The following is a 57,264-nucleotide window of genomic DNA, read 5'->3' as shown; positions in this document are numbered from 1 at the left end:
GATGCCAATTGCACCCAGCATGTGAGGAATACCGATCTGCTCGCGCAGTTGCAGCACCCACTCCATGACCCCCGTGAAACCCGGCACAGGCAAACGCAGGTAAACCGCCAGGTCATCCATCTGCGTGGTCAGGGCTGACTCGTTGGCTTGCAGCACATAGGGCAACAAAATGGCATTCAACAAACCATGGTGAAGGTCATACAAGGCACCCAGACTCTGGGCGATGGCATGCACGCCACCCAGCCCGCGCTGAAAGGCGGCGGCGCCCAGGCTTGAAGCCACCAGCATTTGCTGGCGAGCCTCAAGATCGTGACCGTCCTCCACGACTCTGGGCAAGTGGACCTTGATCAGTTGCATACCCTTGACTGCCACCGCCTCGGCCATCGGGTGATAAACCGGCGAACAATAGGCTTCCATGCAGTGAGTCAGGGCATCGGCACCGGTGGCTGCGGTCAGGTGCGTGGGCAAATCCAGCGTCAGGTTGGCATCCAGAATGGCAATGCGCGGCATCATGCGGATATGCAGGATGGTGCGTTTGACCCGCGCTTCTTCATCGGTAATCACCGAGGCTCGCCCGACTTCAGAGCCCGTGCCCGCCGTGGTGGGCAAGGCAATGACAGGGGCAATCCCCAGTGGATCGGCCCGCAAATGGTTCTGGCCGATATCCTCGAAATCCCAGAGCGGGCGGCTCTGGCCCGACATCAGCGCCACGGCCTTGGCCGCATCCAGCGCCGAGCCGCCGCCAAAGGCAATGACACCGTCATGACCACCGGTTTTATAAGCCTCCAGCCCATTGGCGACATTATCGCCAGTGGGATTACCCTTGACCTGATCGAACAGGCCGCAGTGACCCAGCGCTTTGCGGCAATCGGCCAAGGCGCTGTGAATCATGTCGGTACTGCCCAGAAACGTGTCGGTAATCAACAACGGACGTTTGATCCCTGTGACGCGACAAGCCTCGGCCAACTCGCTGACACGCCCTGCCCCCACTCGAATCGAAGTGGGATAGTTCCAGTCGTTAGTGTGCATGTGTCTATTCCTTTATTGAGGCGAACGTTGTTTCAGCCAATAAAACCGGCAGGCAATAAACCCATCAGCAGTCGCAGACCGAAAATGATCATGAACAGCCCGGTAATGATGTCGATGGCCTTCTTCATACGCTGATAACGCGCTTGAACAGCCGGAATGGAAAACAGCGTCGCCAACAGGACAAACCAGGAAATAGCCAGAATCGCGATGATCGAAACTCCGGCGGTACGCACCCACATCGGCATACCTGGCGTGGTGACCGTAGTGAATACACTGGTGTAGAAAGCCAGCGCCTTGGGGTTGGTCATATTGGTCAGCAACCCGAAGCGATAGGCGCGGCCCAGGCTGCCGATCCCCAAGGCCTGGATATCACGCGGCCTGGGCTGGCTGCCCGCGCTGCGCAGGCTTTTGCTGCCCAGCCAGGTCAGGTAAGTGCCGCCGAGCAATTGCAGGGCCGGTTGCAACCAGGGCAATTGTTGAAAGATAAGCCCAAGACTGGTGGCCGCCAGCAATGCCCAGATAATACTTCCCGAAGCCACACCCAACCCGGCGCAAATACCTTGTTGTCGCGACTGACTAAAGGAAAGTTGGGTAATAACCAGAAAGTTGGGGCCAGGGCTGATAATCAAAACAATGAAAGCACCGGCGAGCGCGGTCAACAAAGTGATCTCGTACATGGAGATTTATCCTGTTCAATTCAATAAGTAATGTTGCTGATTACGGATGAGTTACGGTTGAAGCCTTTATGCCCAGGACACCCACACAGGACTCAACGGCCAATCGCGCCTCAATGAGTGCGCGGCAGGTCGGGTCCGGCGTGGGAACGTAATGGTTGTAGAAGGTGCAGCCCTCGACGGCAGGCCCCAAGACCCAGAGCCGTTCCTGTACCGAACCATCGGCGCTCAGCGCACGACCGACACTGTCCGTCTCGATGCCATCGGCGGGATATGCATGGGCGGCGCGGACCAGCCCCTGGCGCTGCAAGTCACCCATAAGCCCCCTATCGTTGCGCGACAGACCGCTATGGGGGACGCGAGCATTGATCACCCTGTCGAACTCGATACCTGCGCAACCCGCATCGTTCATTGGCGGCAATACCGTGACCACACCGGCGTCCATCAAGGCCAGCAGGTCTTCGTAACGCTCTTTTTGCGGCCCGCCGACCAGACGGTTTGAAAGCCCGGCCCAGGTGCCATAGAACTCAAGAGTAGAGCGCTCCGTCAGCCCGTTGCGATCCACCAGCATTCGCAACAGGTCGCGGTAGTCGCGCCAGACCTCCAGCGCCTGCTTCACCGGGCTCTGCGCAGTACCTCGGCGACTGAGCGCAAGATCATGCTCGACCCACTCGCGATACCACTGGTTGTAATCACTGCTCTGCCCCGTCCAGCGGCGGGTTGGCAACCATTGAGCCGGCTCGAACTCACCCCACTCTCCGGCCAGGCGAGCAAACAGCATTTCCCGAACATCGGCTTCCTTCGCGGCCCGCAATCCTTGTTGAACAGACAACAGTTGTTCAGGTGCTTCAAGCCGAACCCTGGCCTGATAGAACACCGCACGCATTTCGTCCTCGATCAGCGGCAGGATGTCCCGCTCGAAATCCAGTTGCCCGGTCATGCTCTGCTGCCGCAAAGCCTCGATGGCAGGGGCAGTGAAAAACAACCTGGGCAATGCCGCCCCGCTGGCCGGGCTCCATTGCGGCCGGGCATGGAACGCCAGTCCCGAACGGGAAAACAGGTAGATCTGCGGCTCGCGCCCGGATGGCAGGTAACGCCATCCTGCAAAACCATCGTCGCGTTCATAGCGCCCGCCTCGCCCCTGAGTCAGCGCGGCAACAGTGTCCATGGCGGTCAGTCCAAGGCCTTCAATGGCGACCCGCTCGCCAATTACCAGTTCTGCCCGTGCTTCAGGCACATGCCCGCTGGTGAGAAACACCGCTTCGGTGGTGAACTGTCGGCCATTGGCGGCTTTCAAGTGAAAGCCAGGCGCATCCGGCAATGGCTGGCAAGCGATCACCTCTTGCGGGTAATGACACACCTGAACATTGGCAGGACATTGCTCCAGCAGAAACCGGTAACAGTCCTGTAGATAGCGGCCCAGCAACTTGCGCGGCACGAAATCGCCAAACCCGACGGGGCGACCCTGCTCGTTATCACAGGTATGACCACGCTCATCCAGACGCACACCGTGGGCTGTACACCATTGCAGGAATGTCATGCCCGCCGGCTCACAAGCGGGAAAGGCACTGGAAAACGCCGAAAGCTGCCCGGCCATGGTGTTGAGCATCAGGTAGTCCGGTTGCTCGGCCAGGTGCAGGCCGCTGCCGGGCGCTTGCGGGTCTGAAACCTCGATCACCCAGCATTGGCTCTGGTCCTGACGCGCCATGCCGATCAACTGCTCCAGAATGCTCAACCCTCTGGAGCCCATACCGATAATGGCGACCTTGCGTGCTTCAGGTTCGGCAACAGGTATGGATTCATCAAGGAAACGCTCGATGGAAAGAGTCTGCATAGCCATCACCACCGATTCGATTCAAAAAAGAACCGGGGCACGGACAGCGCCGTGCAGTCTGTGATTGCCTGCTGATAAACCCGCTGCCCCACGGCCAGATCCAGCACGCCGAGCCCGAAAGGCGAAAAGATCGTCGCCCTGTCCGGCTTCAGTTCGATCTGGCCCAGCATCAGTTGCGCCAGGGTGCCGGTGATGAACGAGCGATCCTGATACTGCTGCACCGCAAGGTCTGGCGAAGTCTGGGCCTTGAGACAATGCTCCACGTCATCGAGGATATTGTTGGAGCGGGCAATGACCTTTGGCCCAAGATCACGCAACGAAATATTGAGGATGACCTGCTCGGGACGGAACGGGTAATCGTCCACGTACGGGCTCGGTGCCGTTGTCGCAAACACCACCACATCGGCCTGCAGACTGCTTTCCAGGTCCGCAGGGTGGCTGGTCAGTTGATGGCGGGTCGAAGCATGCTCGATCAGGGCCAGGGCCGATTCGACGTGCTTGTCGAACACACTGACTTCATCCATCGCCCAGCCATCGCTGACGAACATGTCCAGAATCGTGCGGGCAATGAACCCCGCGCCGATAAAGGCGATTCGACGGACATTGCGTTGCTGGCGGTTCAACCAGCGCGCGCCCAGCACTGCCGAGGCCGCAGTCCGCATGGCGCTGATGCGCGAAGCCTCCAGGCACGCGAAGGCATAGCCGGTCAGCGGGTCGTTGAGGATCAGGACCGCCGAGGCACGCTGCAAACCCGAGTCGATATTGCCGGGAAAGCTGGAAATCCACTTGATGCCACTCACAGGCTGTTCACCTGAAAGGCTGGCCGGCAACGCGATGATGCGATTGGCCGGGGCCTGGGGAAAGCGCAGGAAGTAACTGTCAGGATTGATGGAGCGCCCCGCTTCATGCTCCAGATACGCACGCTGCACATCATCGATGCAGGCTTGCGGGTCGGCAGACAGAATCCGAGCCACTGCTTCGCCATCCACCACATGAAACGGCGTCTGGCGCAGGCGCTCAGCCGCCAGATAAGTGGTCCACTCGGGCACGACCGGCATGTCCGCCAGGGTCATGTTCAGCACTTCGCTGCCAAAACGCTGCTCGACCCATTGATCGTCGTAGATCGTGTCCAGATAGCGCTCGCCCCAGTCCGGCGATAACGCCACCACAACGGAGCCGGGTTCGATGCGCTCGCGCCAGGCATGCACGGCAGCCACCACCGTGGCGGTTGAACCACCAACCAGCAAGCCTTTGCTGCGCGCCAGCACTCGGCACATGGCTACGGTGCGTGATTCCGGCACCATTTCCAGAGCATGGATGCCTTCGGCATTGAAGATCGGCGGGCGCTGGCTGGTACCCAGCCCGGGAATGAAACGCCGACTGGCCGGTGTGTTGAAAGTCACCGAGCCAACGCTGTCTACGGCAATGATCTTTGTCGTCGGGTGATGACGCTGAAAATACTGCACGCAGCCCATCAGGGTGCCCGTGGTGCCAGCGCCCACGAACAGGTAATCCACATGCCCGAAATGTCGGCCGATCGAACGTGCCGTCGTACGCGCATGGGCGCGGGGGTTGGCCGAGTTTTCATACTGGTTGAGCCAGACATAGCGCGAGTCGCAGCTGACCTTGTCGCGGATCAGGGCGATGCGCGTCCCCAGAAAACCGCCATTGGCGTCCGGCGTATCGACCTGGATCACCTCGGCGCCATAAGTACGCATCATGCGGATGTTGTGATTGGAGCTGTTGGGGTCGACCACACAGGTAAACCTGATGGAGCGCTCGGCGCAGATCATCGCCAGGGCAACCCCGAGGTTGCCGGATGAAGACTCGATGAGAATGGTGTCCGGACCAATCAGGCCACGGGCTTGCAGGTCATCCACCAGGCCGACGGCAGTCTTGAGCTTGATGGAGCCGGCCGGGTTGAGCGATTCCATTTTCAGGAAAAATTCATGCCCCAGCCCCGCTACCTTGAGAAAGGTCTGGTCGTGAACGATATCGCAGATATTGTCGTACATGAGGGTCACTTCACTGTGTCAGGAGCGGAGCATCGGCCGGGGTATTGAGGGTTTGCCCAAGGGCATTGGCGATGCGCTCGGCCCGCAATGCCATCAAGGAAAACGACTGGCTGTCGCTGATGCCGTGGGTCCGCTCGGAAAGGCCGTTGACCCAGACGCTCACGTCGCACTCGCCCTGAGTGGCGACGTTGTAATCCCTGTCGATGATCAGGCCGCCATCCAGGTCAGCCTTGAGCCACGGTTGCAGGTTGCTCAACAAGGGTGGAACCAGATACTGCTGGTAGCCCGTGCCAAGCACGACCACATCCACTTCCAGAATTTCGGTGCGATGGCTGAAGGTATCGGTCAACGCCACGCGATAACCCTGGTCGATCTGCTCGATGTGGGAAACGACCCGGTAGCCATAGGTCTTCAGCCGTTTGCGACCTGCGATGGAGTCTTCGTAGATCATCGAGAACAGCTTCTGGCTCTCGTCCGGATCGATGCCGGCGTAGTTGGTCGAACGGCTCCAGTCGAGGAATCGATGGCGCGCGGCATGGTTCAGGCTATGGAAGTAATCGACATGATCCGGCGCGAAAACCCGGTTGGGGAACTGGCCCAGTTGGGTCAGCTTGAAACCTGCGGAGCGATGGACCGAATGCACCTCAATGCCGCTGTCACGCCCGACCAGTTCCAGCACCGACTCACTGGCGCTCTGCCCGGAGCCCAGTACCAGCCAGCGCTTGGGCAGCTTGTCGCCAAAAGCCTTTAGGCGCGTCAGGAATTGCGAGGTGTGGAACAGGGTTGGGCCGAGCAGCGTCTGGAACTCGACCGGAATCCTTGGCTCGCTGCCGCTGGAGAGCACGATATTGCGCGTGTTGAAACTGGCATCCGGGGTCTTGACCTGAACTTCGCACAAGCGACCGTCACGGATCACCGGCAGGATTTCAGTGACTGGCGCATTGAAACGGGTGTGACTGTCGACTTGCCGGGAAACCCAGGCGACATAGTCCGACCACTCATGACGACTGGCAGGACGCCCCAGCAGCCCGAAGTCAAACATGCGCCCCTGGCTTTTCAGGTACATGGCGAACGAAAAGCGGCTGCGGGGATTGCGCGGCGTTACCAGATCACGGAAAACATGGTGATTGATATCGGCCCCGGCCAGCAGAAGTTCGCGATGCCATTGAGTATCCTGCGCGGCCTCAAGATAACGAACTGTCAGGTGAGACAGCGGATCATCAACTTCCCGTGCATCTTCGAACACACAGGAAAGTGCAATACCCGCAGGCCCGAAACCAATACAGACCGCATCGGTATTAAACGTGTGTGGTGCTAAGTTACCCATTAAATAACCATCCTTAGAACTGGAGTAAATGGCAGTAAGCAGATAGACGTGTTGCGTTATTCGGTAACGGGAGCGAGCCCTCTCTCGCCCAGTTTCCAGACACTGTTGAACGCCCCCCTGCACTCGCCCTGATCAAAGCTGACGATGCCCAGCGGGGTGTTGAAAGTTGTGTTGCTCAATGCCGACAGCAGCTCGGCCTTGCGCCAGTTGCTGTTGGCCAATACCGCCAGCACGTAAAACATCAACAGGCTTTCGCGGTAATAGGTTTCAGGCATTGCGCCGTATAACCGTTGATGAAGAGCCGTTGCATGACATGAAGAGGCTCCCGACTCTTCGTCCATGCCGGCTACACCGAAACCGATGACATAGGTGTCACGATCATTGGCAAGGGCATTGCCCAGATAAGGCGATGCGGCATCGTCGGTCAGTACCAGAGGTCGCGTGCTGCCGGACCGACGTCGTGCAAGCCAGTGCTCGCGGCTGGCCTGCAAGCGCCCGGCGAACACTTCCACCTGCGCCTGCCCCGGCTCGCTGACCTGATGCAAGCCCGCCTGTTTCGCCGCCTCGGCGATGGCCCTGGCCAATGCCTGGCCGTGGGCGCTGCCGTCAGCGCCAATATGCAGCACATTCCATTGGCGAGTTTTCAGCCAGGCCAGCAGATCGTTGGCCAACTGTCGATCCGACGGGCAAAAGCGAAAGACGTTGTCGTGCTCAAGCGTCAGGCAGTCAATGGTCGCGGCAGGTGTCAGCAAGGCGATGCCCGCCTGCCGATAGAGTGCCGCAGCGCTCACTGCCGCATCGGAAGAGAAATGCCCGACGACCAGATCGACCTCCCGATCGATCATCTGCCGCGCTACTTCCGCACCACGCGCTGCATTGGCGCCATCATCGAGAAAGCGCCATTCCACCTGGCCCAGCCCGGCAATGAAGTTTCGCGCCACAGCCAGGGCCCGCAGAAAGGTTCGGGCATGAGGCGTGTCACTGGGGTCGAACAAGGCACTGACGCCAACCCGCAGAACGCGGGACTTCTGCAAATGCATCATGGCTGCACACCCGGGTCGCCAGAGCCAGCCTGAATGCGTGCCGGTGACAGAGCCGACCATTCGCCGCTCAGTTCCTGCCCCGCCAGATGGCTGCGCAACTGGTCGAACGCAATCTGTGCAATTCCGGGCGCAAGCTTGAAACCAAGCCCGGACATGCCGGTGGCCATGAAAACGGGGCTGTGCTCATCGCAAAATCCAACCAGCGGCCTGCCATCGGCACTGTAGCTGTCAAAACCCGGCAGCACGTCCAGCACGCTGATCAGGCCGCTGGATGCAGACAGCTGCTGCACACGCTGGCTGGCATCCAGGGCATGCCGCTCGTCAGGGCGGGCCAGAGTCTCCGGCCAGGCACCGCTGTCTCGCAAGCCGCAGCCGGTCTGAACGATATTGCGGGTCAGGGGAATCCCGTAAGTCTGGGTGACGGCATCGATAACCGGCATGAACCAGGTGCTTTCAGTCATCACCCTTGCCAGGGGGATAGAACGGGTTTCAAGCCCGAAATCCGTTCCTGGCAGCAGATGCTGGCTCCAGGCACCGGCGGCAACGACCACTGCCCGGCAACGCAAGGTGGCACTGCCCAGTTCGATGCGAACATCATGACTGGAGCGACAATCGATGGACTTGACCTCGCAGTGCTCCAGCAATAACCCGTACTGGCGGACCACATTGCTCAACAGGGCCACGGCCTGACGCACATTGCCCACGCTGGCCCTAGGCTCGAACAGATTGACCCGCGCGTCCTTGTGGCAGTGCGGATAATGCACGCCATCGAGTTCGTGGGTGCCGACCAGATGCATCGGGTAACGCACTTTGGCGTGTTGCCTGATCGCGCTCCAGATGTCCTCCAGTTGATCCGGTGCGGCACGATAAATCATGCCGGTGCGGCGCAATGCACTGGAGTAAGTGGTGGCGAAAACGCCCTCATCCATCAAGCCAATGGAATACGCTGCCAGTTCCATCAACAGCGGGTCGGTGTCGTATAAACGCACCAGCCCGCCGGAATAACCGCTGGCCCCAAGGGCGCCTGCTGCGCCCTTGTCGATCAGCGCCACGGAAATACCCGTACTGCTCAGTTTCGCGGCAATGCTGGCGCCCACGATGCCAGCGCCAATCACCGCAATTTCATAATCGATGAACATCGAGATGTTCCTGCTCAGATAGAGTATTCAGCGGCCGAACCGGACATGACTGTGGCGTTTACCCGTGTCTCGGGCAGCCCGAATGCCGTGACGATGCGCGCTGACATCTCCGGGATCAGCGATTTGCCGATCACTGCCAGGAACGCCGCCAGGTGAATCACCGTGCGCCCTTCGGCAAGGCGCGTAGCAGTAATGGCGATCACATCCAGCAGTACCTGAGCCATACCCTTCATCGAGAAGTGTTCGGGGTCCGAAGCCTTGATCCATTGCAGACGCAGCGCTTCCAGCAAAGCGGCATCCTGGCCGCAGACTCCACTCCACCAGCAGTCATCGCAGCGTTGCCCGGCCTCCAGCAAGGCCGGGAAAAATTCGTTGAATACCCTCTGCCGCCATTGCAGAAAGTGCTCCAGGCGGAAATCGCCTTCGCTTTCTTCAGGGGCGATGCTGGCCAGATACAGGCGTGCGCTGTCCGCACAGGCCTCACGGGCAAGATCACCGACCCAGATGGCATGGTTGCGGCTGGTGGACAGGTTCAGGCCATCAAGCTTGAGAAACTGGTTAGGCATGAAGCGCTGGTTGACCTTGATGTCATCGAGGGCCGACAACTGCGCCGGGTAAACGATGGCGTGGCTGAATACACAGTCAAACCCCAGGAAATGCACCAGCGTTCCCTGCCCCGACTGCCAGTACTGACGGAACAGTTCGGGACGCCCGGCCTGATCGGCATGCTCGCGAAAAGCCGCCATGTAACCGGCCAGCCCCATGAACCAGGTATGCACCCGACAGGCCCCATCGGCTTCAAGATCCAGCCCGCCATCCTCAGGGCGCGTAACGCCCCAGTCATGCAGGTTTTCAACGGTGTCGCGCAGCCAGTTATCCAGCGGTTTTCGCCATTTGCGGGCAAACAGCCTGTCGCGCAAGACCGGCTTGAACGCCGCCAGCTTCATGAAGGCACGGTGGGTGGATTTCCACTGCGACGGCTGCTTGCACAGCTTGCAGTGCAGATCCGTCATCAGCTCGGCATCAGGCGCCTGTGCGCAGTTCTCGCACTGACTGGCATCGGACTCGGACCCGCAATAGTTGCAATTGCCTCTGGCAAAGGCCTCATAGCCCCATACCCGACAGTCCGGACAATACGGTTCCTCGGCATCGCGAAACTCGATAAAGCCGGACTTGCGGACCTTGCCGAAGACTTCGCAAACCGCCTGCTCGAACCAAGGGTTCTGGTAAGGACGCATCCAGTTGTCAGGCTTGATGTTGATAGCGGCCAGCGACGCTTCAATGCGGTCCGAATTGCGATTGGCCAGTTCGACCGGGTCGACTCCCAGCTCCATGCCCTTGCGCAGCATGTAGGACTGATAATCGTCAGAGTAGGAAACCAGTACGCAGTCATGCCCGCGCTGGCGCTGGACACGGGTGAAAACATCAGCCGCCAGGAACGGTCCGGCGATATGGCCGATGTGCAGATCACCGTTGGGCGTGGGCGGAGTGATGGTCACGATGAACTTAGTCATTGAGACACCCCGTCGTTTCATTGTGCTGTTCGACAAAGGCATTCACGTAGTTCATGTCCCACCAGACCACGTAGAAATGAAAGTCCTCATCGGAATCATTGATGACGTAGTGATTGGTGTGTTTGGGGATCGCCGCAATATCGCCCACGGCAAACTCCATTTCCCGCTCACCCACGACCAGCCTGGAACGCCCCTTGATGGCGATGAAGATTTCCTGATCGATCTGGGTATGAGCCTCACTGCTGGTGCCGGGGCGCACAACGCACCAGCCACCGGCAAACGGCATCGGATAACCATCCCATGGCAGCAGACGGCTGCCATCGAGCCCGTACTCATGAACCAGGGCGTCGAAGTTGGTTTTACGGTGAATATCGAACTTTTCCATGCTCAAACCCGTGCGTTGTAGATGGGTAAAGCATGAATTTGGTGAAAAACGTTGGCTATCGGATTACTGGATAAGTCAGGCGGGTAGAATCGATTTTTTGGATGGGTATATATAAGGCTTCAACCTGCGCTGAAGCACATTTGCCTTAGTAAGATTTCTTACGGCAGTGCAGGCATTTGATTCAAAGTATTTCATTTCAAATGAAAAACACCGTTATGACAGGCGTTACAAGGCATTGGCGCGCAAGGGGCGAACAATGATAATCACTATCATTGTTGCTGATAATTGAATGTATCAAAGCGGTGTTACCGTTGCAGGCGATGAACGAACATGTGGAAAGCCTGCGAAACCGCATCGCAGGCCTGAATACCTGCTCCACTTCATCAGTCCTTTGGTTAGATCTTTTTAAGCCATCCCACGTGAGTGCGATGGCTTTTTTTTTGATTTGAATTATCGCCCGTGCTGATCGGGCAATCGGCAGTAACAACTTTCGACTTGATGAATAACCTGTTTGCGCTAGTTTTTTGAGCGTTTTCTCACGGCCAAAGACAGGCATTCCGATGTCCACCCCCGCAGTATCTCCTCACAACACCGAGTACGGTGCCGAATTCTGGCTCATTGCCAATCAGGTCAGTAAACGTACCGAAAGTGAACGTTTGACCAACATCCAGTCAGGCTTTGCGCCCGGCTGGATACGCTCGGTCCGCGAGGCATTCCGGCTGAGCAATGAACACCTCGAAGCATTGCTCAACGCCTCGATTTCCACTCTGGAACGGCGTCAGCGTCAGCAACAGCCTCTGGACCAGGTCGCATCGGAGCGTCTTGACCGGATCGCAATGATTGCCACGCAAGCCCTGGAGATTTTCGAGACACCCGAACGCGCCAGCCAATGGATGCTGACGACCAATGCGGCATTGGGTGATCAGCGTCCACTGCGCTTGTGTGAAACAGAGATTGGCGCCCAGCAAGTACGCCGGACACTCGCTGCTATCGCCTATGGCGGGGTTGTCTGATGGAGGTCTGGAGAATCACCACGGCACGGTTCGCCACTGACCTGAGCGGCCAGGGCGCAGCGTTATATGGCGGGCGCTGGAATCACACGGAGCACAAGGCCCTGTATTTCGGCATGACGGCGGAAGTCTGTGCTCTGGAAACCGTTATACATTGCACAGAAGTCCCCCGCATCGCGTTGAAACTCGTGCGCGTCAAGCTGCCGGACGATCCGCAGCTTTACTGCGAACCCGACCTGCAACAGCTTGGCGAGGCCTGGGCCAGCAACCCGGCCGATATCCAGAGCATGAATATCGGCACAGCCTGGCTCAAGCGTGGTCAGCATCTGGGCCTGATCGTACCCTCTTCGGCACTGCCACAGGCCCGCAACATCGTGCTCAATCCGCTGCATCCGGCAGCAAGACGGATAGAGATTCTGGACGTCGCTGACTTCTTTCTGGGTCAACGGCCGAGATCGACCACCAACCTGCCCCTCACCTGACCTGCAATCAGTTGTGGCGCAATGTCGATGACCTCGCTCAGACCGATTTCACGGCTGATCAGCGGCAGCAGCGAAACATCCAGGTCACTGGCCAGCCGCTCCCAGGCTTCCAGCCGATCAGCACGAGGACGTGTGACACTGTCGATCCCCGCCAGCGTTACTCCGCGCAGAATGAAGGGTGCGACAGAGCCCGGAAACTCCATACCCTGCGCCAGACCGCAGGCAGCGACTATGCCGCGATAGCGAATCCCGGCGCAGACATTGGCCAGCGTATGGCTGCCGACCGAGTCAATCGCAGCCGCCCATTGCTCTTTCGCCAACGGGCGACCGGGCTCGGACAAGGTAACCCGGTCAATGATCTGCGCCGCCCCCAACTGCTGCAGATACGCACTTTCCGCAGGACGTCCGGTTGAGGCCACCACTCGATAACCGAGCCTTGCCAGAATGGCGACCGCAAAGCTGCCCACGCCACCGTTTGCTCCAGTGACCAGCACGTCGCCGCTGTCGGGAGTCAGGCCGTGTTTCTGCAAGGCAATAACCGCAAGCATCGCGGTATATCCCGCCGTGCCGATGGCCATGGCCTGTGCTGGCGTGAACGCTTGCGGCAAAGGAATCAGCCACTGGCTCTTGAGCCGTGCCTTTTCAGCCAGCCCACCCCAATGTGCCTCACCTACGCCCCAGCCATTGAGCAGGACCTGATCACCCGCCTTGAACTCGGGCGTATCGCTGCTTTCGACCGTCCCCGCCAGATCGATCCCCGGCACCATGGGGAAACTTCGCACCACCGGGCTGGCACCGGTTATTGCCAAGGCGTCCTTGTAGTTCAGAGTGCTGCTGGACACGCGCACCGTGACATCACCCGACGGCAACGAAGCTTCATCGATATCCGTCAGGCTGGCGCGGTATCCCTGCTCGTCCTTGTTGATCAAAATGCCTTTGAACATATGCACCTCCAATTTAGACCGATCGTCTTTAAATAGACCCGAGCAATCACTGCGGCAAGCCACGGAGAAAGCCGGCAATAAAGGTATTCAAGGGTTTTTCGCTTTTAACCAGCCGCGCACGCAGCACCGCGCCTTCCCAGCCGATCCAGAAAAAAGCCGCCAGCTCATTGCAATCGGCATCCCTGGCAAGCTCGCCAGCCTGCTGAGCAGCCTTGAGGCAGTGAGCAAGTTTTGCCTGCCAATCCTGCAAGATATCTTCAAGTTCCACACGAAATACATCAGGTAACACACTGATTTCCTGACCTAAATTCCCCACCATGCATCCACGCCGATAGCCATGGCGCGCCATGCCACTCTTGGCGCTCTGGACGAACCCCACCAGCCGCTCCAATGGCGACAGCGCTTCATCCAGCAGCCAACGATCCAGGCGACGGGCGAAGTAACTGGCGTAGCTATCCAGTACTGCACGGCCAAAGACTTCCTTGCTCGCAAAATAGTGGTAGAAAGACCCTTTGGGTACACCTACTTCCTTGAGGATGTAATCGATGCCCGTGGCCATGTAGCCCTGCTCGGTCAGGACTTCAAGGCCACGGCGGATCAGGGCTTCGCGGGTTTCCAGGTTCTCTCGGTCCACCTTGGGCGGGCGACCGGGGCGTCTGGGTTTCTCGGATAATATAGTCATGGCGGCAATATTAGACCGACCGTCTCTAAAGTCAAATCCACGTCAGGCCACATCTGCCTGAAGGGTTGCCAAAGACGATGGCAGCGCGCTCAATAGCGGCTTTACTGCCTTCGATATGGAGCCCATGGAATGAGCGCATGGCCTGACAAACGTATTCTCGACCTGTTCTCGATCAACCTGCCCATCCTGCAAGCCCCCATGGCCGGGGCCACTGGATCGGCCATGGCGATTGCCGTCGGAAATGCAGGCGGGCTGGCTTCACTCCCCTGCGCCATGCTGAGCCCTGAGCAAATACGCGAAGAAGTCGCGTTGATTCGCCAACACAGCCAGGCACCGCTGAACCTGAACTTCTTCTGCCATACACCACCGGCTCCCGACCCTGAACGGGCCGAACGCTGGAAAGAAGCGCTGCGACCTTACTATCAGGAACTGGGGGCCGACTTCGATGCCCCGACCCCGGTTTCAAACCGGGCCCCCTTCGATGCAGATAGCTGCGCACTGGTCGAAACCCTAAGGCCTGAAGTAGTGAGTTTCCATTTCGGCCTTCCTGAGCAAGCCTTGCTGGAAAGAGTCAGGGCGACCGGCGCCAGAATCATTTCCTCGGCCACCACAGTGGAAGAAGCTGTCTGGCTTGAGCGCAACGGCTGCGACGCAATTATTGCCATGGGTTACGAAGCGGGCGGCCATCGCGGCATGTTCCTGAGCGAACAACTCCATACCCAGGTCGGTACTTTTGCCTTGATCCCGCAAATCGCCAATGCCGTCAGCGTTCCGGTCATTGCGGCGGGAGGTATTGCAGAAGGTCGAAGCGTCGCAGCGGCTTTCATCCTGGGCGCATCGGCGGTGCAAGTGGGAACAGCGTATCTGTTCTGCCCCGAAGCCAAGGTCAGCAAGCCGCATCATCAGGCCTTGCGCAGCGCCACGGACAGCCAGACGGCCTTGACCAATATTTTCACGGGCCGCCCGGCACGGGGCATCGTCAACCGGATCATGAGCGAACTCGGCCCGATGAGCGCTCTTGCACCCGCCTTTCCGTTGGCTGGCGGTGCGTTGATGCCGCTTCGTGCCAAGGCAGAACCACAAGGTAACGGCGGCTTCATGAACCTGTGGGCAGGCCAGGCCGTGGGCATCAAACATGAGCTGTCTGCTGCCGAACTGACCCGGCAACTGGCTGATAATGCGCTGAAAATACTCTCCGGGATTTGAAACAGCGCTTCCCTGCGAGCGCGTCATCGCTATATATTTAAATATATAGCGAATGGCCGCCAATCCTCTACGCGCCCACTCTCCCCCAAAAGCATCCCCGGAGCTGTTTCATGCGAGTGTCCCTGCCAAGCATTACTCTCAAATCACTGGTCGTTGCCATCGCAGCCCTAGGCATGACCGGCGCCTTTGCCGACGAGGTACAGGTCGCCGTCGCAGCCAACTTCACGGCACCGATTCAGGCCATCGCCAAGGATTTCGAGAGAGACACCGGGCACAAGCTGGTCGCAGCCTTTGGTGCAACGGGCCAGTTCTACACCCAGATCAAAAACGGCGCGCCTTTTGAAGTGTTCCTGTCCGCCGACGACACTACCCCGGCCAGGCTTGAGCAGGAAGGCGATACCGTCAAAGGTTCGCGCTTCACCTATGCCATCGGCACGCTGGCGCTGTGGTCGGCCAAAGAGGGTTATGTCGACAGCAAGGGCGACGTGCTCAAGGCCAACCAGTATCAGCACTTGTCCATCGCCAACCCCAAGACCGCACCTTACGGCCTGGCTGCCACTCAAGTGCTGGGCAAACTGGGGCTGATCGATGCAACGAAGGCCAGGATCGTCGAAGGTCAGAGCATCACCCAGGCCTACCAGTTCGTGTCCACCGGCAATGCCGAGCTGGGTTTTGTCGCCCTGTCGCAGATCTACAAGGATGGCAAACTCGCCAGCGGCTCCGCCTGGATCGTTCCGGCCGAGCTGCATGACCCGATCAAACAGGATGCGGTCATCCTCAACAAAGGCAAGGACAACCCGGCCGCCAAGGCACTGGTCGAATACCTCAAAGGCCCGCAAGCGGCCAGCGTCATCAAGTCTTTCGGGTATCAACTGTAAATGCCGCTGGGGAGTGCCGATATCGCGGCGATCTGGCTGACGCTGAAACTGGCGTCGCTGACAACCGCCATCCTGCTGGTGATCGGCACGCCCATTGCCCTGTGGCTGGCCAGGACCAACTCCTGGCTCAAAGGCCCGGTCGGCGCCGTGGTGGCATTGCCGCTGGTGCTGCCACCGACCGTCATCGGCTTTTACCTGCTGCTGTTGCTGGGGCCTAACGGTTTTATCGGCCAGCTTACGCAAAGCCTTGGCCTGGGCACCCTTACATTCAGCTTCACCGGACTGGTGATTGGCTCGGTCCTGTATTCGATGCCCTTTGTCGTGCAGCCTTTGCAAAATGCTTTCGCAGCCATAGGCACGCGCCCGCTGGAGGTGGCTGCCACCTTGAGAGCCGGCCCGTGGGACACCTTTTTCAATGTTGTCCTGCCACTGGCCAGGCCGGGATTCATCACCGGTGCCATTCTGGGCTTTGCCCATACGGTGGGCGAGTTCGGCGTGGTACTGATGATTGGCGGCAATATTCCCGAGAAAACCCGTGTGGTATCGGTGCAGATATTCGATCACGTCGAGTCGATGGAGTACCTGCAAGCTCACTGGCTGGCTGGCGCCATGCTGGTTTTTTCATTTCTGGTTCTTTTGGCGCTCTATTCAAGCGGCAAGTCCAAAACAGGCTGGAGCTGATTCATGGCATCGCCCATCGCCGTTCGCCTGCAGATGGCTTTTCCCACCTTCAAGGTGGATGTGGACCTGAACTTGCCGGGCACCGGCGTGACCGCACTGTTTGGCCCATCCGGCTCAGGCAAGACCACCTGCCTGCGTTGCATTGCCGGCCTGGAGAAAGCGCAACAGGGTTTTATTCAGGTCAATGGCGAAGTCTGGCAAGACTCGGCCAACGGCATATTCCTCGCACCACACAAGCGCTCCATCGGTTATGTCTTTCAGGAAGCCAGCCTGTTTGAGCACCTGTCGGTACGCGGCAATCTGGAATTCGGCCTGAACCGCATCCCCAAAAACCAGCGCAGTATCCAGATGCAGCATGCAACCGTCTTGCTGGGCATCGACCACCTGCTTGACCGGCTGCCGGACAAACTCTCCGGCGGCGAACGTCAGCGAGTCGGCATCGCCCGCGCCTTGCTGACCAGCCCGCGCCTGATGCTGCTCGACGAACCGTTGGCCGCGCTGGATACCCGGCGCAAGAACGAGATCCTGCCGTATCTGGAGCGACTGCATAACGAACTGGAAATCCCCATGCTCTACGTCAGCCACTCGCAGGATGAAGTGGCACGCCTGGCGGATCATCTGGTGCTGCTTGAAGAAGGCAGCGTCCTGGCCTGCGGCCCCATCGAAGAAACCCTGGCCAGACTCGATCTGCCACTGGCCATGGACGACGATGCCGGCGTCGTGATCGAGGGCACGGTGAGCGCTTACGACAGTCATTACCAGCTCCTGACCATCACCCTGCCCAACAGCAGGCTGCCACTGATCGTTGCTCATGCCGAACTGGAAAAGGGCAAGAGCTTGCGCGTCAAGGTGCAGGCACGCGACGTCAGTCTCAACCTGCAAGCGGATGATCAAAGCAGCATCCTAAACCGACTGCCCGTGACCGTAATCAGTGAAGTTGCCGCAGACAATACGGCACACATGCTGGTACGGCTGGATGCAGGCGGCACACCCTTGCTGGCGCGTATCACCCGCTATTCCTACGACAACCTGAGACTGTACCCCGGGCAGCAACTCTGGGCGCAGATCAAGGCCGTTGCGGTACTGGCATGAAATAATTGGCACCCGTTTGAACAGGCGTGGTCAGTGTTGATAACCGATCTGGAAACATGACCATGCCCTCTTCGTCCGCCAGTTCAACAGCAGCACCTGAACTTCATTACGTCGACGACTCCCAGCCAGGCTTCACCCGCAAGGTCCTGCGGGGCAAGTTCGCTTACTTCGATACCGACGGCCAGCGCATCCGCGACGAAGCCGAGATCCAGCGCATCAACGCGCTGGTCATTCCGCCCGCCTATACCGATGTCTGGATCTGCGCCGACCCGGCCGGACACCTGCAAGCCACCGGCCGCGACGCCCGAGGCCGCAAACAATATCGCTACCATCCGCAATGGCGTGAAATCCGCGACCTGAACAAATACTCACGCCTGATCGAATTCGGCCATGCACTGCCCAAAGTCCGCAAACAGATCGAAGCCCAACTGGCACAACCCGGAATTGGTCGAGAGAAAGTCATGGCAACGGTCATTTCCCTGCTCGATGCCACCTTGATCCGCATCGGCAACAGCCGCTACGCCAAGGAAAACCGCTCGTACGGCCTGACCACCTTGCGCAACAAGCATGTGGAAGTACATGGCACACAAATCGTCTTCGAGTTTCGGGGTAAAAGTGGCATAGAACACCGCGTCAGCGTCAAGGACCGCCGCCTGGCCAATGTGATCAAGCGCTGCATGGAATTACCGGGACAAAACCTCTTCCAGTACCTGGACGATAACGGAGAGCGGCATACCGTCAGCTCTTCTGATATCAATGCCTACTTGCAAGACCTCACCGGAGCGGACTTCACCGCCAAGGACTATCGAACCTGGGCCGCCAGCGCGCTGGCACTGGCAACCCTGCGCAAACTGCATTGGGAGCCTGAAGCCGATGCCAAGAAACACATCGTCGAGATGGTCAAGGCCGTCTCACGACAACTGGGCAACACCCCCGCCATCTGCCGAAAATGCTACATCCACCCCGCCGTGCTGGAAGGCTTCCTGCTGGGCGACCTGGCAAAACTCCCACGTAGCAGGCAGCGCAAAGGCCTGCACCTTGAAGAAGTAGCGCTGGCCCACTACCTGCGCAGCCTGGCGCAAAGCATCGAGGACGTCGCGACCATCAGGAAATCATGAGGCCAGCGCCAGACAGCGCCATGGGTCGCAACCTCGACCTTCATCACAAGCAGGTTTCGTAGCCTCATGATTTACAGAGATTTTTTATTTCGCGGAAAAAGTAACATCTTGTGCCATCTAGAGGACTTGCACGCTTGCTTCATGGGGACGGGATGTATATATTCCCTGCCTTGGCGCTACCGCCCCGATGGCGAAATTGGTAGACGCAAGGGACTTAAAATCCCTCGTCCTCTGGACGTGCCGGTTCGACCCCGGCTCGGGGCACCATATATGAATCAAGGGCTTGCACGGGGAGACTCGGCAGGCCTTTGGTGTTTTTGGGGGTTGCGAAAATTGCAGTGGTCCGCAATTGCTGTTTTTACAGCTCCCTTCTCCGGCGTCCTGCCGAGATTCGAATCTCCCTCCTGATATGCCCTTCAGACCGCAATACAAGAAACAGACAGACGCGGCAGCAATACCAATACAAGCCAAGGCTCTCGCTTTCCTCATACAACATTGCTGATAATCGAAGCTGGAATGGAACATCTCGACCAAGGACGCGATATTTATGGGCACTCCCTTCTCTCAAATCAGCGATCGCTTGAACAACCGCCGCTTTACGGTAGCGGATAATGCACAAGGGCTATCAGGTGCAGGCACAGTGTTTCATTATCATGTCGAGGAAGATGCCATTTCAGGCACTTATCGAGGCGGCCGAATACGCATAGGCAATCAAGTCGGGCGCGTAACGGGCCCCGATACCATTGAGCTGCTTTATCAGTGCTTAACTAAAGATGGCCAGATTCTTTCGGGCTGGTCCCGTGGTACGGTAGGCATTGATCAGAAAGGACGCACCACACTGACCTTTGTATGGGGTTGGTTATCAGGCGCGACTGGAGGTGGGGAGTCCAGCTACATCGAGCTTGCTGTATAGCAACCAGGAGTTTCTGATTACTTTCGTAGATAGCCGACCACATGCCACGCACATAGCCCGGCCCCCCCCCCCCCTGCAAGAAGACCATTTGAACCAATGCGCCGGCCTGTGTTTCGCTTCCAGCCTAAGCCAACCGCCTCATCGACAGCTCCATCCTCGCCATCAGGTCTCTCTGCTCTCTCAAAGAGAGCACCAGATGCGCGATGGACCTGCTGGATGCAAGATCGGATAAAGGCATGCCCGTTACGTACAGCTCGATATCGCCAGACTCGGGGTTGAAAAGCTTCACCGAGAAGGTTTCTCCTGCGATGACGCATTCGCATCTGCTAGGCAGAAAGGCCGTTTCAAGGACTCGCTGAAGCTCTGGTTTTGAATACATGGTTTATCCTCTACTGGCCAGATCTTTCCGACAATACTAGACAAGTATTATCTCAATCTGTTGCCGATCGTCGGCATATTCTTTCAGCCCAAATGGCCGCGAGCGTACTCAATCAGCTCATCCACATACATTTCCGCACAAGCGAGCCTAGTGCTGAGTGAAATACTCGAACCGTGAGTCGTTGTTCGTTGATACAGGCAGCTTCCTGTAAAGGGCGGAGGTTTATTGTCCATGACGACACCGGATAATTCAGGGTGTTCTTTTAAAAATGCCAAAAGCCTGTCGACAGCCCTCTGGGCAGCCTCCGCCATGAGACGACTGGATTTGCCTGCATTTCTATTCACATAGTCAACAAAGTACTCGCTCTTGTAGCAGTCCGGCGATGCCAGATGACACTCGGCGCAGAGCAGGAATCGGTTCTCTACCGTGTCAGCTCCACCCAGAGAATGCGGAATGATGTGAGCGACTTCCTGATATCCCTGATCGCCACAGCACCAACAGATACGCAACTCTTCATTGTCATCACACACTGCTTCGAGTGCGTATTCAGAAAAGCCGTACTGTTTGATCCAGTGCGAATTGTCTTGCCAGGCCTTGCGAACAACTTCGCGCCTGATCACTTTTCTCTTTGGTGACAGCCCCATTAGAGACACCTGCTCGATCAACTCCGAATAATGGCTTCATGATCGCAATGAAGCTTCGTCAAAGCCATACTGAGGCTATAGCGGGTGTAGGACCGGATTTATCCGGGAAGACAATATGACTGAGGATATAAATATCGAGGATGTACAAGTTTCCTGGTACACAAATCATGAGCAGGCCCGACATCAGCCGAACCTGCAAGACAACCTATCTTACGGACATACGCAGGTGGTCGGACCAAACACCGGGCCGCTGCATGGGTCTTTGGACGGGCCGAATACCGGGCACGCGGCCTGGGCATTCAGGGAGAAACCACACAGCAGAACTACAGCAAACATCACTTTCTTCATTTGCAACCTCCTGGTCGAAACATCAATAACATTCCGTGCTTCCCCTGCAGCCAGGGCACCCGCCCGCAGAGGTGCCGAATATTCGCCGATCACAGGATGTGCCGCAAGATCTGCCAACAGTAGCCGCCGAGCCCCAGGCAAGAAATCCGGTTGAACCAACCTGTTCGCACGCCCTCAACCTCTTAAGCAAGCCAAATCTTATTCGGATGGACAGCCAAGGCTGGGAGGCAGTTATGAAGAACAGCTCCAGTACAAAGAAAAAAGCGGTGCCGTCACCAGATCAATCAGGCGAAGTCGAGCGCGACAACGATGCGCATCGGCCCGACGGATCTTCCGGAACAGCACATGATTCAACGGCGCAGAAAACTGCCCGTAAGGAAGGTAAACATTCAGGCTGAAGGGATATGGGGTGCGCGTCTACCCCATTACAACGGGCAGACTTTTCATTCAAGTGATTTGCCGTTAACCATGATGCAGAGAGTTTGAGCATTCAAGGCGCAGGCGGATTGAGTCTATAAGCAAGGCCCGTCCGATTATCAGCCTCTTACCGCCTGCCTGCGCTGAATGCGATCAGTGGCCTTGGAAACCACATACGTCCAGCTCAAGAAACCCATCCCCGCAACAATGAACACTGCCGGGCTACGCATCAGGACAATGCCTCCGATCAACATACCCAGGCCCAACGCACCGATGAGCCAGGCAGATAGTGCAATCAGATTCATACAACCCTCCTTTGTCATAAATAAATTGGTCGCACCTTCGGCATTGCCATGCGTATGAGTATTCCAGTTGCGGGGATGCGTGCTGACCGGCTTGAAGGGTGAGTGGGTATTTTGCGAAGGTGGTTCCAAAATCCAGAGGGTCACCTGCCCAAAAAAAGTTAGACAGCTGGAGGGAGTTAAACCATGCCAACCTGACGTTCAAGCACTAACATACTGTGAAATCCGAACCCATCCTGCGAATCGACTATCAGATGGTCAAGACAGCACCTCAACCGGGCTGGCCAAGGTGGTTTGTCGCTCGACATATTGCAAACGCAATGTCGTATATTCCAATGTATTCAACTCAATAAACAGCCCTTGTCATGTTTTTTTGGGGCTCACATTGCTATCAAAGGGGAGAAGTGATTCTTTCCATTTCAAATGGGCGGACGCCCAATATCGATCACGACACGTCATCAAAGGGATCATTCCCCGAAAATACGATTTTGCAATCACACTTAACAGATCAATATCCTTGCGCAGCAGCCTTATAACCTCCTCAACCTCTTCCAAATGTCGTTTTTCATAGTCAATTCTATTGCTCACTAAATCTTTATAGTTACGGTACTGAGCCAAAGTGGCTTTATTTAAATCCAGCCCCAGCCCCTTGAGTGCGTACTCATCACCATAAGGCGCACAGAAGCCAAGAATTCGGCTCCGCGCCTCAGAGCAAGCCACGTAATCAAGCAACGCGACCAAACCATTCTCTTCACACTGCAACCCTTCAAGCTCACGAGTAACAACGTGCCGCTCCGACTCATAAACCTCTAATATTTCTTTTGCCCTATTAAGCTGAAAGTTGATATGAGGAGTGTTTACTCTTGGCGGCAGAGCCAGCAACTCACCATATGCTTCCTGACCTGTAAACTCACTCATCCAGCTCCACCAACCACTTGATTAAAATTTTAGCGATTATGCGCATAACTACACTCGCGCATCGCGCGCCATTGCCAATTGCCCCAAAGTATCAGACTTTCGGAACACCTCGCTTTTTCATGCCCAATAAAAAACCCCGTAGACGTTAATCTACGGGGTTTTCAATAGTGGAGGCCGAGGTCGGAATCGAACCGGCATAGACGGATTTGCAATCCGCAGCATAACCATTTTGCTACTCGGCCTCAGACGCCTGATGCTTCAACAACCACATCAACCGTTTTGAACTCTTTGGGATCAAGCCTTGGCTTTATCCTCAACCCATTGAATCTTAAGGGTTTTTTCTAGTTCCTGAATCAGGAATGGACGCAATTCTGGACTGGTTGGCTGGGCATGTCAAGAACGAGAACGAAATAATTCCATACATGCCCATCCATTGACGGCCCTACTCTTTGCTCAGGTCCACCAGCGGTTCCTTGCGTACTTCGGTTGCACGGCCATTCTGGATGCTCTTGATCTGTTCCAGAGCGGTGCCAACTGCGTTTTTGTCTGCCAGCAGGCTGTAGCTGATCTGGAACTGGCGCTGTTCTTTAGGCGCGATGGTCGGCACGAGTTTCAGAGGACGCTGGTAGCGGCGGTTGTAGGAGAAGCTGGTGCCTGGCTCAAGGCCGGTGACGTAGCCCTGGCCACGGGTGTCGGTGTTTTTCCATAGGGAGAACACTGGCAGTTGGCGGGTGTTGAAGCCCACGGCTACACCGAGGCTACCGGCTTTGTTGTGCAATACCGTGAGGGTGTCGCCCTTGGCGTCGCCATAAGGCACTACGTTATAGACGGTTTCGTCGTAGTCCGGTGTAGGCCCACGGTAGGTTTGCCAGTCAGGCAAGTCGCCCTTGGCTTTTTCGTTGAAGGGCGAGACTTGCTGCACCGGAGCCTCGAAGCGTGCGCCCTCTTCCAGGAACGGCGTGCTGAAGTTGCTGTGGTACAGCGCCTGGTATTCCTTCGGATAGTCGCCGTTGTTGGTCAGGGTGTCGTTAAGCGTAAAGCTTGCGCTGCCCGGGTCGGTGACCAGTTCGGTCTGGACCGAGAAGTCGACTTTCTTGAACCCCTGCTCCTTCAGTTCGCCTTTGAGGCGGATGGCATAAGGCGGCTTTTCGTCGATGTGCAGGGTTACCTTGTTCGCCGGGATATTCGCCGCACGGCCGTGCAGGGTCAGCAGTTCGCCATTGTCGATGCCCGGATGGCCAACCCATTCATAACCACAACGGGTCACCAGTTCGTTGAAGCCTTCCAGCCAGCCCAATCCGCCGCGCCCGTTCAGTTCGATAAAGGCCGGGTTGACCACCTCTTTCACCGGTGAGTCCCAGCCCATGCGCACATCACCGACCGAGGCTTGTAATACGTTCATGCCACGGGTGGGCACGACCGAGAGCTTCATGGTGCCGTTGTCGATCTCGATGATGCTCACGCCTTCCTGGCGACCGCCATGCAAGGTGCGCATCGTCACGGAGAAAGGTTTGTCGGTCTTGATTCCGAGCTGGGCGCTGGTGATCTGCTGGTTCTGGGCGGCCTTGTCGGTGTCAAGCAGCACATAGTCCCAGGCAAAGGCATTGGAGGCAGAGGCGATGGCAGTGGCACCGAGGAGCCAGGCGAGCGATTTCATGGGGTGGTCCTTATTGGAATTATGGGGACAACTGAACATGATTAAACGATTCAGCGACCCAATAAGTCTAGTCAAAATCTCTGAACCCGTGAAAGAGATTTGCACGCCCCAGTAGATTCGACTGGCTGACCACAACCGGCGACCACAATTGAAAATGTTTATCGTTCACGATTAAACTCCGACTTTTTAGCAGGCCCATGCGCCCTGCTCTTCATGTTCGGGATCACTGCAATGACCGATTCATCCGGGCATCTGTACACGTTTCTGGGGATTCGCCAGGAACTCGTCAGCTACGCGGCAAAGATCACCGGTGATCGCATGCAGGCTGAAGACATTGTCCAGGAAGCCTGGATTCGCTTCATTCCACAGCAAGCCAGCGCCAAGACGGCTATCGAGCAACCGGCAGCGTATCTGTATCGGATCGTGCGCAATCTGGCGCTGGACCTCATACGCAGTCGCAGCCGGGAGCAGGCGCATCAAGTCTCCCCTCCCGCCTGGCTGTTACCAGCGCATATCAGTGATCCAGCCGAGTTATGCCAGCACAACATGACGCTGGAACGTCTTTCCCGCGCCCTTGAAGCAATGCCCGAAAACAGCCGTCGTGCGCTTGAAATGCATCGCTTCGGCGGCTGCACCCTGGCAGAAATCGCCGAGCATCTGAACGTTTCTCTGACCACGGCCCATCGCCTGCTGCGCGATGCGCTGGTTCGTCTGGCCCGTGAAGTGGACAACCCGGATGATGGCGAGGGTGCATCCCTGTGAGCCGCAAGGACGATGCACTGGAACAGGCTGGTGACTGGCAGATACGCCTGCAGGAAGAACCGGAGGCGCGTGAAGCGTTCGAGCAGTGGTTGCAGGCCAGCCCTGAACACCGAGCAGCCTGGCTCAAGATGGAAAAACTCTGGGGGGCGCTGGGTGATTTGCCCGTTGTGCCCAATCATCCAGCGCCCCGCTCCAAACCGAAGCCCGGCAGCCATCGCCTCTGGACACGTCTGGCGCTGGCTGCCGGGATCGCGGCAGTCGCGGTGCTGGTTGCACCACAAGCCAACCTCACCTTGCGCGCCGATTACCACACTGGCGTTGGAGAAACCCGTACTGTCCAGTTGGCGGACGGCTCCACTGTCACCCTCAGCCCGCAAAGTGCATTGAGTCTGGTCGGCGGCGATGCCCGGAAGGTGGAGTTGCTGCAAGGCCAGGCCTACTTCCAGGTCGCCCCCGATCCGCAACATCCGTTCATTGCTCAGGCCGGGCAGCTCTCGGTGCGGGTATTGGGCACGGCCTTCGATCTGGACCTTCAGGAGCACCACGCCGAAGTCGCTCTGGAACATGGCCAGGTACAGGCAGAAAACACCCAGCCGCCACTCAGCGAGCGCCTGATGCCAGGCCAGCGCCTGAGATTCAGCTGGCCGTCCGGCAAGGTCGAGCGTTCGCGCTTCAATCCTGCAGAAGTTGCGTCATGGCGCAGTGGTTCGCTCTTCGTCGAAAACCAGACCGTGGCCGAAATCACCGACCGGCTGCAACGCTACACCAGCGGCTGGATAGTGATTGCAGACCCTGCACTGAAACAGCGGCGCATCACTGGCGTATTCGATCTGAACAACCCGGATCGAGCCCTCAAAGCCTTGGCGCAATCACTGGCAGTTGAAACCCGGCAAGTATCGCCGTGGGTGCATGTGATGGGAAATTTCTGATTTTTTATCCGGAAGATGGAAAAAATCCCGGCGTCCTACGTCTTTCATGATCATTTTGAGAATTTATCTCAAATGCAATCAAGACGTATAAAGGATCTTATCGATGCCGCGCTTCCCTGCATTGCCGACTCTGGCTCTGGCCATCATGCTGCCGATGGACAACGTTCTGGCCAACGAAACGTCGCAGAGCCTGCGCACGGCAAGCTACAGCATCGCCGCGCAACCACTGGCTTCGGCACTGGCCCAGTTTGCCCGACAGAACAACCTGCAACTGAGTTTCGATGCTGCCCTGGCCCAAGGCAAGATGGCCCCGGCGATCAGCGGGCAACTCAGTGAGCGCGAAGCCTTGGCCCGGTTGCTCAAGGAATCGGGCTTGAGCTGGTCACTGACCGACGATCGCATACTGTTGCTGTTCCCCCAGCCTGCCAGCGGCTCGCTTGATCTGGCGCCCTCTCTCATTACTTCCAGCACATTCACAGAACAGGCCGACGGCCCGGTGCAGGGCTATCGGGCCACCCGCAGTGCGACCGGCAGCAAGACCGACACCGCCCTGCGCGATATTGCGCAGTCGATCCAGGTCGTGTCGCGCAAGGTGATGGAGGATCAACAAGCCAATAAACTCGCCGATGCCCTGACCAATGTCAGCAGTGTGCAACGCGGCAACTCACATGGCGGCTCGTCCGAAAGCTTTGTGATCCGCGGCTTCAAAGCTACCAGCTATGCGGTGGACGGGATGTTGATCAACCCGCTGGCATCGCGACCCGAAGCCTTGCGGGACCTGGCCAATGTCGAGCGCGCCGAAGTACTCAAGGGACCGGCGTCAGTGCTCTATGGCCGAGGCAATCCCGGTGGCCTGATCAATCTGGTCACCCGCAAGCCTGAGTTCACGCCCGAAGCGCAGGTCAAACTCCAGGCAGGTTCCTACGATTTCTACCGCCTTGAAGCCAATGCCAGTGGCCCGCTGGACGAAGCCAGGACCCTTGCCGGGCGCATGACAGTCGCCACGCAGACCGAGCGAGGCTTTCGTGACACGTTCCGTGACAGCAAACGCACCTACCTTGCTCCGACCCTGCGCTGGGAGCCCACCGAAACCACGCGGGTCGATGGCGGCATGGAATATATCGACCAGACCAGCCCGTTCGACCGCGGCCTGATCCCGGTCAACGGCAAGATCAACATGAGTGCCGACCGCTATCTGGGCGAACCCTGGGCACGTGACAAGGCCAACAAGTTTGCGCTCTGGTATCGCGCCGAGCATGACGTCAATGACTGGCTGACCCTGCGCCAGATGACCCGCTGGGATCAGTCGCACAAGGACCGTTACGTCGTCGACCTGCGAACCCTCGGTTCGGATGGCCGCACCCTTGCCCGTCGCGCCACTGACGGAGAAGAACGCATCAAGACCCTGGACATGCAATTCGAAGCCATTGCCCGGTTCGCCACAGGCGGCCTGAACCATACAGTGCTTGCCGGTTTTGAATACATCGACGGCAAGCGCCGCAGCCGCAGTGATCGCGCCACGCTGACCTCCATCGATATTTTCAATCCGGTCTACGGCGCTACACCCGGTCCTTTTGCATTCAGTGAAAAGGCCAGTTTCGACCTGAGCGCCTACAGCTTTTACCTGCAGGACCAGATCGACCTGAGTGAACAGTGGAAGCTGATCCTCGGCGCCCGCTACGATGAGACGCAGCAGAAGAACAGCACTATCAGTGCCGATAACACTCCTCCTACCGACATTGATCCCAACAAAGTCTCGCCACGTATCGGCCTGGTTTACCAACCAACCAACTGGCTTGCGCTCTACGCCAGCTACAGCACCTCATTCACACCGCAGAGCGACATCCAGCGCAACAGCAAGCCTCTGGACCCGGAGGAAGGCGTTCAGTATGAAGTCGGAGCAAAATTCGATCTGATCCCGGATCGCCTGAGCGCCACCTTGTCCGCCTTCGAGATCACCCGCCAGAACGTTGCCGCGACAGATCCCGAAGACGATAACTATTCGGTACAGACCGGCGAGCAACGTGTGCGCGGTGTCGAACTGGACGTCAGCGGTACACCGCTGGAAGGCTGGGAGATCATCGGCAATATCAGCGCGCTGAACGCTGAAGTGACCAAGGACACCACCATCCAGGTCGGCAACAAGCTTGAAGGCGTGCCGACCCTGAGTGGTTCGCTGTGGTCCAGTTACCAGTTGCAGGAAGGTGCGCTGAGAGGATTGGGCTTCGGTGCCGGAGTGGTTGCCGTCGGCGAGCGCGAGGGCAATATCGACAACACCTATGACGTGGGCGGCTATGCCCGGATCGACGCCAGCCTGTTTTACGACATCGATGAAAACATCCGGGTATCGCTCAATGGCCGCAACCTGACCGACCGCAAGTACATCGAAACCGTTGCCAGTACCGATGGTAACTATGCTGGAGCACCGGCATCGGTGGTCGCGACCTTGAGTGCCAGGTTCTAGGGCGACATATCTCTGCACTTAGTGAATGAGTTCGTTCCTACAGATTAATGCCGATCAGTTAAGGTCAATGAATCACTTTGTGGGAGGCAGCTTGCTGGCGACTTCAGCGTACGACGCAGAATATCTGCCAGTTTCAGGCCTTTTTCGCCAGCAAGCTGCCTCCCACAAGTGTTGTTTGTGCCTTAACTGATCTGCATTACTCCCAGGTACGGATGCATTCGCAAGATTCAGTTCCACCCTCCGCCCATCACCTTATACAAGGTGACTCTGTTGCTTTGCTCGGCCAGTCGCAAACTGATCAAATCCTGTTGGGCGCTATACAGCGACCGCTGTGCGGTCAGTGCTTCGAGGTAGCTTTGCGAGCCGCCGCGATAAAGTGCATCGGCCAGCTCGAAGCTTTTGCGACTGGCATCGGTCAAGGCCTGCTGCGCCGCAAGCCGCTCATCCAGCGTGCTGCGAACCGCCAAAGCATCGGCCACTTCCTTGAAGGCACTCTGAATGGTCTGCTGATAGGTCTGGACCTGAATTTCACGCTCGACCCTGGCGGCATCCAGCGTTGCGCGGTTGGCGCCGGCATCGAAGATCGGCACGCTGATGCTCGGGGCAAAAGTCCAGGCACCGCTACCGGCCTTGAACAGGCTGGAGAGGCTTGAACTGGCAGAACCGGCATTGGCCGTCAGGCTGATTGTCGGGAAGAATGCCGCACGTGCAGCACCGATATCGATACTGGCCGACTTGAGGCTGTGTTCGGCAGCCAGCACATCAGGCCGACGCTGCAACAGACTGGATGGCAACTCATCCGGTACCTGAACCAGTTGCGCAGCCGATTGCAGATCAGTACCCGGCAACATGTCATCAGGAATATCACTCCCCACCAGCAAGCGCAGCGCGTTCTGATCTTGAAGAATCTGGCTGGCATAGACCGCCACATCACCCCGCGCCGACTCCACGGTGGTCTGGGCCTGCGCCAGAGACAGACCGGAAGACCCGCCCAACGCATGACTGCGCTGAGTCAGCTCATAAGTCTGCTGCTGGCTGGCAAGCGTTTCCCGAGCCAGTTGCAAGAGCTGGTTATCCGCCGCCAGAGTCAGCCAGGCTGTCGCCACTTCGGCCACCAGGCTGATCTGGGTACTGCGCCGGGTTTCGGTCAGCGCCAGATAATCCTCCAGCGCTTCGTCCTGAAGATTCTGTATCCGTCCGAAAACATCCAGCTCATAACTGGTCATGCCCACCTGTGCGCTGTATTCATGACTGGTCGTGGCTGTGCCGCTGCTGGACATGGCTCCCGGCGTACGGCTTTGGGTACCGCTGACGCCAGCACTGAGGGTCGGCAGGCTCGCCGCCCGCTGGATACGGTACTGAGCCTGAGCCTTTTCGATGTTCAGGCTGGCCAGACGCAGATCGCGGTTATTGGCCAGGGCCAATGCCTGCAACTTCACCAGACGGCTATCGGTGAAGAATGTCTGCCACTCGACAGAAGCGGCCGTCGTGCCTGAATCGGCAGCTTTCACCGGCAACCATTGCTCGGCGACCGGGGCCTCGGGGCGCTGATACTCGGGTGCCAGATTGATACAACCGCCGAGCAGCGCCAGAGCGGCTGGCAAAAGCCAATGCAACTTGATCATGCGTCACCTGCGGAGACTGTTTGAGTGGAAGTCGAAGCCCAAGAACGGCTGGCAAAACGACGACGAACCAGAACGAAGAACAGCGGCACGAAGAAGATTCCCAATACGGTGGCGCTGAACATGCCGCCCAATACGCCAGTCCCGATGGCCTGACGCCCCGCAGAACCTGCACCGGAACTCAAGGCCAGTGGCAATACGCCAAACATGAACGCCAGGGAAGTCATCAGAATCGGCCTGAGACGTTGACGCGCCGCAATCAGAATCGCGTCCTGCAGGTTCTTGCCATGTTCCTGAAGGTGCTTGGCGAATTCGACGATCAGAATGGCGTTCTTGGCCGCCAGCCCAACCGTCGTCAGCAATCCCACCTGAAAGTACACGTCATTGCTCAAACCACTGAAGCGGGTCGCCAGCACTGCACCGACCACGCCCAGCGGCACGACCAGCATTACCGAGAAAGGTACAGACCAGCTTTCATAAAGCGCCGCCAGACAAAGGAACACGAACAGCACCGAAATCCCGTAGAGCAACGGAGCCTGGGAGCCGGACAGTCGCAACTGATAAGACTGGCCGGTCCACTCATAGCCGATGCCTTCAGGCAATTGCTTGATGATCGCCTCAACAGCCGCCATGGCATCGCCGGAACTCACGCCTGGCGCAGGGTCACCGACCACCTCCAGCGACGAATTGCCGTTGTAGCGTTCCAGCAAGGGCGAACCGTAGCTCCAGGCGCTACTGGCGAAAGAAGAAAACGGCACCATTTCATCGTTGCTGTTGCGCACGTACCAATGATCCAGATCCGCCGCCTGCATACGGGATGAGGCTTCGCCCTGAACGTAGACTTTCTTGACCCGCCCCTGATTGAGGAAGTCATTGACGTAAGTGCCGCCCAGCGCAGTGGACAAGGTGTCGTTGATATCGCTGGTGCTCAGGCCCAAGGCGCCGGCCTTGCGATCATCGATGCTGACTTTCAACTGAGGCGTGTCATCCAGGCCGTTACTGCGTACGCCCAATAACCGAGGATCCTTCCTGGCCAGTTCGATGAACTGCTCACGAGCCGCGACCAGCGCCTCATGCCCCAGCCCGCCAAGGTCCTTGAGTTGTAAATCGAACCCCGAACTTTGCCCCAGACCCTGAACCGCCGGGGGCTGCATGACGAATACAGACCCATCGCCAATGCTCGACAACGCAAGGGTCGCCCGCTGGGCTATGGAGGCCGCATCCTGGCCTTTGTCCAGACGCTGGCTCCAGTCCCTGAGTTTGATAAAGGACCTGCCGGTGTTCTGGCTGTTACCGCCCATGCCCATCCCCGTGATGGTGATCAGGGACTCGACTTCCGGCTGTTCGAGCATGTAACTCTCGTATTGCCTCATCACCGCCTGGGTACGGCTGTCGGTAGCGCCCACCGGCAACTGGACCTGAGCCATGAGCATGCCTTGGTCTTCATCCGGCAGAAACGAGGTCGGCAGGCTGGCATAAGCGGCGGCCATGGCCAGCAATATCAGCGCATACGCCAACAGACTGCGACGCCCACGCTTCAGCATGCCGCCCACAAGATGCTGGTAATCGTCGGCACCGCGCTCGAAGGTCCGGTTGAACCAGCCGAAGAAACCGCCACGCGGGGTATGCCCCTGGGCATCGGACGGCTTGAGCATAGTGGCGCACAAGGCTGGCGTCAGGGTCATGGCCACCAGCACGGAGAGCAACATGGCAGAAACGATGGTCACCGAAAACTGCCGGTAGATGATCCCCGTGGAGCCGCCAAAAAACGCCATGGGTATGAAAACAGCGCTCAACACCAGAGCGATGCCGATCAAAGCACTGGTGATTTCATTCATGGACTGCCGGGTAGCATCAAGGGCAGACAGCTTCTGCTCGCCCATGACCCGCTCGACGTTCTCCACCACCACAATGGCGTCGTCCACCAGCAAACCGATGGCCAGCACCATGGCAAACATGGTCAGGGTGTTGATCGAGTAACCGAACAACGCCAGTACGCCAAAAGTCCCCAGCAGTACCACCGGCACCGTGATCGCCGGAATCAGCGTGGCTCGCAGGTTCTGCAGAAACAGGAACATGATGAGCACCACCAGAACGATGGCCTCGCCCAGGGATTTGACGACCTCCTCGATGGACAGACTCACGAAAGGCGTGGTGTCGTAGACAATCACGTTTTTCAACTGCATTTGCGTGGGGTAGAACGGCTCCAGCTCCTTGAGCTTGGCCTTCACGGCTTCCCCGACGCTCAAGGCATTGGCACCGGCCGCCAGTTGCACGCCCATGGCCGCAGCCGGCTTGCCGTTGAGCGCTGAGGTCACGTCATAACTTTCGCTGCCCAGCTCGACCCGCGCCACATCGCCCAGCAACACCACAGCCCCGTCGCTGGCAGACTTGACCACCACATTGCGAAACTCTTCAGCCGTCTGCAACTTGCTGCGGGCGCTGATGGTGGCGTTCAGTTGCTGACCAGCAACGGCGGGCAAGGCACCCAACTGCCCGGCGGAAACCTCAGTATTCTGTGCCTCCAGAGCGCTGCTGATATCGGAGGGCATCAAGGCATATTTTTCCAGCTTGCCCGGATCCAGCCAGATCCGCATGGCATAACCCGACCCCATGGTCTGAACATCGCCCACACCATCGACACGGCTGATCTGGTCGAGCAAGGTGCTGGAGATGTAATCGCCGATCTGGGTGCCGGTAACGCTTTCGTTATCGGAGGCCAGGGCTGCAATCATCAGAAAGTCCGAGCCGCCCTTGGTCACCGTCAGGCCTTCGCTCTGCACCGACTGAGGCAATCGCGATTCGGCCTGTTGCAGTTTGTTCTGCACTTGCATCTGCGCCACATCCGGGTCAGTACCAGCGGCGAAAGTCAGGTTGATACTGGCGCTGCCCGCTGAGCTGCTGGAGGCCGACATGTAGGTCAGGTTATCCAGCCCTTTCATCTGCTGCTCGATGACCTGGGTCACCGAGTCTTCAACCGTCTTGGCCGATGCGCCGGTGTAAGTGGCCGAGATTCGCACGGTCGGCGGGGCGATGTCCGGGTATTGCTCCAGCGGCAACTGGCTGATGGATAAAGCGCCGCCGAGCATGATGCAGATGGCGATGACCCAGGCAAAGATCGGCCTGTCGATAAAGAAGCGCGCCATGTTCAGCCCTCCTTCGCAACAGTGGCGGGCGACACTTGCTTGCTGGTAGCCACCACTTCGGCACCAACTCGCACCTTCTGCCCGCCTTCGACAATCACCTGATCGCCCGCCGTCAGGCCGGAGGTCACCCACCATTGATTGCCCACCGCCCGGTCAATCGTCAGCACTCGCTGCTCGACCTTGCCATTGACCACTACCAGCACGGTAGTCACGCCACTGGCGCTACGACTCACGGCCTGCTGCGGAACCAGAATCGCCTTGTTGTCCCGAGCCTGTTCAAGCACGGCCCGCACATACATGCCAGGCAACAACAGTCGATCTGGATTGGCGAACCGGGCACGCAGGGTCACAGTGCCGGTTCCTTCATTGACGCTGACGCCACTGAACTGCAAACGACCTTCCCCGGGATAAATGCTGCCATCTTCAAGCTTGAGGCTGATGTTCACTGCGCCATCGCTGTTGGCTTGCAGCACGCCGCTGGCCAGATCGCGCTTGAGACGCAGCAACTCCGTAGTGGATTGCGTGACATCGACATAGATCGGGTCCAGTTGCTGCACAGTCGTCAACGCCGCGTCCTGATTGGCCACGACCAAAGCGCCGGGTGTCACGGTGGATGTTTCGATGCGCCCGCTGATCGGCGAAGTGATACGGGTGTAGGCAAGATTGATACGCGCGGTTTCTACACCGGCCTGCGCAACCTGCAACTCGGCCTCAGCGCTGAGCAGGCTGGCCTGAGCATCTTCGTTATCCTGCTGGCTGATGGCATCGATCCTTGCCAACTGGACATTACGCTTGGCCGTGGCCTGCGCCGACTTAAGGGTCGCACGGGCTTTGGCCAATGTTGCCTGGGCTTCAGCCAGCGCCGCTCTGTAGGTAGCGCCATCAAGCTGGTACAGAGCCTCCCCGGCCTTGACTTCAGCGCCTTCGGTAAACAGTCGTTGCTGCACGATACCGCCAACCTGCGGCCTGATCTCTGCCACCATGAAGGCCTGCGTACGCCCGGCCAGTTCGCTGGTCAGCACCTGACTCTGTGGTTGAACGCTGATCACTGAAACCTTGGGCAATACCGCGACAGGCGCAGGCGCCTGCGGCGAACAACCGCTCAACAGGCTTAAAAGAGCGACATAAAGAACGAATGTGGCAGTCACCAGATATTTGGCGAAGATTTTGATCGACATAAATGCCTCTACAAGACGTTGTGGCTTGGGCCTGTCGCCATGTTGTGAGGCAAATGTGCAGGAAAATTGAAGATTGCCCTCGCCGCTTGAATCTTCGCCGCCAGCGGGCCTAAATGAGCGGCCTCTTCATCGACATAAATGTGCAAACCCCATGAAATTGAGTATCTCCACCAAACTCTTCATTGCGGTCCTGACCGGCGTGCTGTTTGTCATCCTGAGCATGGGTCTGACTGCGAACTGGAGCTTTGGTCGTGGCTTTCTGGGCTATCTCAATGAACAGGGCATGCAGCGGATGACGCCGATCCTGCCAAAGCTTGCTGCCGCTTATGCCCACGAAGGTAACTGGGAGTTTCTGCGCCACAACAGGGATCGCTGGTTTGAAATCATGCGTCCCGACCATGATGAAGAAGAACGCATGACCACCGCCCCCAGGACCATGCAGACTTCAGACCTGACAGGCGCAGTGCTTCGTCTGGCGTTGCTGGATGAGCACAAGCGCCAGGTGATGGGATATTCGGGCTTGAATGACGATGACTATATGCGCCCCATCGAAGTGGATGGCAAAACCGTCGGCTGGCTGGCCATCACACCTTTCCAGAGCGTCAGTGAAGCCGGTGGCGAACGCTTTCAGCAATACCAGCTGCGCGCCAGCCTGGGCATGGGCGTGCTGTCACTGGTGCTAGCCATGCTGATTGCCTGGTGGATCGCCCGAACCCTGCTTGACCCGGTCAAGCGCGTGGCGGCGGCTACGCATCGACTGGCCGCTGGCGAGTACAGCAGCCGGGTGGTTGTGTCCTCCAACGACGAAGTCGGGCAACTGGCCCGCGACTTCAACCAGTTGGCCTACACCCTGGAGCGCAACGAACGCATGCGCCGGGATTTCATGGCCGACGTTTCCCACGAGCTGCGCACGCCGCTGTCGGTACTGCGCGGAGAGCTGGAAGCTATCGAAGACGGTGTACGCACCCTCGATCAGGCATCCATGAAGTCATTGCAGGGCGAGGTCGGCATGCTCAGCAAACTGGTGGATGATCTTTACGAACTGTCACTGGCCGATGTAGGTGCCCTGACCTATCGCAAGACCGATTGCGAACTCAATGAACTGCTGGAAAGCAGCGCCGCCATGTTCCATGAGCGTTGCGCAGCCCGGAAGCTGAGCCTGGAACTGGAGCTTCCCGCACAGCCACTACCCTTGCAGGCCGACGCCAAACGCTTGCAACAACTGTTCAACAACCTGCTGGAAAACGCTGTGCGCTATACCGACGAAGGCGGCGTCCTGCGAATTCAGGCGGCCATTGAGGGAGATGAACTGCGGATCGACTTTCTCGACTCAGGCCCCGGTATCGAGGCCGAACAACTGCCGCGTCTGTTCGAGCGCTTCTACCGTGGCGAGGCTTCACGCAACCGGGCCAGTGGCGGCGCAGGTCTCGGGCTGGCCATCTGTCACAGTATCGCGCTGGCACACGGCGGCAGCCTGACGGCAGATCACTCACCCCTGGGCGGTCTCTGGCTGACCCTTCGCCTGCCACGGAGTATCTGACCCATGGCCAATGACGCGCCAATCCTCATCGTCGAAGATGAACCCAAACTGTCTGCACTGATGCGCGATTACCTGAACGCAGCAGGTTATCCGACCCAATGCCTGGCCAATGGTCTTGAAGTGGTGCCAGCGGTACGCACCTGTGAACCGAGGCTGATTCTGCTGGACCTGATGCTACCGGGTCGCGATGGCTTGCAAGTGTGCCAGGAACTGCGCAGCTTCAGCACAGTGCCGATTGTCATGATCACGGCCAGGGTCGAGGAAGTGGATCGCCTGCTCGGTCTGGACCTGGGGGCCGACGATTACATCTGCAAACCGTTCAGCCCGCGTGAAATGGTGGCCAGGGTCAAGGCCATCCTGCGCCGTAGCCCACAGCTTGCGTTGCTGGAGGCTCAGCCAAGGTTGCTGATCGATGAGGAACTGTATCGCGCCTCGTTCGATGGCGTGGCGCTGGACCTGACTCCGGTTGAGCTGCGCCTGCTCAATACCCTCGCCCGCTCGCCAGGCCGCGTGTTCTCCCGTGACCAACTCCTGGACAAGCTTTATTCGGATCATCGCGTGGTCACCGACCGCACCGTAGACAGCCATATCCGCAACCTGCGGCGCAAACTTGCGCAGGCCTGCCCGCAGGAAGATCCCATCCAGTCGCTCTATGGCGTGGGCTACAAGCTGGAACTTTGACTCGCGCAGGGTCTGTCGCTGGTATGATCCGCTTTTCGCTCTGCACCGCTGAAATCGTTTAAGGACCCTTCATGGCCAGCCATCCGCAACGTGTCGCCATTGTCATCCCGGCAAGATACGCCTCCACCCGCCTTCCCGGTAAACCGCTTGCCGACATCGCAGGCAAACCCATGGTGCAGCATGTGTATGAGCGCGCTCTGGAAGCCGCCATTGCCGATACGGTAGTGATTGCCACCGACGATCAGCGTGTGGCCGATGCGGCGCGCAGCTTTGGCGCGGCGTGTGTGATGACATCCCCCGACCATCCTTCGGGCACTGATCGCCTGGCCGAAGTCATGAGTCAGGTCGAAGCCGATATCTATGTCAACCTGCAAGGCGATGAGCCACTTGTCAGGCCTGCGGATATCGCCACGCTGGTGACCGGCATGCTCGCTGATCAGTCCGTGCAGGTCGGTACGCTCTGCCATCCGATAGACTCGGCCGAAGCAGGCAACCCCAATACCGTCAAAGTGGTCCTGGCCGCCAACGGCAATGCGCTGTATTTCAGCCGCTCGCCGATTCCCTACCCCCGCGAGGCTGAAACGGCCACTTACCTCAAGCATGTCGGGGTCTACGCCTATCGCCGCGAGGTGCTGGCCAGCTACTCCGGCTTGTCTCAGCCAATGATCGAGCATGCCGAAAAACTGGAGCAACTGCGCCTGCTGACTGCCGGTTACTGCATTCGTGCATGGGTGGTCGAGCCCACCGGGCCTGGCGTCGATACCCCAGAATGCCTGGAAAAAGTCCGCGCCCTGATCGAGGGCCGCTCACTGCCAAGCCTGCCCGCACTGGCCGATATTCGACTGGTGATCACCGATGTCGACGGCGTGCTGACCGATGGCGGCATTTTCTATGACGCAACCGGCGAATGCCTGAAACGCTTCCACGTTCGCGATGGCATGGGCATGCGCATGCTGGAAGAAAACGGCGTGCGAGTGGCGGTCTTGTCAGGACGTGACTCGGCGACATTGCGCAAGCGCGTGGTGGACCTGGGCGTAGAGCTGTGCCAGTTCGGCATCAAGGATAAAAAGGCCGCTTGTGAGCAGTTGATGGCCGCCGCCGGAGTGACCGCCCGTCAAACAGCCTGTATCGGTGATGATTCCATCGACCTCCCGGCCTTTGCCGCTTGCGGTCTGTCGTTCGCCGTCGCCGATGCGCCGGTCTATGTGCAGCAGCAAGCCACGCATGTGCTGCAACGCGCGGGTGGCACCGGGGCATTCCGGGAGGTTTCCGATTCTATTCTGATCGCCCAGGGCAAGGCTGACGTCTTGGGTTCAGCAACCGGTTATGCATCGGTAATGGCCAGGATGGCCCAGTAAAACCGGAGGCTCCCGACGCCAAAAGGCTCGGGAGCCTTTACCCCCGCATCACCATTTCCCCTTCTGCATGGAACAACTCCCGCACATCGACCACTCAGGTTCAAACGAACCTTAGACTGCGGGAGAGAATTCATGGGCATTCAGTCCGCCAGGGCTTTCAAATACGTACAAGAGTTTTCATGCATTGCCGAGCGCTGCGAAGACAACTGCTGTAAGGGTAACTGGCGCATTGCAGTCAGCAATCGCAGCCACGAGCTGTACAGCCGGGAGTTTCCCGAGCTCTTGAATCTGATCGTCAAGGACGATTCGGGCTACCAGATGGACAAGGCCGGTGGCCAGTGCGGCGCGCTGCAAGGCGGACGTTGCCAGATCCATGCCCAGCAGGGTGAAGAAGTTCTCACCGATACCTGTGCCAACTACCCTCGCATGTATCGCCGCATCAATAACTCGTTGGTGAAGTCCGCAACCATGAGCTGCCCCGAAGTTGCCCGTATCGGGCTGTTTGGCGAATCGCCGTTCAAGATCGAAGAAGGTCCCCAGGACGACCATCATCTCTACGCCGCCGCCAATCAGGAATTCCCGGGTATCGATCAGGCCCAGTGGCGTTCGGTGGTGGAGTCTCTGCTGCAAATCACCCTGTCGAAGAAACTGCCGGTTGGTCAGGTATTGCTGCGTCTGTACGACATTTCTGCGCAACTGTCGGAACTGCCTCACGCCCGCTGGATCGAGGAAATCCCTCTGCTGGCCGACAACACCAGCAAGCTTGCGGAGGATGGCAGCGAGCCGATCCTTGCCGATCCATTGCTGATCGTGCTGATCAACGTCCTGAATGCACCGGGTGCGCCCTCCTCCTTGCGCCAACAGCTACTCACCTCTTCGCTCATCGTACCCGGCGAAACGCCTGCACAGGCGCAGTGGACGCTACGGGCCGAGTATCGGAACCTGTACACCGAAAAGCTGCAGCACAGCCTTGATCTGATCCTGAAGCGTTTCATTGCTGCCGAGATGACCCGCACCGGCTTCCCGTTCATCTCCAACACCAGCGCCGGACAGGATTACGGCTTGAACCTGACCGAGTGGGCAACCACCCTGGCCATCCGCACCCTGACCCTGCGTAATCTGCTGATTGCTCATTGTGATGTGAACAACCAACTGGCGCCGGACAAGCAACAGATCGTGGATCTGGTCTACCGGTTCTGCCGGGCTGCCAGCCATAACGCAGTGACTGCCGCCGAGCGCACCTTGCGCAATGCGATCACCGAAAAAGGCCTGGCGTACCTGAACACTCTGATCAGGCAGGTGGATGCCTGACGGTATCAGCCACATCCCTTCCTGAGCCCTGTCCTGAACAGGGCTCAGGCAGCAGAGAATGCCGTACAGAGCGTTTCATAGATCCAGATCAATAAACCCTGCTGGCAAGGCGATTACCGTTCGCGACTTTTTGCGACCGACACCGCCATGACACCCTTTACCCCGGAATTGCTCGCCCCCGCCGGCACCCTGAAAAACATGCGCTATGCGTTTGCCTATGGCGCCGATGCAGTCTATGCCGGCCAGCCGCGCTACAGCTTGCGGGTGCGCAACAACGAATTCGATCACGCCAACCTGGAACTCGGCATTCGCGAGGCTCAGGCTCAAGGCAAGCGCTTCTACGTCGTGGTGAACATCGCGCCGCACAACGCCAAGCTCAAGACCTTCCTCAAAGACCTTGAACCCGTAATCGCCATGGCTCCCGACGCGCTGATCATGTCCGACCCCGGCCTGATCATGCTGGTGCGCAAACACTTCCCGCAGATGCCGATTCACCTGTCGGTGCAAGCCAATACCGTGAACTGGGCCAGTGTCGAGTTCTGGCAACAACAAGGCCTGAGCCGGATCATCCTGTCTCGCGAACTGTCCCTGGAAGAAATCGACGAAATACGCCAGCAGGTTCCCGCCATGGAACTGGAAGTGTTCGTCCACGGCGCGCTGTGCATGGCCTACTCCGGCCGCTGCCTGCTGTCGGGCTACATCAACAAGCGTGACGCCAACCAGGGCAGTTGCACCAACGCCTGCCGCTGGAAATATTCCGCGCAAGAAGCCACGGAGAACCAGCTTGGCGACATCGTGCAAACCTGTGAACCCGAGCCGACCCTGGGCGCAGGCGCGCCGACCGATCAGGTGTTCCTGTTGCAGGAAGCCAATCGCCCGGAAGAACTGATGCCCGCCTTCGAGGACGAACACGGCACCTACATCATGAACTCCAAGGACCTGCGCGCCGTACAGCATGTCGAGCGCCTGACCCGCATGGGCGTGCATTCATTGAAAATCGAAGGCCGGACCAAATCCCACTTCTATTGCGCCCGCACTACACAGGTCTACCGCCGGGCAATCGACGACGCTGTAGCCGGCCGCGAATTCGACCGCAGCCTGATGACCGATCTGGAATCCCTGGCCCAGCGCGGCTACACCGAAGGCTTCCTGCGCCGTCATGTCCACGACGAATACCAGAACTACCAGAACGGCAGCTCGGTTTCGGAGCAACAACAGTTCGTCGGCGAACTGACCGGCGAACGCCGCGACGGACTGGCCGAAGTACGGGTCAAGAACCGCTTCAGCCTCGGCGACCATATGGAATTGATGACGCCCAAAGGCAACGTCCACTTTGACCTGCATCAGTTACAGAGTGCCAAGGGCGAGACAATCGAAGTGGCTCCGGGGGACGGGCATACGGTATATCTGCCGATTCCTGAGGATGTGGATTTGCGGTTTGGGTTGTTGATGCGGGATGTGAGATTCACCAACAGGTAGGATTGCGGACCAGGGAGCAGGAGCGAATTTATTCGCGAGGCGGCATTTCAAACGACTCATCTCTGTCGGATGTCATACCGCTTTCGCGGATAAATCCGCTCCCACCGTCCCCTGTTTGCTGCGCGACAGTGCAGCGCCTGAGTTACAGGGTTTTCATGTACTCGATCAATGCATAGCGCTCGTCATCGTTGAAAGAGGATGCACCATAGTCATGACCTGCCTTGGAGTTCCCCGGTAAGGAAGTATCGAAAGTGAACGGGGCACCAGGCCCATTGGCATCGATAAAACCGACAGCCTTCGGATCGAACACAATCGAGCCCGCCTTGAAGCTCGAAGGACGTGCGTCGGGAGGCAGCAGCAGATCATACAGCGTGCGTACCGAGCCGTTGTGCAGGTAAGGCGCTGTTGCCCAGATGCCCGTCAATGGGCGCGCCTTGTAGGCAAGAGTCGGATAGTCCTGGATATCGAGTGCATAGCAGGCCTGGAGTCGCTTGTTCTTTTCGGTCGAGGCAAAGCTCAAAAAGGAGAAAACGCTCTTGCGTTCGGTTCGTGGCGGTTGCGACTGGACGTTCAGGTAATCCTTCATCGCCAGCTCAAGAAGGTCTTTCTTCTGGTTCAGTAATATTTCCCGTGCCGTTACGCCCAACTGTGTGACCAAAGTCGTCTGATCTGTGACAACACCTTTGAACGTGTTGAGAAGCGCGCCCTTGAGCTTGCCAGGATCACTGATGAACTGGACGGCATTACAAGCCATCCAGGGGTCGGTATTGATGCTTTGAAGGCTTTCGGGCCTCGTACTGATAGGAGTCATCTGAGCGACGATCTTGCTTTTCAGATCATCGCGTGACAACGGTAAATGGCAGCTTGAGCAATTATTGTCGAACAGCTTGGCACCCTGCTCCACCTTCACAGGATCGATAGCTCCGAGTTTTTCAGGCCATTTCGGTGGTTTCAGGCGCTGCAACGTGCGTTCGAGCTGATCAAGGTTATCGATGCGCACGCTTGAAACAAAGCCCTTGAAAAGCGAATTGGAGCGAAAGGCCACATCACCGAAGACCCCCACGACTTCCGAGGCGTTGCGCGCAAGAGCGCCAACATCCAGGCCATCCGGGCCCAGCCGCTTGTTTGGAGCGACACCGTTCCATTGCACTTTATCGTGCTGGGAAGTGTTCCACAGAAACGGATAGCTGACTGGAGCATCCGAGGGGTTGGGCGTTGGGTTTGGCGCCCCATTGAGCTGCGCCACACGGTTGAGAATATGCCCCACGGCATCAACTCGGCCCGGGCCATACACCAGATCCGTCTTATAGAGCGATGCGCTTTTCTCAAGGAAAAGATTCAACTCCTTCAGTGAACTGGACAGAAGCTGACGATTACCTTCGGAGTCGTCACCTGCAAGGACCTTTGTCGCAAAGCGATCAAATTTTTCATCATCACTCTGGGTGTCGATCAGAGCATCGCGGAAGGCATCAACAAACTTCTGGAAATCGGCATTGGTGGGGCCGCCCTGAACTTCCCAGGTATGGCCACTGTAGGAAACATTGGCCGTGTGACAGGCCGCGCAGTTCATTCCCACCCAAGGTTCCTTGTCAGACTGGTTGTTCTTCCAGCGCAGGCGAGAAAACGTCAGGGACTTGTCACTGCCTTGATCGACCACAAACCCCAAGGGCAACCGATAACTCTTGTAGTCAAACTCCAGAGTGCGCGGTGTATAACCATACCTTTCGATATTCGCGTCGGACATGAAAGGCACTTTCGAGCCTTTTATTTCCAAGGCCATCATCCAGCTCAGAGGAACCAGACGTGACCCTTGAGAAGTGTCCTGCCAGACTGCGAGATCTTTCGCACTCCAGTTCTGATCCAGACTGTACTCATCTGCCAGTACCACTGCCGATGTCAGGCTTCCAACCCCAATACTTACCGCTGCCAACACAGACTTCACTGTCATTTTCTCGATCCTTGTGGCTGTCTCCAGGAACCGCAATCAGCGGGCGCATCGCCCGAACCCTCGATTGGGCTACCCCCTGATTGGGAGTGTAGATATTTTTCAAGCAAATGATGGCATTTTGTTACACCCCACAAAACCGAGGCATTTCTCCTCCCCCAAATTCCCCTCTACTGCCTCAGCAGGCAGGCACCGAGCAGATTTTGATGTCGTTTATAATCAAAATCATTGACCTCTAAGATTATGAACATCATCATTAATGAGCATTTATATACGCTGGGCTGAAATCCGGGCGTTGCATCACGCTGAATGCTTGCCACCCTGCACACGGCGTCTGCCTGACGAGAAAAGCAGGCCTTATCGGATTGCCCGATTTCCAATTCACAGAGCCAAATCAACATGAAGGCATTTTTCATCGATCGTTATGGCAAGAACAGCGGACGTCTTGCCGAGTTACCCGACCCGGACGTGGGGCCCGACGACGTTCTGGTTCAAGTGCATGCCACCAGCGTCAATCTCCTGGACTCCAAGATCAGGAAAGGTGAATTCAAACTGATCCTGCCCTATTCCTTTCCACTGGTGCTGGGTAACGATCTGGCTGGCGTGGTGGTGCGTACAGGCTCTGCTGTGCGGCAGTTCCGGCCGGGTGATGAGGTTTATGCGCGCCCTCCTCAGGAGCGCATCGGCACCTTCGCCGAGCTTATCTGCGTCAAGGAAGATTCACTGGCTCTGAAACCCAAGAACATAAGCATGGAGGAAGCAGCCTCTATCCCTTTGGTCGCTCTGACGGCCTGGCAGGCACTGGTCGAGACCGCAAGGTTAAAAAAGGGACAGAGAGTACTTATACACGCCGGCTCAGGCGGCGTTGGAACCATCGCCATTCAGCTTGCCAAGCACCTCGGGGCCGTTGTTGCCACAACTACCAGCACGAGCAATGTCGAGTGGGTGAAAGCGCTGGGAGCGGACGCTGTCATCGATTACACGCAGCAAAGCTTCGAGAGCGAACTGCACGACTATGACGTCGTACTCAATAGTCTGGGAGCCGACGTTCTGGATAAATCGCTCAAGGTTCTGAAGCCCGGTGGTCAGCTCATTTCCATCTCCGGGCCACCGACGCCCCTGTTTGCTGACGAGCAGAAACTGTCCTGGGGGCTGAAGCAGGTCATGCGTTTGCTGAGTTATGGCATCAGGAAGAAAGCACGCGAATTCGACGTCAGCTATGCATTCGTTTTCATGCAGGCAAATGGCGCTCAACTGCGTGAAATCAGCGCGCTGATCGAGTCCGGCGCAATCAAGCCGGTGATAGATCGCTCCTTCCCGTTCGAGTCAACAGCAGATGCTCTTGGCTATGTGGAACAGGGGCGTTCCAAAGGCAAGGTGGTCATTAAAGTCAGGTAAACACGGCCTGACAGGCCAGGGCAGCCTCTACGCTGTCCTGGCTTTCACCTCTGGCACATACGAAAAACCTGCCGCCTCCCAGTCGTACCAATCGGGGGTAAGGCGGAGTTTACGGGTGCAAATGAGCATTTCGATCGCGCTCGCGCACTAGCCTGTTTTTAACGCGGCATCACCGAGCGCAGATACATTTCGTACAAAGCCTGATCCTGACCAGGCATCCATCATGAACATGACTAATGTTTTATTGAAATCAATTCGTTTTTGTTCATGTCGCCACCGTTCTTAAAATACGTGCAACTTTTCACGGCAGGCAGAGTAACGGCTGCCGGGTTAAAAAAGAATGTTAGCCAACCCTGAAAGGTGAAGCAGTAAATTCAGGTCGAGCTTAAAGGAGAGGTATCAGATCAAGATGAACAAAGAACTCACATTTGCTATCAAGAGCATTGGTTTTGATGAGCATTACTTACCCTCAGACAATACGCGCATCACGACCAACTTTGCCAATCTGGCCAGGGGCGAAAATCGCCAGGAGAATTTGCGCAACACCTTGAAGATGATTGACAATCGCTTCAATGCCCTGGCGCATTGGGACAATCCTGAAGGTGATCGTTACACGGTCGAACTGGACATTATCTCCGCGGAGATGAATATTGACGCTGAAGGCGGTGACCATGCCATCCCGTTGATTGAGGTTTTGAAAACAACGATTGTTGATCGAAAAACCAATGAGCGTATCAATGGGGTCGTGGGGAATAACTTTTCCTCTTACGTACGCGACTATGACTTCAGTGTGCGGTTGCTAGAGCACAACAAGAACCAGTCCGGATTCAGTACGCCAGAAGATTTCGGAGATCTGCACGGAAAGTTGTTCAAATGCCTCATCAATTCAAATGCCTATAAAAAGCATTTTGACAAGCCACCTGTTATCTGCCTGAGCGTATCGAGCGCCAGGACCTACCACAGGACCGAGAATCAGCATCCTGTCCTGGGAGTTGAGTACCAGCAGGATGAATACTCTTTGACGGATGAGTATTTCAAGAAAATGGGGCTGAAGGTTCGCTATTTCATGCCGCCGAACAGCGCTGCGCCTTTGGCTTTTTATTTTTCAGGCGATGTGCTGGGTGATTACACCAGCCTTGAACTCATTGGCATCATTAGCACAATGGATACTTTCCAGAAGATTTACCGGCCTGAGATTTATAATGCGAACTCGGTGGCAGGAAAGTCCTATAAGCCGAGTTTGAAAAACCAGGACTATTCATTGACTCGAATTGTGTATGACCGCGAGGAACGTAGCCGGCTGGCTATTGAACAAGGAAAATTTGCCGAAGAAAACTTCATCAAACCCTACCAGGCCGTTCTTGAGCAGTGGTCCGCCCGTTGCGCTCTTTGATTAATTAAAAACAAGGCCATCTTCATGAAAAAATTGTTACCCACTTCGACTGCAGGCAGCTTGCCTAAACCCTCCTGGCTTGCGCAACCTGAGACCCTTTGGTCACCCTGGAAATTGCAAGACGAAGAATTGATTGAAGGCAAGCAAGACGCGCTGTGTTTGTCGCTGCAAGAACAACAATTGGCCGGAATCGATATCGTCAGTGACGGTGAACAAACTCGCCAGCATTTCGTGACTACGTTTATTGAACACCTCGACGGCGTTGATTTCGAACAGCGCGAGACTGTCAGAATTCGTGACCGCTATGATGCGAGCGTGCCAACGGTTGTGGGTGCTGTTGCTCGACGAAAGCCCGTTTTTGTCGAAGACGCCAGATTTCTACGCCAGCAAACCAGGCAGCCAATCAAGTGGGCCCTGCCAGGCCCAATGACAATGATTGATACCCTTTACGATGCTCATTACAAAAGCCGTGAAAAACTGGCTTGGGAATTTGCCAGGATTCTCAATCAGGAGGCCAAAGAGCTGGAGGCTGCCGGGGTCGACATCATTCAATTCGATGAGCCTGCATTTAACGTTTTTTTTGATGAGGTGAATGACTGGGGCGTTGCCACCCTGGAACGGGCGGTTGAAGGACTCAAATGCGAAACCGCTGTGCATATTTGCTACGGCTACGGCATCAAAGCGAATACCGACTGGAAGAAGACGCTGGGCTCGGAGTGGCGACAGTACGAAGAAGCCTTTCCCAAACTGCAAAAATCCAGTATCGATATCATCTCGCTGGAGTGTCACAACTCTCACGTCCCCATGGATCTGATTGAACTCATTCGGGGCAAGAAAGTGATGGTAGGAGCCATTGACGTGGCAAGCCATACCATTGAGACGCCCGAGGAAGTCGCCAATACCCTGAGAAAAGCACTTCAGTTCGTCGATGCCGACAAACTCTATCCATGCACCAACTGCGGCATGGCGCCTTTGCCACGTCGAGTCGCGAGCGGAAAGCTGCGCGCGTTGAGTGCGGGTGCAGAAATCGTCCGCAGAGAACTCTCGAACGAACGCTAAGCAACCTTCGGAAATGGCGCAGGTATTGAACAGGCGATCAGGTCGCTTTTGATCAATGGCCGCTTTCACAGGCTGAAGTCAGCCAGATTATCCGGCTGCTTCAGGCGTCCCCATCAACAATATCAACCCACTATCTTCTCAGGACCTGCCATGTCGCCTTCTGATACTGCTATCGAGCCATTGAGCTTTCGTGAAGCGCTCGGATACTACGCATCTGGTATTACCGTGATTACATCCCACATTGCCGGGGAACCGATTGGCTTCACGTGCCAGTCTTTCTATAGCGTGTCGATGAGCCCGCCACTGGTATCGTTCAGCGTCATGAGCAGCTCGGCCAGCTATCCCGGAATTCGCCAGGCAGGTCGGTTTGCAGTCAATATCCTCTCGGGTGAGCAGGCCAATATTTCCAATCAGTTCGCTCGGCGAGGTACGGACAAATGGCATGGCGTCGAATGGGAGGAGTCTCCGCTGGGTAACCCGATCATTGTCGGCAATCTGCACTGGCTTGATTGCGAAATACATGCCGAGCACGCCGCAGGTGATCACCTGATCGTGATTGGTGAAGTAAAAGCCTTAAACCTGCAACAAGCGACTGCTGCTACGCAGCCATTGCTCTACTTCAAAGGACAATATCGCAATCTCGCCGCGCATAGCGGAGTTTGACGGTTACCTCCCAGCCCAATCAGCTGAGAGCCATACTATATGCAGGGCAAAGAACCTAAAACCCGGCCTGCCCAAAACCTCCAGACCAACCCACAAAAATGCACAAAAAGCATTTAAAAAAAAAATATAATTCACTTGTTTTATAATTATCTTAGATCAAAAAAGAATTTCCCACCCCAATTCCATACGATTACCTTCTTTCGCAAGTTGAGCTTCTGCAACTGTCTCGCGAAAGCGACTACCCGAGCGACCTCGCCACCACCACATCGCTCTCACCATCCCCAATCACACGCCTTTTTGTTGCGGCCCGATAATGAACGGAGTAGCCATGTCTTTACGACGCTCTACAGGGCATCTCTGCGCACTCATCGTTGCGCTGATTTCAATTGCCGCCTGCTCACCCTCCAATGAATCGAACGATAAGGTATTGAACGTCACCTTCTTCGCTGACAATACCATTCTCGTGAGTGTTGATCCGTTTCAGGTCTACTGGCTGGAACACCGGGTCATGCTGCGTAATGTCGCCGAGTCATTGACCGACCAGGAACCTTCCAGCGGTCAGATCATTCCATGGCTCGCCAAACGCTGGGAAATCAGCGATGACGGCTTGGCTTATACCTTTTATCTGCGTGACGATGTCACATTCAGCAACGGAGAGCGTTTTAATGCCAAGGCCGTCAAAACGGCGTTCGATAGCAACAAGGCACTGGTCGAGAAGCTGCCCAGCACTTTTGGCGCCACTTACCTCAGCGGATACGACCACGCGCAGGTAATCGATGACTTCACAGTGAAGCTTGTGCTGAGCAAACCCAACGCAGGCTTTCTGCAAGCAACATCGACCACTATTCTGGCCATTCTTGCTCCTGCGTCCTATGCGCTCACCGAACGGGAGCGTTCACTGGGCCAGATCATTGGCACCGGCCCCTTCGTCCTGGACTCCTACACCCCCGAAACCGGCGCTAAACTTTCCAAACGTCATGGCTATCACTGGGCATCGGCCAACTCCAGGAATCAGGGCGATGCCTATCTGGACACCGTGAATATCACCTACACCCCGGAAGAGAGCGTCCGCAACGGTCTCTTTTTGCAAGGCAAGGTGGACATTCTTTGGCCACGGCTGCCGTTCTCGGAAATCAATGCAAATCTGTTCGAGAAAAAAGGGGCAACCATTCAGACTCGCTCGCTGCCCGGCCCCGCCCTCAATCTATACCCCAACGTAAGTGCCCAGCGAATCTTGAGCGACAGGAAAGTCAGGATTGCTCTTCAGAAATCCATTGATCGCAAAAGCTTTGCTCAAGTCGTGTTCTCCCCCACCTTCCCTGTTGTCAGTGGAGTACTGGATGTCACCACGCCGTACTACAAGTCTCAGTCACAAAAGCTGGCGTACGATCCTGACGGCGCTGCTGACTTACTGGATCAAGCAGGCTGGATCAAAGCGGACGATGGCTTCCGATATAAAGACGGAAAACGCCTGCGTCTGGTGTACAACATTTCTCCTGCGGAGACTCCAGGCGACATTCTCATTCAGGATCAACTGCGCAAAACGGGAATCGATCTGAATCTGAACGTACTGACTCGCGCCGATTGGTCTGCCAGAAACGGGGCCGGGAATTACGACCTGACGGCCGTATATATGACACGTGCTGACCCCATCATTCTGCAAACAATCCTCGACCCTCGAACGGCTTACAGCGCAGCGGTCGCAACCAACATATACGAGCCCCAGACACTGCCGAAAGCCCGCGAATTGTTCGATGCCGGCGTTACCTCCATTGCGCCGGAAAAACGAGAGCAGGCATACGGTGCGCTACAAGATCTTTTGATAGATGAGGCCGCTACGTTCCCTCTTCATGAGCGCTTGCTTCAGGCCGCTACGTCATCGCGCGTCAAGAATTTTCACTGGACAGCTGAGGGCATTGCGCTATTTGGCGACATCCAGCTGACAGGTAAGTAAATAACCTTTAACGACGAACTACGCGCAACTCTGGAGTAACCATGACAACGAATGATGCCTGCGTCCCGGATGTGCCAGACGCACCGGTAACGTTCAGTAACCTCATCGAACTTGAATCCCGGGCGGCCAAGGTCATACCCACGGCGGGGTTCGAGTACATTGCACGCGGGGCTGGTGATGAGCAGACCTTGCGTGAAAACCGGGAGGCATTCAGCCGAGCCTTCATCGATCAGAGAATCCTGACCGGCAAGGTCGTGGAGACATTGGAGACATCAATCCTCGGGGTCTCTTTACGCTCGCCCATTACGATCGCGGCAATGGCGTCGCAAGGTATTGCCCACCCCTCTGCTGAATCAGGCACTGCGATTGCGGCGGATCACGTCGGAACGCTGCTCTGCGTGAGCACCGTCTCGACCCAGAGCCTGGAAACCATTGCCGCAGCAAGCGCAGGGCCGAAGTGGTTTCAGCTTTACCTTACTCGCGACGATGGTTTTAACCGCGAACTCCTCAACCGGGCACGAGCGGCAGGATACACAGCCGTGGTGTTAACTGCCGATGTCACGGTCGGAGGCATCCGGGAGCACAACCGTCGAAACGGATTCGATGCAGGACATCTGCGCGGGAATTTCATAGACGCCGCCGGTAACCCCCGCTGTACCGATCGATCGTTCCAACCCGCTTTGTCTCTGGATGCGATCAGTTACGCTCATGAGCACAGCGGGCTGCCTGTTGTCGTAAAAGGCGTGACCACAAGCCAGGATGCTCTTCGCGTCATTGAACACGGCGCCGCCGCGATCCAGGTTTCAAACCATGGAGGAAGGCAACTGGACGGTTCCCCGGCGGCCTTCACATCACTGCTACATGTGGCTGAGTCTGTTGAAGAACGGGTTCCCATCATCTTTGACAGTGGCATCAGGCGCGGCACAGATGTGTTCAAAGCAATTGCAGCGGGCGCCGACGTAGTCGCATTGGGGCGCCCGGTGCTTTATGGCTTGGCGCTGGGAGGATGGCGAGGAGTAGTTTCCGTGCTTGAACATCTGGACAATGAGCTTCGTACGGTGATGCAACTGGCGGGTGCCGCAACTGTTGCAGACATCCGAAGCACCCGGCTTACTTTCGGCCTTACCGATCGGCAAATTCCTGGCTATGCGTAAAGTCAGTTCCCCCCTCTGCAACTCTGGGAGTTGACGCATCTGGTGCAGCTTGATGCGACTGGCCAGGACAGCCTGCGCGCTGTCACTGGCCACATACGAAAAACCTGCCGCCTCCCAGTCGCGCCAATCGGGAGTGGAGCCTGGGAGCCAGGGCGATGCGATCAGATATCAGGAAGAAAACTCACACCCCTTCTGAACAAGCAACTTCATGACCCAGGATCGGTCATTTTCACCCAGAGCTATCTGTTCGAGTTGCTTCTGTTCCGCGGCATGCTTGGCTGACGCGCGGTCATAAACGTCGCCGACCTGATCGAAAGGCACGCACAGCAAGCCATCACCATCGCCGATAATCAGGTCGCCTGGCTCTATGACCATGCCATCAAGAGCGATGGGCACGTTGACTTCGCCAGGGCCATCCTTGTAAGGCCCGCGGTGGGTGACGCCCGCTGCAAATACCGGAAAGTTGCCAGCGGCAATGCTCTCGGCATCACGGATCGCGCCATTGATCACAATCCCGGCAACGCCTTTCTTGATTGCATACGCAACCATCATCTCGCCAATAAGGGCATTGCTCAGATCCCCTCCTGCATCCACCACGATAACGTCTCCAGCCTGGGCGATATCGAGTGCATGGTGAAGCATCAGATTGTCACCGGGCCGCGCCTTGACCGTGAGAGCGGGTCCGGCCAGCACACCCGTGCGGTGCATGGCATGGAGTCTGGTACCGCCAGCAGTCATGCGATGCATCGAGTCGCTGACGTTCGCGACAGGGACACTCCTGTAACGCTCAACCCACTCGGGAGCGACCTTGCGCTCTTGCTTCAGCACTCTGAAACCAATGGACATTCGGCATTCCTCTTGTGTTTTTTGTGAACCGTCGAGGTCCAACTGAACCCATTAAATGAAACGGCATTTCAAAATTATCACCTGTTTTTTATTCTCGCAAGATTGCCCAGGCTGAGCTCAAGGCAGAAAATCTGCCGATGAATGGCTAAAAACAACCACAATCCGCCTAATTAATTGACATAAAACGGATTTCATTTTTTTCAGGCGTGACTTTTCAGAACGCAAAAAAGCCTTCGCAATATTTTTTATTGCAACGCCGTTTCATTATGCTAATTTCATCCCTGCCGAGAAAGCCGAAATAACGGCAAAACCGCACTCAGACAAAAAAACCAAGGTGTGCAAATGACTCAAACCCTCTTGTTGACCGGGCCTGAACTGACAGCCGAAGCCATGGCGTATGCCGCCTCTCAAGGTGTTCGGGTCGTGCCTACAACGCCATACACCCCCGCCGACGATCTGACCGCAATCATCGCCAGTGAGCAGCCTGATGCAATTATCGTCAGGCAAGGCAAGCTGACGCGGGAAATGATCGATGCTTCCAGGAAACTGAAAATCATCGCAAAGCATGGCGTGGGCTATGACACCATCGACATCGCCGCAGCTGCCGAGCGCAGCATTCCGGTCACGATTGCCCTGGGAGCCAACGCCCAATCCGTTGCAGAACATGCATTGGCCCTGATGTTCAGCGTTGCACGTCAGACCGCTCTTCTGGATGCCAGGATGCGCGACGGGCACTGGGACAAATCCACCTCTGTCGGCATAGAGCTGTCAGGCAAGACGCTGGGCCTTGTCGGGCTGGGTTCGATCGGCCGTATCCTGGCGGAACTGGTCGTCCCTCTGCGAATGGCAGTAAAGGTCTATGACCCCTACCTGAAAGAACTGCCTTCAATACCGGATATCCAGCTTGTCCGCGACTTCGATACATTGGTAGCAGACAGCGACATCATCAGCCTGCATTGCCCCCTGACCGACCAGAACCGCAACCTTTTCGGGGAAAAGCAATTCAACCGCATGCGCCCAGGCAGCATCCTGATCAACACTGCCCGAGGTGAACTGATTGATACCGATGCTCTGGTACAGGCACTCAGCACCCGCAAGATTGCCGGAGCCGGGCTGGATACATTCAACCCCGAGCCACCGCCTGCCGACTCACCGCTATGGGGGCTGCCGACTCTGGTAGCGACACCTCATGTCGGGGCGAATACAGCAGAAGCACGAGATCGCGTGGGTTTACTGGCCGTACAGCAGATTGTGAACTTCTGGAACGGCACATCGCCTGACCCTCGCGCCGTAGTGAACCGCCACCTGTTTGAAAGCTGATCCCGCAAGCGCCCCGAAGCGCAGCGGGTGAAATTCATAAATCCATAACGCTTCTCCAAAAAAAACAAAACGGGAGAGAGTCATGTCCATCAGTTCCAACGAGATCAGCGCCCTTGAGCAATCAACGATGCGAAAGGTCGCATGGCGGTTATTACCCTTTCTGATTCTCTGCTACCTGCTCGCGATCATCGATCGCGGCAACATCGGTATGGCGTCCTTGCAGATGAACCAGGATCTGGGTCTGACGCCCGCAATATTCGGACTTGCAAGCAGCCTGTTCTTTGTTTCGTACTTTCTTGTGGAGGTCCCGAGCAATCTGGCCTTGCAGAAGTTCGGTGCGCGGCGCTGGATCGCAAGGATCATGATTACCTGGGGGCTTATTTCTGCGGGCACCGCTTTTGTCCAGGGAGCGAACTCTCTCTACGTCATGCGCTTCCTTTTAGGCGCAGCCGAAGCTGGCTTTTTTCCGGGAGTGCTGCTGTACCTCACCTACTGGCTGCCATCCGCCTACAGGGGACGCATGGTGGCAATCTTCATGGTGGCAATTCCGGGCGCCAACTTCATTGGCTCTCCTCTCTCAGGCCTTCTGCTGAGCATGGACGGCTGGCTGGGCATGCGAGGCTGGCACTGGCTTTTCATTCTTGAAGGGATTCCTGCCACCTTGCTGGGCATTGCCTGCCTGTTCGTACTCACAGACCGTCCTGAACAAGCACACTGGCTAAATGCAGAGCAACGGAACTGGCTGATCACTCGTCTCGACGAAGAGCGCGCCCGAAAAACAGCCATTGGCCACATCTCCCTCTGGAAGCTGCTGCGACACAAACATATCTGGGTCCTAGCTCTGATTTATTCGGGAGCGTCAGCCGCTGGCAGCACCATGAGTGTCTGGGCACCTCAACTGCTGAAAACATTCGGCCTGAGCAATATGGAAATCGGCCTGGTCAACGCCATTCCATACGGGCTGGCATCAGTGCTTATGATCGTATGGGGACGCAGCTCCGACAAAACCGGCGAACGGCGCTGGCACACCGCAACGACACTACTGCTCATCACGGCCGGACTCTTGATGGCTTTGCTAACGTCATCACTGGTCGCCACAGTATTCATGCTGAGCATGGTGTTGATCGGTGCCTACTCCATGAAGGGACCATTCTGGGCGCTGGTTTCAACCTGGCTGTCATCATCAACGGCCGCTGCAGGATTGGCAGCCGTAGGCGCCATGGCCAACCTGATTGGTGGAGGTGTGATGGTGAACGTTTACGGAGCCATACATAACTCCACAGGCAGCTATGCATTGGCGCTGCTGCCGCTTGCAGCCCTTTGTGCAGCGGGGGCAATCATGGTCTTGCTGATGGGACGAAAACAGCTTCTTGATTCAGCCGAAACCTCAGGATTTGAACGCAAGGCAAATGCCCACTGATCAAACAGCATCAACCTTTCAATACTGCCGCCAGGGTCAAACCTGAGCGGCAGTGCTTTTTGTGCCAGGAAAGTTTCCGCCCCCCTTCCCCTTCCCGAAACCAAATAAGCTTTCTGCTCAGGTGCTTACGCATTGCTCCAAGCGGACAATGGCAGTATTTTGCAGCGTAGTAATGCATCACCCGATGCCCACAACTACAAGGGGAAATCCAAATGGTTAAAATCCGCCCGCGTCCCGCTGTCGCCGGGGTTGCATCGGCAGATCGGGTGCTGACCGTTCTTACTGCATTCAAGGTGGGCGATACGGCTTTGGAGCTTGCCGAGCTGGCCAATCGCACAGGGCTGATCAAAAGCACCATCATGCGACTGATGGTCTCGCTGGAGAACTACGGACTGATCACCCGCATGGCGGACGGACGCTATCAACTCGCAACAGAAATCATGCGATTGAACACTGTCTATCAGGATGGGCTCGATCTTGAGCGCCATATAACACCGCTGCTACACCGGCTGACTCAGGAAACAGGCGAAACCGCATCGTTCTATGTGCGCCATGGCGCTTACAGGATGTGCCTCTACCGGGTTAACTCACCGCACCACTTGCGCCTGCACCTGCAACCGGGCGACACCCGCCCCATGGACGGAGCTGCCGGGGCCGAAGCACTACGTACGCCCTACTCGCTGGCAGCGAAAATGATAAAGCCCATCTATTCGGTAGGTGCCACCGACCCGCACGCATCCTCAATGTCACTGCCCATTTTTGGGCCGGGTGAAAACCTGATCGGGGCTCTGGTACTGTCAGGCCCGGCAAGTCGCTTGACAGCAGACCAGGCTAGAACCCTCCATCCGCTGTTTCAGAATGCAGCCCTTGAACTGACCCGCAGCCTGGGTGGCGATGCGCTTGCCATCGACCAGGATGAACCGGCGCCTAAGAAGCCGCGAGCACAAAAGCCCCCAAAAGCCTAAGAAGCAACCGCCACGCAGACGCGAGGTTATCACCTCACGGCCGCCTCGATTATTCGATATCGCTCATATCTGCATGCGGATTAACGCAATATATCGATGGGCTCTTCGCCTCTAGACTAGACCCTCCAGCCCCAAGAGGGCTCATGTACTCATGAAAAGGAGAACCCATGACGGTCAAAGCCTACGGCGCCTACGCTGGCGATAAACCCCTTGAGTCACTGGAAATCACCCGCCGCGCTCCAGGCCCCCACGATGTTCAGGTCGATATCGCTTATTGCGGCATTTGCCATTCTGACCTGCATCAGGTGCGTGGCGAATGGGCGGGCACTCAGTTCCCTTGCGTGCCAGGCCATGAAATTGTCGGGCGCGTGTCCGCAATCGGCAAGCACGTAAAAGGCTTCCAGCACGGCGATCTGGTCGGTATCGGCTGCATCGTCGACAGCTGCAAGCAGTGTGAAGAATGCGACTCGGGCCTCGAAAACTACTGCGACGGCATGATCGGCACCTATAACTTCCCGACCCCGGATGCTCCCGGCTGGACCCTTGGCGGTTATTCGGAACAGATCGTGGTACACGAGCGCTACCTGCTGCGTATCCGTCACCCGGCTGAACAACTCGCCGCCGTGGCGCCGCTGCTCTGCGCGGGGATCACCACCTATTCACCGCTGCGCCACTGGCAGGCTGGCCCCGGCAAGAAAGTCGGGATTGTCGGTATCGGTGGCCTTGGCCATATGGGCATCAAGCTGGCTCATGCCATGGGCGCGCATGTGGTTGCTTTCACCACCTCCGAATCCAAGCGCGAAGCGGCGAAAGCACTGGGCGCCGACGAGGTCGTCATCTCGCGCAACCCAGAGGAAATGGCCGCCCATGCCAAGAGCTTCGACCTGATCATCAATACCGTGGCAGCACCGCACAGCCTCGATGATTTCCTGGCGCTGTTGAAGCGTGACGGCACCTTGACTCTGGTTGGCGCCCCCGCTTCACCACACCCGTCCCCCGAGGTGTTCAACCTGATCTTCAAGCGTCGTTCGATCAGCGGCTCGATGATCGGCGGCATTCCTGAAACCCAGGAAATGCTGGACTTCTGCGCCGAACACAACATCGTCTCGGACATCGAACTGGTGCGTGCCGACCAGATCAACGAAGCCTATGAGCGCATGCTCAAGGGTGACGTCAAATACCGTTTCGTGATCGATAACACCACGCTGGCCAACGCCTGAACCCAGGCATTAAATCCACAATCCGCACAGGCCGCGACCAGAGCATGGCCTCAGCCTGTGCGCAGTTGAAGGGTATTTATCAATTTCACTCATATAGCCTAGAAACCAGGCGCCATGGAGCGTCCGTCAGTACGTGCTAACGTTTCAGCAGTGTTGCGCAAGTGAAACGCTTGCTTTTTGGCCCGCAAACAAATGGCACTCAAGGGCATTTCCCCACTGGATGGCTGGATAATCATGGAACTGCAGATCAACGATAAGACCTATCAGGTCCAGGCCGAAGGCGATACCCCACTGCTGTGGGTCATTCGCGATGAACTCGGGCTGACCGGAACCAAGTACGGCTGCGGCCTTGCTCAATGCGGGGCCTGCTCCGTCCTGATCGACGGAGTGGCCGCACGCTCGTGCGTCGTTCCGATCCAGGGTGTCATCGGGCGCAAGATCACGACGATCGAAGCCATCGAAGAAGATGACGTAGGCAAGCGAGTGGTTGCCGCCTGGGTCAAGCATCAGGTCCCGCAATGCGGCTATTGCCAGTCAGGTCAGGTCATGGCCGCGACCTCATTGCTCAAACAGGTCGCCCACCCTTCGGATGCAGAGATCGGAGCCGCGATGATCAACCTGTGTCGTTGCGGCACCTATAACTTCATCAATGCAGCCGTACATGAAGTGGCTGGCGAAAAGGTCGCGCTGTTTGAGCCCGCAGCCACTCCCGGCAAGTCTTGAGAACTGCACGAGGCGCAGACCTCGGCAATCGCGCTTCAGAAATCGTGATCCAGGCTCTGTACGAAAAGTCGGCGAGCGAAGGTCAGGCAAGGCAAAAACAGGC

General features: G+C 57.1%; 51 protein-coding genes and 2 tRNA genes (1 of these 53 only partly in view). 29 read left to right on the top strand and 24 right to left on the bottom strand.

Going from position 1 to position 57,264, the window contains the following annotated elements; genetic code table 11:
- From ACODS3_RS19735 to ACODS3_RS19690, 10 genes are all read right to left on the bottom strand, one after another.
- On the bottom strand, positions 1-1,029 hold the 5' portion of the coding sequence (locus tag ACODS3_RS19735) for an iron-containing alcohol dehydrogenase (RefSeq protein ID WP_201017173.1). It extends 123 nt beyond the left edge of the window; 1,029 of the gene's 1,152 nt are visible here — the first part of the coding sequence; its start codon is at positions 1,027-1,029; the stop codon falls past the left edge of the window.
- Positions 1,030-1,061: 32 nt separating this feature from the next.
- Positions 1,062-1,706, bottom strand: a complete 645-nt coding sequence (locus tag ACODS3_RS19730) for a LysE family transporter (RefSeq protein WP_304575643.1) — start codon at positions 1,704-1,706, stop codon at positions 1,062-1,064.
- 40 nt (positions 1,707-1,746) lie between these two features.
- Positions 1,747-3,537 (bottom strand): FAD/NAD(P)-binding protein, encoded by a 1,791-nt coding sequence (locus tag ACODS3_RS19725; RefSeq protein WP_489035854.1) that lies wholly within the window; start codon positions 3,535-3,537, stop codon positions 1,747-1,749.
- A 5-nt stretch (positions 3,538-3,542) separates the two neighbouring features.
- Positions 3,543-5,552: a 2,3-diaminopropionate biosynthesis protein SbnB gene (gene sbnB, locus ACODS3_RS19720; protein ID WP_489035852.1), complete on the bottom strand. Its 2,010-nt coding sequence runs from the start codon at positions 5,550-5,552 to the stop codon at positions 3,543-3,545.
- A gap of 10 nt (positions 5,553-5,562) precedes the next feature.
- Entirely contained in the window at positions 5,563-6,879 is a 1,317-nt protein-coding gene (locus ACODS3_RS19715; protein WP_201017177.1) for a SidA/IucD/PvdA family monooxygenase, read from the bottom strand.
- Positions 6,880-6,935: 56 nt separating this feature from the next.
- Positions 6,936-7,922, bottom strand: a complete 987-nt coding sequence (locus tag ACODS3_RS19710; RefSeq protein WP_236250134.1) for an ABC transporter substrate-binding protein — start codon at positions 7,920-7,922, stop codon at positions 6,936-6,938.
- Positions 7,919-9,061: an NAD(P)/FAD-dependent oxidoreductase gene (locus ACODS3_RS19705; RefSeq protein ID WP_201017178.1), complete on the bottom strand. Its 1,143-nt coding sequence runs from the start codon at positions 9,059-9,061 to the stop codon at positions 7,919-7,921. The genes ACODS3_RS19710 and ACODS3_RS19705 overlap by 4 nt, the downstream gene beginning before the upstream one ends.
- A gap of 14 nt (positions 9,062-9,075) precedes the next feature.
- Positions 9,076-10,575, bottom strand: coding sequence for a methionine--tRNA ligase (locus ACODS3_RS19700; protein ID WP_489035849.1), 1,500 nt, complete (start codon positions 10,573-10,575; stop codon positions 9,076-9,078).
- Complete coding sequence (locus tag ACODS3_RS19695; protein ID WP_201000750.1) at positions 10,568-10,960, bottom strand: cupin domain-containing protein; 393 nt, start codon at positions 10,958-10,960, stop codon at positions 10,568-10,570. Before ACODS3_RS19695 ends, ACODS3_RS19700 begins: the two co-directional genes overlap by 8 nt.
- Positions 10,961-11,156: 196 nt before the next feature.
- Entirely contained in the window at positions 11,157-11,516 is a 360-nt protein-coding gene (locus ACODS3_RS19690) for a hypothetical protein (protein ID WP_489035847.1), read from the bottom strand.
- Positions 11,517-11,520: 4 nt separating this feature from the next.
- Between ACODS3_RS19690 and ACODS3_RS19685 the strand changes: the two genes are divergently transcribed.
- Both ACODS3_RS19685 and ACODS3_RS19680 read left to right on the top strand, forming a co-directional pair.
- Positions 11,521-11,973 carry an Xre family toxin-antitoxin system antitoxin gene (locus ACODS3_RS19685; protein ID WP_201017180.1) on the top strand — a complete coding sequence of 151 codons (453 nt, stop codon included), beginning with the start codon at positions 11,521-11,523 and terminating at the stop codon, positions 11,971-11,973.
- Positions 11,973-12,452 carry an RES family NAD+ phosphorylase gene (locus ACODS3_RS19680; RefSeq protein WP_201017181.1) on the top strand — a complete coding sequence of 160 codons (480 nt, stop codon included), beginning with the start codon at positions 11,973-11,975 and terminating at the stop codon, positions 12,450-12,452. Before ACODS3_RS19685 ends, ACODS3_RS19680 begins: the two co-directional genes overlap by 1 nt.
- On the opposite strand, the gene acuI is transcribed toward ACODS3_RS19680, so the two are convergent.
- On the bottom strand, positions 12,413-13,396 hold the full coding sequence (acuI, locus tag ACODS3_RS19675; RefSeq protein ID WP_489035845.1) for an acrylyl-CoA reductase (NADPH): 984 nt from the start codon (positions 13,394-13,396) through the stop codon (positions 12,413-12,415). The two genes, ACODS3_RS19680 and acuI, sit on opposite strands and share 40 nt — an antisense overlap.
- Positions 13,397-13,442: 46 nt before the next feature.
- Positions 13,443-14,078, bottom strand: a complete 636-nt coding sequence (gene acuR, locus ACODS3_RS19670) for an acrylate utilization transcriptional regulator AcuR (protein ID WP_201017183.1) — start codon at positions 14,076-14,078, stop codon at positions 13,443-13,445.
- A gap of 129 nt (positions 14,079-14,207) precedes the next feature.
- Here acuR and ACODS3_RS19665 point away from each other — a divergent pair, with 129 nt between their 5' ends.
- The 7 genes from ACODS3_RS19665 (at position 14,208) to ACODS3_RS19635 (ending at position 19,966) form a co-directional block, all read left to right on the top strand.
- Complete coding sequence (locus ACODS3_RS19665) at positions 14,208-15,284, top strand: NAD(P)H-dependent flavin oxidoreductase (protein ID WP_304575648.1); 1,077 nt, start codon at positions 14,208-14,210, stop codon at positions 15,282-15,284.
- Positions 15,285-15,394: 110 nt separating this feature from the next.
- Complete coding sequence (gene modA, locus ACODS3_RS19660; protein ID WP_489035842.1) at positions 15,395-16,162, top strand: molybdate ABC transporter substrate-binding protein; 768 nt, start codon at positions 15,395-15,397, stop codon at positions 16,160-16,162.
- On the top strand, positions 16,163-16,843 hold the full coding sequence (gene modB / locus ACODS3_RS19655; RefSeq protein WP_489035840.1) for a molybdate ABC transporter permease subunit: 681 nt from the start codon (positions 16,163-16,165) through the stop codon (positions 16,841-16,843).
- A gap of 3 nt (positions 16,844-16,846) precedes the next feature.
- Positions 16,847-17,935 carry a molybdenum ABC transporter ATP-binding protein gene (modC, locus tag ACODS3_RS19650; protein WP_489035838.1) on the top strand — a complete coding sequence of 363 codons (1,089 nt, stop codon included), beginning with the start codon at positions 16,847-16,849 and terminating at the stop codon, positions 17,933-17,935.
- A gap of 62 nt (positions 17,936-17,997) precedes the next feature.
- A complete protein-coding gene (locus ACODS3_RS19645) occupies positions 17,998-19,053 on the top strand; it encodes a DNA topoisomerase IB (RefSeq protein WP_201017188.1) in 1,056 nt (351 codons plus the stop codon).
- Between the two features lie 181 nt (positions 19,054-19,234).
- Positions 19,235-19,320: transfer RNA gene (locus ACODS3_RS19640), tRNA-Leu, on the top strand.
- A 280-nt stretch (positions 19,321-19,600) separates the two neighbouring features.
- On the top strand, positions 19,601-19,966 hold the full coding sequence (locus ACODS3_RS19635) for an avidin-fold protein (protein ID WP_201020253.1): 366 nt from the start codon (positions 19,601-19,603) through the stop codon (positions 19,964-19,966).
- A gap of 124 nt (positions 19,967-20,090) precedes the next feature.
- Here the strand turns inward: ACODS3_RS19635 and ACODS3_RS19630 are convergent, their stop codons facing one another.
- From ACODS3_RS19630 to ACODS3_RS19620, 3 genes are all read right to left on the bottom strand, one after another.
- Positions 20,091-20,345, bottom strand: coding sequence for a DUF1652 domain-containing protein (locus ACODS3_RS19630; protein ID WP_489035835.1), 255 nt, complete (start codon positions 20,343-20,345; stop codon positions 20,091-20,093).
- 83 nt (positions 20,346-20,428) lie between these two features.
- Positions 20,429-20,989, bottom strand: coding sequence for an HNH endonuclease (locus ACODS3_RS19625; protein ID WP_489035833.1), 561 nt, complete (start codon positions 20,987-20,989; stop codon positions 20,429-20,431).
- 210 nt (positions 20,990-21,199) lie between these two features.
- A complete protein-coding gene (locus ACODS3_RS19620; RefSeq protein WP_201006755.1) occupies positions 21,200-21,337 on the bottom strand; it encodes a PA0050 family protein in 138 nt (45 codons plus the stop codon).
- A gap of 233 nt (positions 21,338-21,570) precedes the next feature.
- On the opposite strand from ACODS3_RS19620, the gene ACODS3_RS19615 reads away from it, so the two are divergent.
- Positions 21,571-21,735, top strand: a complete 165-nt coding sequence (locus tag ACODS3_RS19615) for a hypothetical protein (protein ID WP_489035831.1) — start codon at positions 21,571-21,573, stop codon at positions 21,733-21,735.
- Positions 21,736-21,873: 138 nt separating this feature from the next.
- Here the strand turns inward: ACODS3_RS19615 and ACODS3_RS19610 are convergent, their stop codons facing one another.
- The 4 genes from ACODS3_RS19610 to ACODS3_RS19595 form a co-directional block, all read right to left on the bottom strand.
- Positions 21,874-22,059 (bottom strand): hypothetical protein, encoded by a 186-nt coding sequence (locus tag ACODS3_RS19610; protein WP_201020257.1) that lies wholly within the window; start codon positions 22,057-22,059, stop codon positions 21,874-21,876.
- Positions 22,060-22,419: 360 nt separating this feature from the next.
- On the bottom strand, positions 22,420-22,974 hold the full coding sequence (locus ACODS3_RS19605; RefSeq protein WP_201020258.1) for a hypothetical protein: 555 nt from the start codon (positions 22,972-22,974) through the stop codon (positions 22,420-22,422).
- Positions 22,975-23,142: 168 nt separating this feature from the next.
- A tRNA-Cys gene (locus ACODS3_RS19600) sits at positions 23,143-23,216 on the bottom strand.
- Positions 23,217-23,416: 200 nt separating this feature from the next.
- Entirely contained in the window at positions 23,417-24,631 is a 1,215-nt protein-coding gene (locus ACODS3_RS19595; RefSeq protein ID WP_489035828.1) for an aldose 1-epimerase family protein, read from the bottom strand.
- A gap of 231 nt (positions 24,632-24,862) precedes the next feature.
- Between ACODS3_RS19595 and ACODS3_RS19590 the strand changes: the two genes are divergently transcribed.
- The 3 genes from ACODS3_RS19590 (at position 24,863) to ACODS3_RS19580 (ending at position 28,786) form a co-directional block, all read left to right on the top strand.
- Positions 24,863-25,393 (top strand): RNA polymerase sigma factor, encoded by a 531-nt coding sequence (locus ACODS3_RS19590; protein WP_201020260.1) that lies wholly within the window; start codon positions 24,863-24,865, stop codon positions 25,391-25,393.
- A complete protein-coding gene (locus tag ACODS3_RS19585) occupies positions 25,390-26,322 on the top strand; it encodes a FecR family protein (RefSeq protein WP_489035826.1) in 933 nt (310 codons plus the stop codon). Before ACODS3_RS19590 ends, ACODS3_RS19585 begins: the two co-directional genes overlap by 4 nt.
- A gap of 103 nt (positions 26,323-26,425) precedes the next feature.
- Positions 26,426-28,786: a TonB-dependent siderophore receptor gene (locus tag ACODS3_RS19580; protein WP_201020262.1), complete on the top strand. Its 2,361-nt coding sequence runs from the start codon at positions 26,426-26,428 to the stop codon at positions 28,784-28,786.
- Positions 28,787-29,013: 227 nt separating this feature from the next.
- On the opposite strand, the gene ACODS3_RS19575 is transcribed toward ACODS3_RS19580, so the two are convergent.
- The 3 genes from ACODS3_RS19575 to ACODS3_RS19565 are packed head-to-tail and all read right to left on the bottom strand — an operon-like array spanning position 29,014 to position 34,732.
- Positions 29,014-30,411 (bottom strand): efflux transporter outer membrane subunit, encoded by a 1,398-nt coding sequence (locus tag ACODS3_RS19575; RefSeq protein WP_489035823.1) that lies wholly within the window; start codon positions 30,409-30,411, stop codon positions 29,014-29,016.
- Positions 30,408-33,554: an efflux RND transporter permease subunit gene (locus ACODS3_RS19570; RefSeq protein WP_489035821.1), complete on the bottom strand. Its 3,147-nt coding sequence runs from the start codon at positions 33,552-33,554 to the stop codon at positions 30,408-30,410. The genes ACODS3_RS19575 and ACODS3_RS19570 overlap by 4 nt, the downstream gene beginning before the upstream one ends.
- Before the next feature lie 2 nt (positions 33,555-33,556).
- Positions 33,557-34,732 (bottom strand): efflux RND transporter periplasmic adaptor subunit, encoded by a 1,176-nt coding sequence (locus tag ACODS3_RS19565; RefSeq protein ID WP_489035819.1) that lies wholly within the window; start codon positions 34,730-34,732, stop codon positions 33,557-33,559.
- A gap of 151 nt (positions 34,733-34,883) precedes the next feature.
- Here ACODS3_RS19565 and baeS point away from each other — a divergent pair, with 151 nt between their 5' ends.
- The 5 genes from baeS (at position 34,884) to trhP (ending at position 41,101) form a co-directional block, all read left to right on the top strand.
- Positions 34,884-36,272: a sensor histidine kinase efflux regulator BaeS gene (gene baeS, locus ACODS3_RS19560; protein ID WP_304575661.1), complete on the top strand. Its 1,389-nt coding sequence runs from the start codon at positions 34,884-34,886 to the stop codon at positions 36,270-36,272.
- 3 nt (positions 36,273-36,275) lie between these two features.
- On the top strand, positions 36,276-36,953 hold the full coding sequence (locus ACODS3_RS19555; protein ID WP_201020267.1) for a response regulator: 678 nt from the start codon (positions 36,276-36,278) through the stop codon (positions 36,951-36,953).
- A 71-nt stretch (positions 36,954-37,024) separates the two neighbouring features.
- Positions 37,025-38,311, top strand: coding sequence for a 3-deoxy-manno-octulosonate cytidylyltransferase (kdsB, locus tag ACODS3_RS19550; RefSeq protein ID WP_489035817.1), 1,287 nt, complete (start codon positions 37,025-37,027; stop codon positions 38,309-38,311).
- A gap of 132 nt (positions 38,312-38,443) precedes the next feature.
- Positions 38,444-39,622 (top strand): flagellin lysine-N-methylase, encoded by a 1,179-nt coding sequence (gene fliB / locus ACODS3_RS19545; RefSeq protein ID WP_201020269.1) that lies wholly within the window; start codon positions 38,444-38,446, stop codon positions 39,620-39,622.
- A gap of 147 nt (positions 39,623-39,769) precedes the next feature.
- Positions 39,770-41,101, top strand: a complete 1,332-nt coding sequence (trhP, locus tag ACODS3_RS19540; protein WP_304575662.1) for a prephenate-dependent tRNA uridine(34) hydroxylase TrhP — start codon at positions 39,770-39,772, stop codon at positions 41,099-41,101.
- Positions 41,102-41,243: 142 nt separating this feature from the next.
- On the opposite strand, the gene ACODS3_RS19535 is transcribed toward trhP, so the two are convergent.
- Positions 41,244-43,049 carry a di-heme-cytochrome C peroxidase gene (locus ACODS3_RS19535; protein WP_489035814.1) on the bottom strand — a complete coding sequence of 602 codons (1,806 nt, stop codon included), beginning with the start codon at positions 43,047-43,049 and terminating at the stop codon, positions 41,244-41,246.
- Between the two features lie 396 nt (positions 43,050-43,445).
- On the opposite strand from ACODS3_RS19535, the gene ACODS3_RS19530 reads away from it, so the two are divergent.
- From ACODS3_RS19530 to ACODS3_RS19505, 6 genes are all read left to right on the top strand, one after another.
- Positions 43,446-44,444 carry an NADP-dependent oxidoreductase gene (locus ACODS3_RS19530; RefSeq protein WP_489035812.1) on the top strand — a complete coding sequence of 333 codons (999 nt, stop codon included), beginning with the start codon at positions 43,446-43,448 and terminating at the stop codon, positions 44,442-44,444.
- Positions 44,445-44,853: 409 nt separating this feature from the next.
- Complete coding sequence (locus ACODS3_RS19525) at positions 44,854-45,837, top strand: DUF1852 domain-containing protein (protein WP_489035810.1); 984 nt, start codon at positions 44,854-44,856, stop codon at positions 45,835-45,837.
- 24 nt (positions 45,838-45,861) lie between these two features.
- Positions 45,862-46,896: a methionine synthase gene (locus tag ACODS3_RS19520; RefSeq protein ID WP_304575665.1), complete on the top strand. Its 1,035-nt coding sequence runs from the start codon at positions 45,862-45,864 to the stop codon at positions 46,894-46,896.
- A 150-nt stretch (positions 46,897-47,046) separates the two neighbouring features.
- Positions 47,047-47,559 (top strand): flavin reductase family protein, encoded by a 513-nt coding sequence (locus tag ACODS3_RS19515; RefSeq protein WP_201020275.1) that lies wholly within the window; start codon positions 47,047-47,049, stop codon positions 47,557-47,559.
- A 328-nt stretch (positions 47,560-47,887) separates the two neighbouring features.
- A complete protein-coding gene (locus tag ACODS3_RS19510) occupies positions 47,888-49,513 on the top strand; it encodes an ABC transporter substrate-binding protein (protein ID WP_304575666.1) in 1,626 nt (541 codons plus the stop codon).
- A gap of 41 nt (positions 49,514-49,554) precedes the next feature.
- Positions 49,555-50,667 (top strand): alpha-hydroxy-acid oxidizing protein, encoded by a 1,113-nt coding sequence (locus ACODS3_RS19505; protein WP_201020277.1) that lies wholly within the window; start codon positions 49,555-49,557, stop codon positions 50,665-50,667.
- Between the two features lie 168 nt (positions 50,668-50,835).
- On the opposite strand, the gene ACODS3_RS19500 is transcribed toward ACODS3_RS19505, so the two are convergent.
- The gene (locus ACODS3_RS19500; RefSeq protein WP_489035807.1) at positions 50,836-51,513 is read right to left on the bottom strand and encodes an RraA family protein; all 678 of its coding nucleotides are present in this window, start codon (positions 51,511-51,513) and stop codon (positions 50,836-50,838) included.
- A 342-nt stretch (positions 51,514-51,855) separates the two neighbouring features.
- Between ACODS3_RS19500 and ACODS3_RS19495 the strand changes: the two genes are divergently transcribed.
- The 5 genes from ACODS3_RS19495 (at position 51,856) to ACODS3_RS19475 (ending at position 57,161) form a co-directional block, all read left to right on the top strand.
- Entirely contained in the window at positions 51,856-52,833 is a 978-nt protein-coding gene (locus ACODS3_RS19495) for a hydroxyacid dehydrogenase (protein WP_489035805.1), read from the top strand.
- Positions 52,834-52,915: 82 nt separating this feature from the next.
- On the top strand, positions 52,916-54,253 hold the full coding sequence (locus ACODS3_RS19490; protein WP_489035803.1) for an MFS transporter: 1,338 nt from the start codon (positions 52,916-52,918) through the stop codon (positions 54,251-54,253).
- 212 nt (positions 54,254-54,465) lie between these two features.
- A complete protein-coding gene (locus ACODS3_RS19485; protein WP_201006791.1) occupies positions 54,466-55,218 on the top strand; it encodes an IclR family transcriptional regulator in 753 nt (250 codons plus the stop codon).
- A gap of 167 nt (positions 55,219-55,385) precedes the next feature.
- On the top strand, positions 55,386-56,438 hold the full coding sequence (locus tag ACODS3_RS19480) for an NAD(P)-dependent alcohol dehydrogenase (protein WP_201020281.1): 1,053 nt from the start codon (positions 55,386-55,388) through the stop codon (positions 56,436-56,438).
- A 234-nt stretch (positions 56,439-56,672) separates the two neighbouring features.
- Entirely contained in the window at positions 56,673-57,161 is a 489-nt protein-coding gene (locus tag ACODS3_RS19475; RefSeq protein ID WP_201006795.1) for a (2Fe-2S)-binding protein, read from the top strand.
- Positions 57,162-57,264: the final 103 nt, after the last annotated feature.

The sequence above is a fragment of the Pseudomonas sp. FG43 genome, assembly GCF_057809175.1.
This window is presented reverse-complemented; position numbering and strand designations above follow the sequence as displayed.

Excerpts from the sequence above, each read along its gene's own strand:
- fliB (WP_201020269.1), top strand. The coding sequence starts at position 38,444 with ATGGGCATTCAGTCCGCCAGGGCTTTCAAATACGTACAAGAGTTTTCA.
- ACODS3_RS19635 (WP_201020253.1), top strand. The coding sequence starts at position 19,601 with ATGGGCACTCCCTTCTCTCAAATCAGCGATCGCTTGAACAACCGCCGC.
- ACODS3_RS19535 (WP_489035814.1), bottom strand. The coding sequence starts at position 43,049 with ATGACAGTGAAGTCTGTGTTGGCAGCGGTAAGTATTGGGGTTGGAAGC.
- ACODS3_RS19530 (WP_489035812.1), top strand. The coding sequence starts at position 43,446 with ATGAAGGCATTTTTCATCGATCGTTATGGCAAGAACAGCGGACGTCTT.
- ACODS3_RS19610 (WP_201020257.1), bottom strand. The coding sequence starts at position 22,059 with ATGAATCTGATTGCACTATCTGCCTGGCTCATCGGTGCGTTGGGCCTG.
- ACODS3_RS19480 (WP_201020281.1), top strand. The coding sequence starts at position 55,386 with ATGACGGTCAAAGCCTACGGCGCCTACGCTGGCGATAAACCCCTTGAG.
- ACODS3_RS19625 (WP_489035833.1), bottom strand. The coding sequence starts at position 20,989 with ATGGGGCTGTCACCAAAGAGAAAAGTGATCAGGCGCGAAGTTGTTCGC.
- ACODS3_RS19565 (WP_489035819.1), bottom strand. The coding sequence starts at position 34,732 with ATGTCGATCAAAATCTTCGCCAAATATCTGGTGACTGCCACATTCGTT.
- kdsB (WP_489035817.1), top strand. The coding sequence starts at position 37,025 with ATGGCCAGCCATCCGCAACGTGTCGCCATTGTCATCCCGGCAAGATAC.
- ACODS3_RS19595 (WP_489035828.1), bottom strand. The coding sequence starts at position 24,631 with ATGAAATCGCTCGCCTGGCTCCTCGGTGCCACTGCCATCGCCTCTGCC.
- ACODS3_RS19715 (WP_201017177.1), bottom strand. The coding sequence starts at position 6,879 with ATGGGTAACTTAGCACCACACACGTTTAATACCGATGCGGTCTGTATT.
- ACODS3_RS19605 (WP_201020258.1), bottom strand. The coding sequence starts at position 22,974 with ATGAGTGAGTTTACAGGTCAGGAAGCATATGGTGAGTTGCTGGCTCTG.
- ACODS3_RS19575 (WP_489035823.1), bottom strand. The coding sequence starts at position 30,411 with ATGATCAAGTTGCATTGGCTTTTGCCAGCCGCTCTGGCGCTGCTCGGC.
- ACODS3_RS19580 (WP_201020262.1), top strand. The coding sequence starts at position 26,426 with ATGCCGCGCTTCCCTGCATTGCCGACTCTGGCTCTGGCCATCATGCTG.
- ACODS3_RS19695 (WP_201000750.1), bottom strand. The coding sequence starts at position 10,960 with ATGGAAAAGTTCGATATTCACCGTAAAACCAACTTCGACGCCCTGGTT.
- ACODS3_RS19680 (WP_201017181.1), top strand. The coding sequence starts at position 11,973 with ATGGAGGTCTGGAGAATCACCACGGCACGGTTCGCCACTGACCTGAGC.
- ACODS3_RS19555 (WP_201020267.1), top strand. The coding sequence starts at position 36,276 with ATGGCCAATGACGCGCCAATCCTCATCGTCGAAGATGAACCCAAACTG.
- trhP (WP_304575662.1), top strand. The coding sequence starts at position 39,770 with ATGACACCCTTTACCCCGGAATTGCTCGCCCCCGCCGGCACCCTGAAA.
- ACODS3_RS19630 (WP_489035835.1), bottom strand. The coding sequence starts at position 20,345 with ATGTATTCAAAACCAGAGCTTCAGCGAGTCCTTGAAACGGCCTTTCTG.
- ACODS3_RS19725 (WP_489035854.1), bottom strand. The coding sequence starts at position 3,537 with ATGCAGACTCTTTCCATCGAGCGTTTCCTTGATGAATCCATACCTGTT.
- acuI (WP_489035845.1), bottom strand. The coding sequence starts at position 13,396 with ATGTTCAAAGGCATTTTGATCAACAAGGACGAGCAGGGATACCGCGCC.
- ACODS3_RS19475 (WP_201006795.1), top strand. The coding sequence starts at position 56,673 with ATGGAACTGCAGATCAACGATAAGACCTATCAGGTCCAGGCCGAAGGC.
- ACODS3_RS19570 (WP_489035821.1), bottom strand. The coding sequence starts at position 33,554 with ATGGCGCGCTTCTTTATCGACAGGCCGATCTTTGCCTGGGTCATCGCC.
- ACODS3_RS19490 (WP_489035803.1), top strand. The coding sequence starts at position 52,916 with ATGTCCATCAGTTCCAACGAGATCAGCGCCCTTGAGCAATCAACGATG.
- ACODS3_RS19510 (WP_304575666.1), top strand. The coding sequence starts at position 47,888 with ATGTCTTTACGACGCTCTACAGGGCATCTCTGCGCACTCATCGTTGCG.
- ACODS3_RS19485 (WP_201006791.1), top strand. The coding sequence starts at position 54,466 with ATGGTTAAAATCCGCCCGCGTCCCGCTGTCGCCGGGGTTGCATCGGCA.
- ACODS3_RS19620 (WP_201006755.1), bottom strand. The coding sequence starts at position 21,337 with ATGAAGAAAGTGATGTTTGCTGTAGTTCTGCTGTGTGGTTTCTCCCTG.
- ACODS3_RS19700 (WP_489035849.1), bottom strand. The coding sequence starts at position 10,575 with ATGACTAAGTTCATCGTGACCATCACTCCGCCCACGCCCAACGGTGAT.
- ACODS3_RS19520 (WP_304575665.1), top strand. The coding sequence starts at position 45,862 with ATGAAAAAATTGTTACCCACTTCGACTGCAGGCAGCTTGCCTAAACCC.
- ACODS3_RS19730 (WP_304575643.1), bottom strand. The coding sequence starts at position 1,706 with ATGTACGAGATCACTTTGTTGACCGCGCTCGCCGGTGCTTTCATTGTT.
- ACODS3_RS19590 (WP_201020260.1), top strand. The coding sequence starts at position 24,863 with ATGACCGATTCATCCGGGCATCTGTACACGTTTCTGGGGATTCGCCAG.
- ACODS3_RS19515 (WP_201020275.1), top strand. The coding sequence starts at position 47,047 with ATGTCGCCTTCTGATACTGCTATCGAGCCATTGAGCTTTCGTGAAGCG.
- ACODS3_RS19615 (WP_489035831.1), top strand. The coding sequence starts at position 21,571 with ATGAAGAACAGCTCCAGTACAAAGAAAAAAGCGGTGCCGTCACCAGAT.
- baeS (WP_304575661.1), top strand. The coding sequence starts at position 34,884 with ATGAAATTGAGTATCTCCACCAAACTCTTCATTGCGGTCCTGACCGGC.
- modC (WP_489035838.1), top strand. The coding sequence starts at position 16,847 with ATGGCATCGCCCATCGCCGTTCGCCTGCAGATGGCTTTTCCCACCTTC.
- acuR (WP_201017183.1), bottom strand. The coding sequence starts at position 14,078 with ATGACTATATTATCCGAGAAACCCAGACGCCCCGGTCGCCCGCCCAAG.
- ACODS3_RS19705 (WP_201017178.1), bottom strand. The coding sequence starts at position 9,061 with ATGTTCATCGATTATGAAATTGCGGTGATTGGCGCTGGCATCGTGGGC.
- ACODS3_RS19500 (WP_489035807.1), bottom strand. The coding sequence starts at position 51,513 with ATGTCCATTGGTTTCAGAGTGCTGAAGCAAGAGCGCAAGGTCGCTCCC.
- ACODS3_RS19710 (WP_236250134.1), bottom strand. The coding sequence starts at position 7,922 with ATGATGCATTTGCAGAAGTCCCGCGTTCTGCGGGTTGGCGTCAGTGCC.
- modA (WP_489035842.1), top strand. The coding sequence starts at position 15,395 with ATGCGAGTGTCCCTGCCAAGCATTACTCTCAAATCACTGGTCGTTGCC.
- ACODS3_RS19495 (WP_489035805.1), top strand. The coding sequence starts at position 51,856 with ATGACTCAAACCCTCTTGTTGACCGGGCCTGAACTGACAGCCGAAGCC.
- ACODS3_RS19665 (WP_304575648.1), top strand. The coding sequence starts at position 14,208 with ATGAGCGCATGGCCTGACAAACGTATTCTCGACCTGTTCTCGATCAAC.
- ACODS3_RS19645 (WP_201017188.1), top strand. The coding sequence starts at position 17,998 with ATGCCCTCTTCGTCCGCCAGTTCAACAGCAGCACCTGAACTTCATTAC.
- modB (WP_489035840.1), top strand. The coding sequence starts at position 16,163 with ATGCCGCTGGGGAGTGCCGATATCGCGGCGATCTGGCTGACGCTGAAA.
- ACODS3_RS19505 (WP_201020277.1), top strand. The coding sequence starts at position 49,555 with ATGACAACGAATGATGCCTGCGTCCCGGATGTGCCAGACGCACCGGTA.
- ACODS3_RS19690 (WP_489035847.1), bottom strand. The coding sequence starts at position 11,516 with ATGCCTGTCTTTGGCCGTGAGAAAACGCTCAAAAAACTAGCGCAAACA.
- ACODS3_RS19685 (WP_201017180.1), top strand. The coding sequence starts at position 11,521 with ATGTCCACCCCCGCAGTATCTCCTCACAACACCGAGTACGGTGCCGAA.
- sbnB (WP_489035852.1), bottom strand. The coding sequence starts at position 5,552 with ATGTACGACAATATCTGCGATATCGTTCACGACCAGACCTTTCTCAAG.
- ACODS3_RS19525 (WP_489035810.1), top strand. The coding sequence starts at position 44,854 with ATGAACAAAGAACTCACATTTGCTATCAAGAGCATTGGTTTTGATGAG.